Raw genomic sequence first — 57671 nt, 5'->3', positions numbered from 1 at the left:
ATTTTCCTGCGATATCCCGCCCCGACGCGCAGAGTCTGCAGGCGCTTGCACCGCTCAACACCCGCCGCTAGGCTCCATGCGGTTTTGAATGAACAAGGAAATTCGCAATGCCCTCTGCGCCCACCTGTGCTCAAGTACTGATGCGTCTGCTGCGGGAATACCGAGTGGAGAAAGTGTTCGGTATTCCCGGCGTACACACCATCGAGCTGTACCGCGGTCTACCGGGCAGCGGCCTGCAGCACATCACCCCGCGCCACGAACAGGGCGCCGCGTTTATGGCCGACGGCTACGCCCGCGCCAGCGGTCGGCCCGGCGTCTGCTTTCTGATCACGGGCCCGGGGCTGACCAACGCCGCTACCGCCATGGCTCAGGCCTACTCGGATTCTGTGCCGATGCTGGTTATCTCCGCAGTCAACCGGCGCGAGGATCTGGGCCTGGGCGGAGGGCGCCTGCACGAACTGCCGCGCCAGAGTGATGTCAGTCGCGGCCTGTGCATCTGGCAACACACTCTGACTCACGCGGAACAGCTGCCGGAGGTGATCGCCCGCGCCTTTCTTTTGCTCACTTCCAGCCGCCCGGGGCCAGTGCATATTGAGATACCCATCGATCTCTTCCCTGCCCCCATGCCCGGTCAGCTGGATGACTACCGCGCCTGCCCGGGGGCCCAGCCTGCGGCGGCAAGTGCAAAAGCCGTGGCGACCGCTGCCGGTTGGCTGCAGGAGGCCAAGCGCCCGGCGATACTGCTCGGCGGCGGTGCCCAGGAGGCCGGCCTTGAAGCGGCGGCAATTTCGGAAAAGTTGGGCGCCCCGGTCTTCCTGTCTCTGGCCGCCAAGGGGGTTGTCGATGAGCGGCACCCGCTGTGTGGCGGTGCCAACCTGAGCTTCCGCTGCGCCCGCGAGCGTGTGGAAAGCGCCGATGTCGTGCTGGCGGTGGGCACGGAACTGGCGGAAACGGACCGCAACCTGGTGCGGGAAAACTACGCCTTTAGAGGCAAGCTGATCCGCGTGGACAGAGACCCGGCACAACTGACGTGCAACGCCAGTCCCGATCTGGCCATCTGTGCCGACGCGCGCGAAACTCTGGAGCAGCTCAACGGCGCGCTGCAACCGCGCAGTGATGCCGCCCGCGAGGCGGCGGCAGCGGAAGTCGCGCAGATTTTGCGGGATTGCCGCGCCGAGTGGTGGCCGGGCTCGGAAGCGCGTTTTCCCTGGGTGGAGGCACTGCGGGCCGCCCTGCCGGAAGACGGCGTACTGGTGACCGATTCCACCCAACTGGCTTACAACACCAACCACGCCCTGCCGCTTTACCATCCGCGCAGCCACATTACCTGCACGACGGGCTATGGCACGCTGGGCTTTGCCCTGCCAGCCGCCATCGGCGCCAAGTTGGCGAGCGGCAGAGAAGTGCTCGCGCTGATTGGCGATGGCGGCCTGATGTTCACCCTGGGGGAATTGGCGGTAGCGGTGGAGCAGCGGCTATCGTTGCCGATACTGGTATGGAACAATGCCGGCTACGGGGAAATCCGAGACTTTATGGATGCCGCCGAAGTCCCCCGCGAAGGGGTGGAACTGCGCACACCAGACTTCGTTGCCCTGGCGCGCGCCTTCGGCGCTGAGGGATGCCGTATCCACCGCCCGGATCAACTGGCAGACGCCGTTGCCGAGGCTCGCGCCAGAAACACACCGACACTGATCGAAATCGCCGTTGCCTGAACGGTATTTACAGCGAATAAAGATCGCAAGTAAGGAAATCGCTTCCGATGCTTGCCCTCAACAGAGATTGACCATGACCGATTTCTACAAGCTAAAAACCGACAAGCTGTTTATCGACGGAAGTTGGCAGGACTCCCGGAGCGGAGTGCTGCATCCAGTCATAAACCCGGCCAACGAAGCGGTGATCTGCGAGGTGGTGCAGGGCTCCGCGGAGGATGTAGACCATGCGGTGGCTGCTGCCCGCGCGGCTTTCAGGCGCTGGCGCAATACCAGTGCCGTCGACCGCACCGAGTTGTTGAATGCCATAGCCGATGGCATGGAGCGGCGTAAGGAAGACCTGATCCAAGCGGTGTCGCAAGCGCTCGGCTGCCCCGCCCATATCTGCAAATGGCTGCATGTAGAAGGGCCCATCTACGCTATGCGCTATTACGCCCAGCACACCGACATCCTGGACAAAACCGAAAAGGCGGGCCACTCACTGGTGATGCGCGAGCCGATCGGTGTCTGCGGCTTTATCACCCCCTGGAACTATCCGCTGCACCAGTTCGTGGGCAAAGTGGCCCCCGCTCTGGCCGCCGGCTGTACCATGATCTGTAAACCCTCTGAGATTACACCGCTGCAGGACTACGTGATGGCGGAAATCATCGAGTCCGCAGGCCTGCCGCCGGGCGTGTTCAATCTGGTGCCTGGGGCCGGCCCTGTCGTCGGCGCCGCTCTGTCGGCCCACCCGGATATCGACATGGTGTCTTTCACCGGATCAACCCGTGCCGGCATAGAAGTCGCCAAAGCCGCCGCCCCAACGGTCAAGCGCGTCACTCAGGAGCTGGGGGGCAAATCGCCGCTGATCATCACCGCGGATGCAGATCTCGAAGCGGCGGTGCGCTGGGGCTGTGAGGATGTCTTTATCAACAGCGGGCAAACCTGCACCGCTCTGACCCGCATGCTGATCCCGGCGGAGCACTACGACGCGGCGGTGGCAATCGCGAAAAATGTCGCCGAAGGTGTCACCCTGGGCACCGGGCCGGACGCCTTTATGGGTCCCCTGTCATCCGCGCGCCAGCGGGACATAGTGCGCGGCTATATCGAAAAGGGGCTTGCCGAAGGCGCGCGCCTAGTCACCGGCGGCGCGGAGCCACCGGTGCAGTTCGAGCAGGGCTTCTACGTCAAGCCCACAGTGTTTGCCGACGTCAACAACGAGATGACCATCGCCCGCGAAGAAATTTTCGGGCCGGTCATCTGCCTGATTCCCTACGGAGATATGGAAGAGGCCATACGCATCGCCAACGACACCGACTACGGGCTCTCCAGCGGTGTCTGGGCCAAGGACCCGGAGAGCGCACTGCCCATCGCGCGCCGATTGGAGGCCGGCCTCTGCTTTGTCAATGGCGGTGAGTTCAATTACGACGCGCCTTTCGGCGGCTACAAGCGCTCCGGCAATGGGCGCGAATTCGGCCAGGCCGGCCTCGACGAGTTTATCGAACTGAAATCCGTGCAGCTGCCGGCATAATCTTCCGCACCGCCGCCCTATGGCGGCGGTGCGGTTGACGCTCCATTCCCGCGCCGCTATCTTTGCTCCCCGACATCCAGAGAGTGGCTGACGCCAACGCCAACCTGCCGACCGGGGCAAGGTGGTTTGCTCCCCTTCGATCCACAAGAGCACGAAGGGGGCGATGGGGCTCTAAGCGAGCAATCCAACCGGAAAAGCGAATTTACAAGCGCCGCTTCCACGTCAGCCCTCCAAGCCGTTTTATTTGGAGGGATCATGTCCGAATTGAGCAAATCCAGTACAGACGTTATCGAAATCGAAATAGCCAATCAGCGTCGTCGCACGGCCGTACGCGCTGTGAGACGAACCGATCGGCAACTATTGTGGCAACTACTGTTCGACAGCGCGGAAGAAGCCTTACAATTCGCCATCAATTGCCGCGCCAGCGAGCAGCCGGTTACAGCCCACAAGGCCTGTGAACTGGCGGGATAGAGTGGCAGGCGCCTTGCGCTTGGCCCAGCCTACAATGACTCATTGATAAGGTGGGCAAAACACAGGTAGAACACGGCTACCCGCGTCTCTACTTATTTGTCCTGTGCCACAAGCACCAGACAGGAGCTAACAACAAAACCATGTCCAAGCGAGAGCAATTCTTCCAGCATCTGCGAGACGAGCTGCAACAGATAGAGGCAGACGGTCTCTACAAACGCGAGCGCATCATCACTTCCCAGCAGTCCGCGCAGATCCAGGTCAACAACGACACCGAAGTACTTAACTTCTGCGCCAACAATTACCTGGGCCTGGCCAACCATCCAGAGCTGATCCAGGCGGCCAAAGACGGTCTCGATCAATACGGTTTCGGCATGGCCTCGGTGCGTTTTATCTGCGGCACCCAGGATATCCACAAGGCGCTGGAATCGCGCCTGTCGGAATTTCTTCACACCGAAGACACCATTCTCTACACCTCCTGTTTCGATGCCAATGGCGGATTATTCGAGACCCTGCTGGGGCCTGAGGACGCCATTATCTCCGACGCGCTAAACCACGCCTCTATCATCGACGGCGTGCGTCTGTGCAAGGCAAAACGCTACCGCTACGCCAACAACGACATGGCGGATCTCGAAGCGCGTCTGAAGGAAGCCGACGCCGCAGGTGCCAGAATCAAACTCATCGCCACCGACGGCGTCTTTTCCATGGACGGCGTTATCGCTGATCTGAAATCCATCTGCGATCTGGCAGACAGGTACGACGCTCTGGTTATGGTGGACGACTCCCACGCAGTGGGTTTTCTCGGCGAGCACGGCCGCGGCACCCACGAATACTGCAATGTGATCGACCGGATCGACATCATCACCGGCACCCTGGGCAAGGCTTTGGGCGGTGCGTCCGGCGGCTACACTTCCGGACGCAAGGAAATTATCGAGTTACTGCGCCAGCGCTCTCGCCCCTATCTCTTCTCCAATTCCGTGGCACCGGCAATTGTCACCGCGTCTCTGAGAGTGCTGGACATGCTGATGGAAGGCGGCGAGCTGCGCGACAAACTGCGCGAAAACTCCGCTTACTTCCGCCGCCGTATGACCGAAGCCGGTTTTACCCTGGCAGGAGCTGATCACCCGATCATCCCGGTTATGATCGGCAACGCCGCCCTGGCACAGAAGATGGCCGACAAAATGCTCGAACGGGGAATCTATGTGATCGGCTTCTTCTACCCGGTAGTCCCCAAGGGACAAGCTCGTATCCGCACCCAGATGTCCGCCGCCCACACCAGAGAGCAGCTTGACCGGTGTATCGACGCATTCGTGGAAGTGGGCAAAGAGCTGAAAATCATCTGATCCAACACCGGTTGCGGCCACACGACTCCGGCACTGCTCCCCCCGCGGCAGCAGTGCTCGGCCGCGATTGAATCCCAACCCCTAGCGCCGCGCATGGCACAGAACCAATGAAAGCACTGTCAAAACTGAAAGCCGAGCCGGGTATCTGGCTCACCGAAGTGGAACCCCCGGTCCCGGGCCACAACGACCTCTTGATAAAAATCCGCAAAACCGCCATCTGCGGTACCGATATGCATATCTACCACTGGGACGAGTGGTCGCGGAAAACCATTCCCGTACCCATGGTGGTGGGCCACGAATATGTAGGTGAAGTGGTGGGCATGGGACAAGAAGTGGCGGGCTTTGAAATCGGCGACAGAGTCTCCGGCGAGGGGCACATCACTTGCGGCCACTGCCGCAACTGTCGCGCCGGCCGCCGCCACCTGTGTCGCAACACCTACGGCGTGGGGGTCAACAGACCCGGCGCCTTTGCCGAGTACCTGGTGATTCCGGCACTCAACGCCTTCAAGATCCCGGACAACATTTCCGACGATCTGGCATCCATCTTCGACCCTTTTGGCAACGCCGTGCACACCGCCCTGTCCTTCGACTTGGTGGGTGAAGACGTACTGATAACCGGAGCCGGACCCATCGGCGCCATGGCTACCGCCGTGGCCCGCCACGTGGGCGCGCGCCATATTGTCGTCACCGATATCAATGACTACCGCCTGGACCTGGCAAAAAAAATGGGCGCCACCCGCACAGTCAACGTCAGCCGTGAAAAACTGACAGACGTCATGCAGGAAATTGGCATGACCGAGGGCTTCGACGTAGGTCTGGAAATGTCCGGCGTGCCCGTTGCCTTCCGCGATATGATCAGCGCAATGAACCACGGGGGAAAAATCGCCATGCTCGGCATTCCCTCCGGCGAAATGGCCATCGACTGGAGCAAGGTGATCTTTAAGGGCCTGGTTATCAAGGGCATCTACGGCCGCGAAATGTTCGAGACCTGGTACAAGATGGCCAGCCTTATTCAGTCCGGCCTGGACCTGACACCGATTATTACCCACCACTTCAGTGTCGATGACTTCCAAAAGGGGTTCGACACCATGGACTCCGGCCAGTCCGGCAAAGTGATCCTGAACTGGCAGTGACCCCCCTTTGCGATCGCGGCCATGGCCGCGATCCGGCTTTAATCGCTGTATACCGGCACGAAATATCCCAAATCTGTCGCATGCCTGGGCGCCACTGCACCAACTATGGTGCTCAAGTGGAAGGAGCAGAGGCGCCCCGCTCTTTGCTCAGTTGAGCGCGATTGAATTCTCCCCTGTTATTGAATCAGTGATACTTGCCGGTCGTAGGTATATGTCTGCAGGCCAAAGTGTCCGTAGGCATACGTATAAGTGGCATCTTCCCCCGCTATTTGACTGGAGTGCACACCGCCAACTGTGCAAAAACCGGTGGCGCATACAATTTGATCTGACCAGCTCTTGATGGAATACACCCTTCCCGCAATAGGCTTACCATAGAGCCAATCGAGAAATGGGCTGGAAACCGATAGACCATTGCTGCCGCAGGTACTGGTGTAAACGTTAAACGGATAGGTGCCACAACTCCAAAGCCCACGGTAGGCGCCAGCGACACCGACAAACGCATCCACCTGGTCTTGCACACCCAGCTTAATGATCTGCTGCGCCGCCAAAGTCACTCCCATGGAATGCCCGATCACATCGATCTTCCCGGTACAGGAATCGGCGATGGCGCTGCTGATCGCATCCCGCACAGGGGTCTCTTCCGAGCCACTGTGATCATTACAGGCAGCACAGGTCTTGGACCCCCAACTCGGTCGGTAAATCTCGCTTTCACTGTAACCCCGGCTCCTCAGCTCAGAATAGGTATTGTCCCAGTCCGACGGCGAACCGGTGTTGCCATGAACCAACACCACATTGTCAACGCAGCCGGCCTGCGCGGACGCGATATACAAGACGGAAAGCATCGGAATCAGGTATCCAGTGCGGATACACACAGAAAACAGGCTTTTCATTATTATTTTCCTTTTGTTGTTGCCGCCCTGTCACCACACCTTGTTCGGGCGACACCGTGGATGGAAATTGACAACGCAGACCCACAGCCACCGGGCTGCCGCTAAACTCTGAGCAATTCACCGCGCTGGAGCTATACGACCAAGGTCGTAGGCAACACAAGATCAATCGAATCTGAATTGACTGCGCTTAACAGCGATCGTTTTTCTGCAGCTTGCCGATCAGCCAGGCACTGCTGCTACCTTGTACCAACAGGGAAAACAACACCACGCCGAACACCATCGACTGCACCGTCCACCAATAAGGCAATTCCGTCGGTAACGACAGCACCAAGGCCACCGCAACCACGCCGCGCAGCCCACCCCACCCCATAATCAGACGCCAGGCCTTGGGAATCTGCGGACCCACGAGGTGTGCCAGTGGCGCCACAAGAAAAATAGCCAGGGCGCGAGCGCCTATGGAGGCCGCAATGGCGATCAAGATCGCCAGCCACTGATGGGCGAACATCTCAAAGGTAATCGTGACTCCCATAATGACAAAGATCAGCGCATTGAACAGCAGCCCCAGCCAGTCCCAAGTGGGCTCCACATGCACCAAGTAGGTTTCGCACTGCTCGCGCAGGCAGACACGGGCCACAATGGCACAGGTCACTACCGATATGATGCCGGAGACATGCACCACATGCTCGGCGAGATAAAAACTTCCGAATGCGGCCAGCACCAAAGTCATCAACCCCGCTCCGGCCGAGCCCAAAAACAGCACCACAACCGCGGTCACCAATCCGCAAAGCAGTCCCACCGCCAAGCCGCCTGCAAAAGTCACCACAAAATACACAGCAACATCAGCGGCGCCGATCAATGGCTCCCCCGTTTCGATGCCTCCCTCCATCACACTGTGGCTGGCCACGCCCAGCACCAGGGAAAACAGTACAATCGCCGCCGCGTCATTAAATAGACTTTCCCCTTCCACCAGTGTCAGTAGCTCCGCTTCCGCATCACTCTGGCGCAGTTTAGTGACCACCGACACCGGGTCTGTGGCAGCCAGTATGGCGCCGGTAAGCAAAGCTGCGATCCAGGGAAACCCCTCTGGGTGGTTGATGCCGAAAAAAGTGAGCAGAGCGATGATCAGCGCACAGACCACCACGCCCAGTGTTGAGAAGAGAAATATCGGGCCCAGCCAGCGCTTGAGAAGGCGCGGCTCAATCTGCCAGGCGGCCTCGAAGATAAGCACCGGCAGTATGACGAAAAATACCAATTGCTGCAGATTCGCCGCCCGCAGGCCAGTGTCGTAATCGAGCACCGGCAACAGGACACCGGCGAGGACACCGGCAATCAGGCAACCGAGGGTAATGTCGGTGCGCAGTATCCGCGCCAACATCAGGCCTACCACCGCGGCTACGGCCATGTAGAGTCCCTGCCCCACCAAGGTGGTAACGCCTTCCATTTTTATCGCTCCGTCACGTAACTCCCTTATCAGACGCTATCACCGATTGTGGTTTGACGTTCGACGCGGCGCTGGAAAGCGGCACCGCCATGCCCCGCTCGTCTATGATTTCCACATGGTGGCGGCGCAGCTGGCGCGGTTCCGCCACGCCGCAGGAGTGAGCGATGATGCCCACCTCACGCGTCATGTTGCGCGCATAATTGTAGACACGCTCGGCCTTATCTACCGGGTCCAGTCCGCGCTGAAGGTCAGGATTGTGGGTAGTGACGCCGGTAGGACAGGTGTTTTTATTGCACTGCATCGCTTGAATACAGCCCAGCGCGAACATGAAACCCCGCGCGCAATTCACAAAATCCGCGCCCATTGCCAGTGCCCAGGCCACCATCGAAGGCGTCAGCAATTTCCCGGAGCAGATCACCTTGACCCTGTCGCGCAATCCGTATTCCGCCAATAGATCCACTACCAGTGGCAGGCTGCGGTTGATCGGCAGCCCCATATAGTCCATCAGGCTCTGCGGAGCCGCTCCGCTACCGCCGTCGGCGCTATCGATAGTGATAAAGTCAGGCGCATACTCCCTTCCTCGCAGCTGGATGGATTCACACATCTCGCGCAACCAGCCACTGGCGCCGACCACTGTCTTGAAACCGGTGGGTTTACCGGTAACTTCCCGTATGTGGTGCAGCATATCCAACAGGCCGTCCACGCTACTGAACTCCGGATGCCCGTTGGGACTGATAGAGGGCTGACCGACTGGAATACCCCGCACCCGGGCGATTTCCTCGGTGACCTTGACGCCCGGCAGAATACCGCCCTTGCCCGGCTTGGCGCCCTGGGACAATTTCAATTCAAACATTTTCACCTGAGGGCGCTGCGCCAGGGCGCGCAGTTTGTCGTCTGAAAGATTGCCCTCCGCATCCCGCACACCGTATTTGGCGGTGCCGATCTGGAACACGATGTCGCAGCCCCCAACCAAATGATATGGCGACAGGCCACCCTCACCGGTGTTCAGCCAAATACCTGCCTTGGCCGCCCCCTTCGACAGGGCCGTCACCGCCGGCACCGAAAGGGCGCCGAAACTCATACCGGAAATATTGAAAATGGAACTGGTGCTATAGGGTTCCCGTACATAGCCTTCGCCGACGGTGACCTCCTCCGGTGGCACCGCGTCCTTCTCCAGGGTCGGGAAAGGATGATTCAGAAATATCACATCCCCCGGCTGGTTCAGCGGTCGGGTGGAACCGAAGGCCACAGTGGAATCAACATTCTTGGCCGCACGGTAAACCCAGCTGCGCTGTGCGCGGTTAAAAGGCAGCTCCTCCCGGTCCAAAGCGTAGAAATACTGACGGAAGAACTCTCCGAGGTGCTCAAAGGTGTAGCGGAAACGGCCCAGTACCGGGAAGTTGCGCCGGATGGCGTGCTTGGTCTGGCTGATATCCGACAGGTACATATAGAGCACATAAAGCACCAGCAGTACCAGCGCAAACGCAAACAGCAGCGCGAATATCTGGAGCACATTGACTGCGAAATTGCGGATAGCAGCTACCGCCTCTAAATCCATACTCCACTCTCCGGTTCGATTTGGCCCCAATTGTATGCCCTTGCGACAGGGGTTGCACAGCACAACAAGCCCACCCTAAACTGTATATTCATACAGTTTAGGGTAATGAAATTGGCCAACGAAGATCCCCGCAACTCCACCAGAATCCACAAGGGCCGCGGCGCCGCGAGCAATCTCGCCGGGCGCTTTGCGGTGCAGGTAAGCGCGCGCGAAAGCGACGGCTGGCAGAGCGAAGAAGAACCCCTGGAACGGCTGTTAACCGAGGCCATTGAGGAAAAAGCCAAGACGATTATCAGCAGTAACCGCTCGCCGGACCTGCCGTTCAGTCAATCGGTCAATCCGTATAGAGGCTGCGAACACGGGTGTATTTATTGCTACGCACGCCCGGCCCACGCCTATATGGACTTATCGCCGGGGCTGGACTTCGAAAGCCGGATTTTTTTCAAACCCAACGCGCCAGAACTCTTGGAATTGGCGCTGCGCAAGAGCGGCTACCGGTGCACCCCCATCGCTATGGGCACCAATACAGACCCCTATCAACCTCTGGAAAAAGAAAAGTGCATAACCCGGGAACTACTCGAGGTGATGCAACGCTTCAATCAGCCAGTGACCATCGTTACCAAAAGCCAGCTGATACTGCGCGACCTCCCCATCCTCGCGGAAATGGCGCAAGACAGACTGGCACAAGTGGCCATCAGCGTAACCACCCTGGACAACGATCTGAAGAGGAAGCTCGAACCGCGCACTGCGGGGCCATCGGCACGGCTGCGCACAATTGAGCACTTGAGCAGGGCCGGAATCCCCACGGCGGTTATGGCCGCGCCGATGATTCCGGCACTGAACGACTGCGAACTGGAAGCCATTCTAAAAGCTGCCAAGGTAGCGGGGGCGGAGTACGCTGCCTACATACTGCTGCGCCTGCCCCACGAAGTGGCGCCGCTGTTTCGGCAATGGTTGAGCACCCACTACCCGGAACGCGCCGCCCACGTGATGAGCCTGGTACAACAGAGCCGCGGCGGCCGCGACTATCGGAGTGACTTCGCCCAGCGCCAGTCGGGCACCGGCGTTTTCGCACAGCTACTGCGCCAGCGCTTCCGCGTGGCGGTCAACAAGCTGGGGCTCAACCTGCGTGAGTTAAAGCTGGACTGCACCCGTTTTCATACCCCGGCGCAGGCGGGTGAACAGCAATCCCTGTTCTAGGGAGCCTCTGATGAATTCACCTGAGCACAGTCGTTGGTTCCGAGGCGCTCAGGTAATGGGATGGATATTTCGAAAAGGCGCGTTCAAATGCAGCAGAGCCTCAAACGGTTTGCACGCATCGCCAACTGGCGGAAAATAGAGAGAAACTACAGTGGAAGCAATTTTTTGAGCAATTGGTTTGTCTACCTGATCCGCACCAGAAACGGCGCCCTCTATACCGGTATTACCAAGGATGTGGAGCGCCGCTTCTCCGAGCACCAAAGCGGAGGCCCTAGAGCTGCGAAAGCGCTGCGTGGACGCGGTCCGCTGAAACTGGAGTTCTATTGTGCAGTGGCGGACAAATCCGAAGCACTGAAACTGGAAATGCAAATCAAGAAGTGGCCAAAGAAAAAAAAAGAGGCCCTGATTGCCGGCAGTGTTGGGGGAACTACCGCCGGCGAGCAACTCAGGGCCTCGCGAGAAATGGCCTGAACTGAGAGCATTTTGCCCCCAGATCGTCTTCGGATCACATGCCAAAGACGGCTATGACAGGCCTTAGCGCATCACGGCTGACTGCCGTAAATTTCGGTTTTCAAATCCGCTTCCGACGTGACTGGACTGGTGAATGCCAACGCGGTGATAAACACCATCAGGCTGGCAAACAGAAAGCGCCTCAACATCTCAAAATTCTCTCAACACCTATTCAACACTGGTGCCCCTGCCGGGTTGCATAAGCCGCAGCCCGGCGTCCACCACGGCATTTACAACGGCGGAACGCAATTTGTCCGCGGGCACGCGCATCAGTGTTCCTGCGCGCTGCTTCAGCGTTTTCATAACTTATCCTCCGGTACCGGACGCACCATATCCGGCAGTGCCGCGACAAACGCACCTGCAACAATAGCCGCGGTGAGCATCAAATAGCTGTCCAATGATGTTTCCACAGACGCGGCGAAGGCTACCGCACAACCCAGGAAATAACTGGGAATATTCTTGACTCCGGTAATCCATTGCATCAGCTGCACACTGATCGCCAGCAAAAACCATGTCACCGGCAGCGCCGCGGCTCCGAGCCCGGGGTTCAATTTATCTGCCAGCGCCTGAGCTACGATAGCAAGGCCGAGACCGGTCACTGCGCAGGCGATGTTATAGGCCCGGTCACGCAAACTTGTTCCCCGTGTAAAATAGGCACTCCAACCACCGAGCACCGCCCACACAGACAGACCGACATACAGGCCGAGCACCAGAGCTGCCGCGCCGGTCAAAAGCGCCGCCGGCAGTCGCGCCCCGGTGAAGCCCAAAATTTCCACTTGATCGACACTGCGCTCATCGGCCAGGACCCGCCCCATCAACCACGCCCTCCAAAATTGGATTTGTAACCGCGCCCCGCGAGTGGAAAATCGATTCCATCAAACAAAAAGAAAGGGGCTTATCACCTAGTCCGCGGCATATTTCCGCGGCCATTGAATTGTGCACACGGGGCAATTGCACCGGTAGCGGAGAACTTCACTATCCTTGCCCAAAGTTCCAGAGGGCGGCAAATGCGTGGATTAGAAGGAGGCTTCTGCTATTAAGCAATACTGAACAGTTATATCAGCGCCAAATAGAAGCCTCATTATTTCACCTTGAAATTGCTCTCGGGAGATGTTTTTTCGCACAGGATTCAGGCAAAATCCGCGCTTCTGATCCCCCTTGGCGGTTCCCTCCCGATGGAAGTTACGATCTCTCTGCTGTTAATTTTTTTCGCGGTCGCCTTGCTGGCAGGCTGGGTGGATACGCTCGCTGGCGGCGGGGGCCTGATCACTCTGCCGGCTCTGTTGCTCGCCGGAGTGCCGCCGGTCAACGCCCTGGCCACGAACAAAAGCCAGTCCGTGGTAGGTGTTCTGACCGCGAGCCTGACACTTTTCCTCAAGGGCCATCTGCGCGGCCGCGCGCTGATACCATTGGTTATTGCCGCAGGAGTAGGCGCGGCCCTGGGCACCTGGGTGGTACAGCGCATAGATACCAGCTGGATGAGCTGGGTGATTCCGCTGCTGCTGATTGCAGTGGCCTTTTATTTTTGGCTGTCGCCGAACCTGGGAACGCACGAATCGGAAGCCTGGCAATCCGAGCGGCAGTGGGCCCTGACCTGGGCGCCCGGGGTCGGCTTCTACGATGGTGCTTTCGGCCCGGGGACCGGTTCCTTCTTCGCCGCATCCGCCGTCGCTTTTCGCGGACAGACACTCCTCTCCGCGACCATCCGCGCCAAGCTGCTGAACTTCACCACCAACGCAGTATCCCTGGCGCTCTTCGCCGCTGGCGGAAAGGTGATCTGGGCCATAGGCGCAGCCATGATGGCCGGCCAGGCGCTCGGCGCCTTTATCGGCAGTCATACTATGTTGAACGGCGGCGCAAAACTGATTCGCCCGTTGGTGATCACCATGTGCGTACTGATGTCCATCAGCCAGATAGCCCAGTATTTCGACTGGATCAGTCTCAACTAAGACGCTTGCCGGCCGCATCAACCAACCGCGGCTGCATGATCTCGGCGATCCAGGCCATAAACACCTGCACCCTTTTCGGCAGATGCCGGCGGTTGGCGTAGAGCAGTGATACCGGCATTGGCGCCGGCCGGTACTCGGGCAGTATTTCCTTCAGCTCCCCCGACTCCAGGTAGGATCGCACACCGACCTCGGGGACCTGAATGATACCCAGACCGGCGATACAGGCCTCCAGGTAAGCCTCGGTATTGTTGACAGTCACCGCTCCCTGCATGGATATCGACTGCTCCACATCCGGTTCTGCCGGGTCCACATACTCGAAACCCGGTGGGCGGGCGCCCAGAGTCAGCACATAATGGATAAGCTGGTGGCCGGCCAAGTCGTCCAAATTGCGCGGCGTGCCGTACTCGGCCAGGTACGCGGCGCTGGCGCAGCTGACCATGCGGTAGTAGCCAAGCGGCCGCGCTATCAGGCTGGAATCCTGCAGGGTGCCCACCCGCAGTACACAGTCGAAACCCTCCCGCACCAGGTCGACAAAGCGGTCGGTACTGGACAGCTCCACCTCCAGCCCCGGATGCATGCGCAGGAATTCTGGCAGGCGCGGAATCACCAGGTCGCGGGCGATTGGCAACGGCATATCCACCCGCAGGCGACCGTGCAGTTCCGAAACATCCTCGCGGAACAGGTTCTGTAGCTCGTCCATATCCGCCAGCAGATCCCAACAGCGCTCGTAGAAGACCTGGCCGTCCTGGGTCATCTGTACGCTGCGGGTGGTGCGGTGCAGCAGGCGGGTGCCCAGCAGGTTCTCCAGCTGTTGTATCGCGCTGGAGACACTGGCGCGTGACAGACCCAGGCTGTCCGCCGCCGCGGTAAAGCTGCCCTGCTCCGCCACTCGCAGATAGATCTTCATGGATTCCAGCAGTTTCATGGTTAGCCGCCGGCATTGTTCAGAATAGACAAACAGTCTAGCTACACTAGATGCGTTTATCTATTCATTCCTGACAAATAAGCTCTCATTCGCCGGGTAAAACCACCACCAACGACAGGAACTGACCATGAAACAGAAAATCGCACTAATCACCGGCGGCAGCCGCGGCCTGGGCCGCAATACCGCCCTGCACCTGGCGGACAAGGGCGTGGACGTGATTCTGACCTATCACAGCCGTGCGACCGAGGCCAATACAGTGGTCGCAGATATCGAACGGCGCGGTGCCCGCGCCACCGCCCTGCATCTGGACACCGCCGACTCGAAGAGCTTTGCCGGCTTCGCCGATCAGCTGCGCGAACTGCTGCAGTCCCGCTGGCAAAGCTACCAGTTCGACTACCTGGTGAATAACGCCGGCATCGGCATCCACGTGCCCTTTGCCGAGACCACTGAGGCTCAGTTCGACCAGCTGATGAACATCCATGTGAAAGGTGTCTTCTTCTTGACCCAGAAACTGCTGCCGCTGATCGCCGACGGCGGCCGCATAGTGAACCTGTCCAGCGGACTGACGCGCTTCACTCTTCCAGGCCACTCCGCCTACGCAGCGATGAAGGGCGCGGTCGAGGTACTGAGTCGCTATATGGCCAAGGAACTGGGTGCGCGCGGGATCGCCGTCAACGTGGTCGCGCCAGGCGCCATCGAGACCGACTTCGGCGATGGCCGGGTGCGCGATAACAAGGAGGTGAACGATTTTATCGCCGCACAGACGGCGTTGGGCCGCGTGGGCCTGGCGGAAGATATCGGCGGCGTTATTGCCTCGCTGCTGTCAGACGAGAATCGCTGGATCAATGCCCAGCGGATAGAGGCTTCAGGCGGTATGTTCCTGTAATTTAGGGCACCTCTGATTAATTCGCGTGAACACAATAAGTAGGTTCCGGGACGCTCAGGCAATAGGACGGATATTTCGAAAACGCACGAGTACTTCCCTGTAGCTCCGACGGATACATCCCTGTATCCGACGGTTTCGAAATATCCGCCCTATCACCTGAGCTTCACATCCGCCCCCGAAGAACCTCTGCCACCAGGAAATGAATTAATCAGAGGCTCCTTAGGGAAAGCTATCAGCCCCTGTAGGAGCGGTCCACGGGCACTCCCACCACTGGTGGCCAAGAAAAAAACTACCAGGGAATCTCACTGCCATCGTAATTGATAAAGCGCCCGCTGCTTTCCAGACTGGCATTCAGCAGGACCCGCTTCAGCCCCGCCGCACTCTCTTCTACCGAAATCAACGCGTTGGGGCCACCCATTGCAGTTTTTACCCAACCCGGGTGCAACGCTATCACACTGATCCCCCGATCGCGCAAATCGATGGAGAGACTCTTGACCACCTGATTCACCGCCGTTTTGGAGGAGCGGTAAATATAACCGCCGCCGGAAGTATTGTCGGCGATACTGCCCACCTTACTGCTGAGGACAGCGATCACGCGACGCCCGCTGGCAGCCACCTTGTCGGCAAAGGTCTCCGCCATGACATAGGGCGCTATGGTGTTGGTTTCCAGCACCCTGCGCCACTCATCGAAGTCCACATTTCCGAATCCTACCCCCTTGGGCCCATAGTAGCCGGCATTGTTCAGCAAAATATCGATAGACTCGTCTTGCAGCGTCCGGCCCAGGGCCGCTACCGCCTGGTGATCAGTCACGTCCAGCGGCAGAAGCCGCACGTTGGCATACTGTTCACTGAGTGCACGCAACAGGTCCGCGTTACTCAGGTCGCGGCAGCAGGCGAGTACTCGCCAACCTTCCGATGCGAATTGACGGGAAACTTCCAGGCCTATGCCCCGGTTACTGCCGGTAATCAGGATGGTGCCGGACATGCTTTCTCCTCGAATAATGCTATTCTTGCGCGGTCCGATGATAACAACAGCAACCCAATGTTCTACTCTCTCAGCGATCTCTTTTGGCTCTTCCTGCCCACCCTGGCAGTTGGCTACCTCTGGACAGGGATGGCGGCCAAAGAACAAGTGCGCAGAGTTGCGGCTCGTTACTGTCGCGAGCAAGGCCTGCAATTGCTGGACGACACTGTGGCACTGACGCGCACCCGCTTAAAGCGTGACGAACGCGGACAGCTACGCCTGCATCGCAGTTATGGGTTCGAATTCACATCCACTGGCGAGTACCGCTACGCCGGCACGGTGGTATTGCACGGGCGCCGCATCACACGGATACAGCTTTCCCCCTATCACGTGGCCTGAAGCGCTCCAAAGTGCCGCGGTCACACCACCGAATATGACAAGCGTTTGACTAGACTCAGACGAGACCATAAGGTTGCGTCACTCCGTTTCCGCAACCGATCGAACAGATAAGGCTATTCGGTGAACGACAAAAAAATAATGATTTATGGTGCCTACGGCTACACCGGCGAACTGATCGCGCGCGAAGCTGTGGCAAAGGGTTACCGCCCGGTATTGGCGGGGCGCGACGCGAAAAAACTGCAACCGCTGGCGGACGAACTGGGCCTGCCCGCCGTGGCCATCGGTCTAGATGCATCCGAGACTCTGGAGCACACACTGCGCGATATTCAAGTGGTCATCCACTGCGCCGGTCCCTTTTCCGCCACCGCCGAACCCATGATGCGCGCCTGCCTAAACACCGGCACCCACTATCAGGATATCACCGGTGAAATGGCGGTTTACCGAATGGCCCACGGCATGCATGACCAGGCCGAGTCAGCGGGCGTGGTGCTCTGCCCCGGCACGGGTTTCGATGTAATCCCCACTGACTGCCTTGCGGCGGCACTGCACAAAGCCATTCCTTCCGCCACTCACCTGGCCCTGGGTTTCGACTCGGATTCTGCGCTGAGTCCCGGCACCGCCAAAACCTCTATCGAAAGTCTGGGCGTTGGCGGCGCTGTGCGCCGCAAAGGTGAAATAGAAATCATCGGCCACGGCGAGCTGACCCGGCAGATAAATTTCGGCCGCGGTGAGAAATTCGCCGTCGCCATTCCCTGGGGCGATGTGGCCACCGCATACTACACCACCGGCATCCCCAATATTGAGGTCTACATCCCCATGAGCCCGCGCCGGGCTAAAAAACTGAAACGGCTCAACAAGTTCCGCTGGCTGCTGCGCATGAACTGGATGCAGAAGTGGCTAAAAAAGAAAGTGGACAATTCGGTGCGCGGCCCCGGAGAACAGGCGCGCGCCGAACAGAAAACCTGGGTTTGGGGCGAAGTGCGCAACGATCGCCGCGGCGAGCGCAAAATTGGCCGTGTCGTGACCGCTAACGGCTATGATGTCACTGTACACGGCACCCTGGCAGTAATGGCGTTTTTATTGAACTACGAGGGTCCCGGGGGCTATTTCACCCCGTCAAAACTGTGTGGTAGCGAATTAGTTGAAAAACTACCCGGTTCCGGCGCAATCGAAATAGGCATCGACTAGCCCCTCAGAGTCCGCTATAAGAATTCCCGGGAGTTGACCATATACCGTCCAGGATAAAAAGTGGGAGAAAGCTCCGCTGCATTCATATCAGCGCTAACACCAAATCCCCGACGTTCCGACAATTGGTATACGGGCGCCTTAACACTTCTCTTTTCCGCCCAGTTGCGCAAACCGGCAAGATTTCATGTTTTTGACATAAATTGGTCAAGTCGACGCAACATTGGCTTCGTACCTTGACGACATGCGAAGCTTACCGATGACTCTGAAACATTTCGACGTGTCCCTGGTACTGCATATGGCGCAGCGGGCGGCACGGCCCGCATCACGCAAGCGCTATCTGTGGCTATCCAAAAGCGGGGACGGCTGGCTGTACCTACTGTCCCCGCTGATTGTGGCTCTCTCCAGCACCACCGCCGCCGCGATACAATACTTCTTTATGTGCGGCACCGCTTTCGCGGTGGAACGCTCACTCTATTGGACTATCAAGAACACCACCAAGCGGCTCCGCCCACCGCAAGCCATTCCCGGCATGCGTTCGGTGATTGTCGCCCACGACCGTTTCAGCCTGCCTTCAGGGCACACTTCCGGCGCCTTCCTGTTCGTCACCCTGCTCTCCCAGACCCTGAGTCCACTGTGGTTGCTGGGCTACTTCTGGGCCGCAGGCGTCGGCACCTCGCGAGTAGGACTGGGGGTACACTTCCCCACCGATGTCTGCGCAGGCGCAGCCCTGGGCACCAGTGTCGGCCTATTAATCAGTGGAGCCTTTTTGTGAAAATACTCTACGGCGTGCAGGGAACCGGCAATGGGCATATCTCGCGTGCCCGCGCCATGGCCAAAGCGCTCGCTCAACACCCGCAATTGGAAGTGCAGTGGCTCTTTTCCGGCCGCTCTCCCGAAAAACTCTTCAGCATGGAACCCTTCGGTGACTACTGGTGGCGTGAGGGCCTGACCTTTGTGCACCGGGAAGGAAAAATAGATTCCCTCGCCACCATCAGGCAACTCAATTTGGGCGAGTTGCTGCGAGATATCCGCGAACTGCCGGTGAACGACTTCGATATGGTCATCAGCGATTTCGAGCCAGTCACCGCCTGGGCGGCCAAACGCCGCGGCGTCCCCAGCCTTGGCCTGGGGCACCAGTATGCCTTCAACTTTCCGATCCCCGCTCCGCGCTTCAAATGGACAGCGCGCGGTATCATGCGCACCTTCGCGCCAGTGCAGAGCAGTCTCGGTATGCACTGGTACCACTTCGGCCACCCGATACTGCCGCCGATCGCTCATCCCCACGGCGAAGCCGAAAGCGGCGACCATATCCTCGTCTATCTACCTTTTGAACACCACCAGCCGCTACTGAGCGAGCTAGCCAGGCTACCGCAACAATTTATTGTCTACGGCGCTCCGGTCGACCTGCCGGCGGCGGGCAATATTGAGCTCAAGGCCCCCTCCATCGACGGCTTCCAACGAGACGTGGCAAGTTCAAAAGCTGTCATCTGCAACAGCGGTTTCGAATTGATTGCCGAAACCCTGACCTTGGGCAAACCCATTCTTACGCGTCCCCTTGCCGGCCAATTTGAACAAGAGGCCAACGCCCTGGCACTACGTGAACTGCAACTGGCCCATGTCGTAGACCAGGTAAATGCCACTACGATTGGCAGCTGGCTGGACAGCGACCCCACCGGTGTGCGCATCCAGTGGCCGGATGTCGCTGGAAGCATTGTGCGCTGGCTGGCCGAGGGCCGCCGCCAAACCACGGCTGAATTGGCCAACGGCCTCTGGGGGCAAGTGGTTCCCGACCGCGCGGCACAGGTCGCCGCGGATTAACGAACCCATACACTGCGGCACGGACATCAAAGTCTGCTGAACTGGTTGGCGAGTTCGTCAATAGAGATTTTATTGGGCTCGAAGTCATACCACAGCGGGTTGTGATCGGGGTTCGAACGGATCAATAGCCCACCACATGCCAAGGTGAACGCCTTGCCCTGGCCGACCTCATCAAATAAAAGCGGGCGCACGGTAGACGAAACTTTTATCTTGAGCAAATCTGCCAGCCGCCGGGCGGGAGACAGGATTTCGTTATTGTCACTAAGCGCACCGTGATATTTCCCCACGCCGCCCTCGCATATGGCCAACACCAACCAGTTGCATCCACAGGCCCTAGTCCTGGATAGATTCTGCTTGCCGGAAAAGACTTTGAGCATGCTATGTATAATATAGTCACACAATAGTTCACTGCGATGACCAACCAAAATGACACTCATAAACTCGCCCATATCTCCCAGCCTCTCGGGTGGACGAAGCTCGGCATAATTTTTGTAAAGCCGGTATAACTTAGTCGCCTCTCGAGCGCCATCAATAGAATTTGGAATCCATGTGATCAGGACATTTTGCGTACTTGAAGGCATGATCTTTCACCTTTTCGCGTTTTATGGAATCTCTGATTCAGTCGCTTTGCAACGGTAAAGGCTCTTTGAAGCCAGATAGGCAGCCCACACCATTTTCTGAGCATCCGGTAACGGCTACAGAACTTATGCGAATAAATCAGAGTTTTCCTGAATTATTTGCGTGAGCGCTGTGGTTGTCTCACGAAAAAACTACCACAGAGCACTCTGTAATCCCGGGAACGAAAATATCAGGAGGTATTTTGACGAAAGTCCGGCCGGCGGCATGAAAATTATCTACGAGCCTTAAACCACTGTCTGACCGGGAAAATCGTTTAGAGGACTATATCCACTGAGAAAATGGTGAATTACCAAAGTGCAAAAGGCAACGGAATTACATTCCAATACGAAACATTTAACGCCAAAAATAGTGAACCGTCTCTTATTCGATAAAAGAATCCTGATGATTTATAAAGCGTATGAACCATCAGCTGAGCCAACGCCTTATAACTTCTGATAGCTATTCAAGCCCCCCCGGACAGCAGTATATGAATATCGCAGAAGGGACGACGCATTGTGCGCGAATCAAGCCCAGCCGGATGCTGGAGCTGGCTGGGCTTGTTAGTGAGCGGCTGTTTTCAGCGCAGCCGGCGGGAAGAATCAAGCCTGGGATTTCTCCAGTGCCTGGCGTATATCGGCAATAATATCGTCCACGTGCTCGATGCCAATGGACAGCCGCACCAAGTCCTCACTCACTCCGGCACTACGCAATTCCTCGGCATTGAGCTGGCGATGGGTGGTGGTAGCTGGGTGGCAGGCCAGGGACTTGGCATCTCCGATATTGACTAGCCGGTAAATCATCTCCAGGGCGTCGATAAATCGGGCACCAGCTTCTCGCCCGCCCTTAATCCCAAAACTCAGAATACCCGAAGCCCTGCCGCCACAAATCTTTTCGCAGGTGGCTTTGTAGGGGCTGTCGTCAAGGGCAGCGTAGTTGACCCACTCCACCGCCGGATGTTGCTGGAGAAAACGGGCCACGGCTTCCGCGTTCTGACAGTGACGCTCCATGCGCAGCCCCAAAGTTTCCAGCCCTTGCATGATTAGGAACGCATTAAAGGGAGACAGTGCCGAACCAGTATTCCGCAGAGGAACCACCCGGCAACGGCCGATAAAGGCAGCCTCGCCGAGCGCTTCGGTGTAAACAACCCCGTGATAGGAGGGGTCCGGTTCATTCATCATCGGAAACTTATCCGCACTGGCTTTCCAGTCGAACTTGCCCGAATCCACAACGATACCAGCGACGGTGGTACCGTGACCGCCGATGTATTTGGTCAGCGAGTGAATCACGATATCTGCGCCGTGTTCGAAGGGCCGGCACAGGAAAGGAGTGGCAACAGTGTTGTCCACAATCAGCGGAATGCCGTGTTTGTGGGCGATCTCTGCCCAGCGCCGCAGGTCCACCACATTGCCGGCCGGGTTGCCGATGGACTCGCAGAACAGGGCGCGCGTCTGGTCATCGATGGCCTTTTCAAGGGCTTCAAAGTCATCGTGGGGCACCATGCGGCATTCGATGCCCTGATTGGGCAGAGAATGGGCAAACAGATTATAGGTACCGCCATAGAGCTGGCTGGTACTGACAATATTGTTACCGACCCGACAGATGGTCTGAATCGCGTAGGTAATCGCCGCCATGCCCGAAGCCACGGCCAAAGCGCCAATGCCGCCTTCCAGTGCCGCCATACGTTCCTCGAGGACCGCATTGGTCGGGTTCATAATGCGGGTATAAATATTGCCCTGCACCTTGAGATCGAACAGATCAGCGCCGTGCTGGGTATCATCGAAGGTGTAGGAAGTGGTCTGGTAGATCGGTGTGGTCGCGGCCTTGGTGGTGGGATCGCTCTTAAAGCCCGCGTGCAACGCCAGGGTTTCCGGTTTCATGGCGAGAGTCCTTGCATTGAATTGGTCTGTTCGGGATTGGGGCCAAGAGTATGCCACAGGCGCGACCCGCTAGCAGATTGAGATAGGGATCGCTCCGCAGGACTGCGCAGAGCCCCGCGACAAGCCCGGGGGACACAGTGGGCCCCTACAGGATTCCAGCGGCATTACCGCCTATAGGTCGACTTTGATTTCAGTGCCGCCCCCGGGGCGGGGCACCGCGGAAATTTGGCCCTCGTAACTCTCCACGATATCCACGACCACCGCCAAGCCAATACCCTGCCCCGGTTGCTGTTGGTCGGCGCGCACACCGCGCTGGGTGACCTGCTGCCATTTTTCCTCGTCCATGCCTGGCCCCCGGTCGGCCACTCGGATATGGAGTTTACGCCCATCGTTGCGGCCTTCTATTGCCACGTCCATTTCTCCGCCGCCATATTTGTAGCCGTTGTCGAGCAGGTTGCCAAGCAGCTCCATCAGATCGCCCTCATCGCCATAAAAGCGGGTCTGCTGGTCGCATTTCAGTTGCACATTGCAGGGGGTTTCGCGATAGACCTTTTCCAGTGCATCGAGGATTTTCTGCACCAGCGGTGCCACGGGGACACCGCGCAATATCGACTTTGGCGATCCGGTAACAGCGCGGTTCAGCTGATAGCCGATAATGCTGTCCATGCGCTGCACCTGATCTATCAGGGTCTTGTAGGCTTCGCGCGGATCTCCGGAAAAATTCAGTCCCTTGAGTACCGCCAACGGTGTTTTGAGGCTGTGCGCCAAGTCTGCCAGTGTGTGCCGGGTTTTCTCCCGCTGGCGGCGCTCATTTTCAATCAACAGGTTCAGGTTGTCGGTCAGTGGACGCAATTCGCCAGGAAATTTGCCCTCCAGACGGTCGCTGCCACCCCGTTGCATCTCCTGCAATCCACGGGTTACGGATCGCAGCGGCGCCAGGCCCCAGCGCAAGACCAGCCACTGAATCAGCACCAGCAACAGCGCGCCCAGTCCCAGCCAGCGCCAAAGGGTAGAGCGGAACTGTTCCACCTGCGCAGCCAGCGGCGCGGCATCTTCCATAACGATAAAAGTGAAGCGCTGTTCGTTATCCAGTCCCCAGGCCACCCCCTGGCGGAAGCTGACATAGCGGCCGGCATCCCCGGGCAGTGTCACCTGGCCAAAGGCTTGGCGCCCCTGAGGTAGTGGGTGGGAGGGCAATTGTGGCAATGCGAGGGACGACGCGGAGCGCCAAATAACCCGTCCCCGATCATCGGTAACCGCACCCACCAACCCGGAATCCGGCTGGTTGAAGCGCTGCTCCGGCAGCAGGGGAGGAAAGCTCAATGTGCCCGCTTCGGGTTCCGCCACTGCCAGCAGCGTGTACACGTGCAGCTGGAGCTCCCGCTCTTTGGCTTCATCCAGAGAACTCCGATAGGCGTGTTCCAACACGCCCGAAAACACCAGCAGAAAGGCCACCAGCATCAGGCTGGTGACAAGGGATAATCGTCCCTTTAGGGAATCGAACCAAAATGAGAGCACGCGCTGCTATTCCGGGGCGACAAAACGGTAACCGCGGCCGCGCAGGGTTTCGATCGGCTTCAGCTGCGCCGCCACAGAGAATTTCTTGCGCAGACGGCCGATAAATACTTCTATGACATTGCTGTCGCGATCGCAGTCCTGCTCGTAAATGTGCTCGGTCAAAGTGGTTTTGGAAACCACCTCATCCGGATGCAGCATCAGGTATTCCAGGACCTTGTATTCGAATGAGGTCAGATCCAGCTCGGTATCGTTTACCCGCACCCGTTGGGAACTGGTATCCAAGGTGATAGGGCCCGCTTTAATAGTTGGAGAGGAAAAACCAGCGGAACGGCGCACCAGGGCGTTCAGCCGCGCCAATAGCTCCTCGGTATGAAAGGGTTTTACCAGATAGTCGTCACCGCCGGCCTCTAGCCCCGCCACCCGTTCCTGCCAGTGGCCGCGCGCAGTGAGAATTAAGATCGGAAAGTGTTTGTCTTCGGCACGCAGTGTTTCAATGACCTGAATACCGTCTATCTTCGGCAATCCCAGATCCATCACCGCTACGTCGTAGGGGTATTCTCGCCCCAGGTAGAGCGCTTCTTCACCATCCGGCGCTTCGTCCACGGTATAGCCGGCACCGCGCAGGGACTCTGCCAATTGTTGCCGCAGCAGCACCTCATCCTCTACTAACAGTGCACGCATGGTGCCCCCTGAAAATTTACCTGTTTGAAACTCAATATTCTTCAATCAAGAACGGGAAATGCGCCCGCTCCGTTTATCTACGTAAACCACATAGACTTGGCTTTTTTTTGACAGTCCTTTTACCCGGTAGACCTTGCGGCCGTCGCGCTGTACCTCGGATATCGCCAGTATCTTGCCACCGTAACGGCGTTTGACGATGGCCGCTGCCTCGTCCCGGGACACGCCGCCCTTTTTTTGCACCAAGGAAAACTCCGGCCGCAAGCCACCCCGTTCATGCGCGCCGGCCGCCTGCAGCTGCGCGGCTGGAACGCTCATCAGCAGTGCGATGACTAGGGGAAACGACCGGATTGCGGCGCAATTGATTTTCACGGTGCGGCTCCTGTGCACGGTAATATTTTTTCGGTATCGACAGGCCGGTTACCAAGCCGGCGTGACATCGACGCGAACCCTGATTCTATCGCCGGGATGCCGGTCTGTGCGAGTCAGATATTCCCGGCCATTATAGCGGTAGCGCACGTCGTATCCGATCAGTTCCCGCCGGGTGGTGACTTCCTCCACGACTTGGCAGCGCTGTTCCGTCACATAGTGGGTGGGCGCATTGGCGCTGCTGATCTGGTGGCCCACCAGCGCGCCGACCGCCGCACCGGCCACGGTGGAAGCCCCCCGGTCGTGGCGATGGCGGTATCCATGTCCGCGATGGCGGTTTTTGCCCAGCTTGTTGCCGACAGCGGCGCCGATCAGGCCACCGATTACCGCTCCGGCCGGAGAGGCCGGCTGCCGGTAGGCCACCTGCTCGTCCCAACACTGGGTGCGCGGGGTTTGCACCTGGACATCGGTATACACTGGGGTCGCGCTCACCACCCTAGCGTAGTCGTAACCATCGTGGGGGTAATAACCGCTGTCACCAGCACTGGCGCAGGCACTAAAGCCCACCAATCCGGCCACCAGAGCGGCGACGAGGAGCTGCTTGTAGTATTTCACGGTGCTTTCTCCCGTAGATTATCGACGGGGAAAGGTTAAAGCTGGGGGAATGAATCGAAGCTGAATCTCCGCTGCTGACATCAGTCTTCATTACTCAGCCTGCGCCGACGCCACTGTTCGCGCAGCCAGCGCCGCTGCTCGGGGGACAGCTGGCGAAATTTCTTGCGCGCCTTGAGGATGCGCGCGCGCTGCTCTGGCGGCAGCGCCTTGAAACGCCGGTATGCCTCCCGCAGTTTTTTGCGGCGCTCTGGTGGCAAATCCTGCCATTTGCGGTATTGCTCCTGCGCCCGCTGGCGCTGCTCCGGTGTCATCGCCGCCCAGCGGCGGGCACCGTTGAGGAGCTTTTGCTGTTGTGTCTCGGAGAGGTCCGGCCAGCGTTCCTCGAAGCGCTGTAAAATGCGCCGCTCGCCGTCGCTCAGACTCTGCCAATCCGCCGCGCTTACCCCCGCAGCGAACAGGAGAAGCGCCAGGCCGACAGTCTCGGTCAGCGTTACTATCAACCATCTAAGCATCACCTTCCTCCTGTGGTCGGGCCGCCTGCCCCTCTTCCGTTTCACTCGGCGGCACTTCCCGCGACGGCTCCAAGTTATCGGGCTCGAAAACTTCTCCCGAGTCGTCGACCCACTCGTTCAGAAACAGCAAAAAATCTGCATCCAACGCGGATTGTGCTTTCGGATCCGCTGCGAGGAGCGAAATAGGCAAAAGCAACAGGAAAAGCCCCAGTCGGCGCGGATCAGGAAGAGTGATCATCCAGCGCCTCCTCTGCAAGCCACTGGTAGAAATCCATTTCCTCCATCAATTCGATTTCCATACCATCCTCCAGCAACCATTCACCACCGGCAAAAAGCTCCGCTTCCGGCTCGGGCGCACGAGTCCACAAGAGCGCCACCACCACAGCTGCGGCCACCGCGGCACCGGCGGGCAGCCATACAGGTGCCCGCACACGCTGCGCCTCCAGCGCTCGGGCGCGGGCGCAGCGCAGGCTCGCCAGCGTCTCGCCGTCCAGCTCGCGGTCGCGACGCGCCATCACTTCGCGGGCGGCGTCGATCACGCGTCGGTTGCTGTCGGATTTCGGGACAGACGGCTTCATCGCAAATCCTCCAGGTGTTTGCGCAGTGTGGCAAGCGCGCGGGACAAGTGGGTCTTTACACTGCCGCCGCTACAGGACATGGCGCGGGCGGTTTCCGCCACATCAAACCCCTCTACACAACGCAACAAAAAGGCCTGCTGCTGACGCAGGGGCAATCGGCCCACAGCCGAGTCTATAGCGTCCAGTGTACGCTCACTGATCAGCGCCCGATCCGGAGCGGCGGCCTGTGGGCCCGGCAGATCACCCGGGTCAAGCTCGGCGTCTTCGGCGGAGTCTCCCACCAGTCTTTCCCTCAGCAATTGCCAGCGGGAGATCGTATTGCGGCGGCGGTGCCAGTCGGTAATGCGGTTGTTGAGGATGGTGAAAAAAAGCGGCCTCCACTCTGCCCTATCCCGGTGGCGATAGTTTTTCACCAGGGCCAACATGGCGTCCTGCACAATGTCCAGGGCGTCGTCGGGATTGCCCACTGCCAGCCTCGCCATAGTAAATGCCCGCCGTTCCACCGAGGCCAGAAATTGATTCATGAATGCCGATCGACGCTGTTTCGTGCAGAAAATTCCATTTTGCCGCCAATTACAGCGAGCGGCCGTGATTGAGTTCTCGAGGCTTCCACGCCCTGGGTTCGGTGCAATCTCTGGCCGATGTGTACCAGGGAGTCATGTAATGGAATGGCCGTTGCAAACCGTCCGTGACGGAAGCGTCTCGGACGGTGCTGCGGGAAATCCTCCGCCTTGCCACAATGCCTACCCCGCGGCTCGAACGCCCCGGAACCAAACCCAGTGACTGGGCGAACAAAACAAAATTACCCGACATTAATCGCTCAATGCCCGGCCACGACGGTCCATACGGCGGTCTATGCGGTCTCCTTTGCGGTCCAGACGGTTGTCGATGCGGTCGCCTTTATTATCCAGGCGCCGGTCGATGCGGTCGCCCTTGCGATCCAGACGCTCCGCCAGTTTGTCGTTGCCATTGGCCTCCGCGCGTTCGGCTTTGCGATCCAGGCGCCTATCGATGCGATCGCCTTTGTTGTCCAGGCGCTGGTCGATGCGGTCACCCTTCCGGTCGAGGCGATTTTCGATACGGTCACCCCGATTGTCTAAACGCTCGGCGGCATCGCTGTCCGCCAACAATGGGGTTGAAAACAGCAGACCGGCGGCAACCACTGTGGGCAAAATCAGTTTTTTCATAGTTTGCTCCCTGTGCTTATTTGTATGGAGATTCAAACGAGCCGGATTCAACGACTTCACTCATCCATAACGCCAACAGGCGAAATCGGTTGACAGAGAGCACTGACCATTTTCAGCCTTCGATAATCTCCGGCCCCGGCACTTCTCTGCCGAGCCAGCGCTGGGTCAGGGTGCCGGCGGTCATGGCGCCGTTGACGTTTAGCGCGGTGCGAGCCATATCGATCAGTGGTTCCACGGATATCAGCAGCGCGGCGATGGTCACCGGCAGCCCCATGGCCGGCAACACCACCAGCGCGGCAAATGTGGCCCCACCTCCGACACCGGCGATACCAAAAGAGCTGATCACCACCACCGCCACCAGGGTGGCGAGCCACACCGGGTCCAGCACATCGACGCCCATGGGCAGCGCCACCATAACCGCCAGCATCGCCGGATAAATACCGGCGCAGCCATTCTGGCCGATGGTGGCACCGAAGGAAGCGGAGAAATTGGCAATAGCGGGAGAATTGCGCAGCGCCTCTACCTGCGTCTCCACATTGAGGGGAATGGTGGCGGCGCTGGAGCGGGAGCTGAAAGCGAACACCAGCACAGGCCACACCTTGGAAAAATAGCGCAGCGGGCTGATGCCGTTAACAAGTAACAGCAGGCCATGCACCAGGAACATCAGCGCAATCGCGGCGAAGGAGGCTACGACGAAATTGAACAAATTGAGAATATCCGCCCAGCTGGACTTGGCAATGAGACCGGCCACCAGGGCCATAACCCCATAGGGCGTAAAAGCCATAATCAGCCGCACCAGTTTCATCACCCACACCTGAGCCACATGGACGAAACGCTCTATCTCGGCCCCCTCCTGCGGAAACTCCCGACGCACCGCCAGCGCCGCCACCCCCAAGAGCACGGCAAAGATCACCACAGCGATCACGGAAGTATCACGCGCGCCGCTCAGATCGAAGAAAATATTTTTGGGGACGAAAGAAGTAAGGATTTCAGGAAGGCTAAGACCCGTGACCCTTCCTATGCGCTCGTTGAGCACCTCAACCCGAGCCGCTTCACGGGCGCCCTCTACCAACCCGGCAGCAGAAAGATCAAACAACAGCGCCATGGCGACGCCGATCAGAGCCGCGATTGCCGTGGTGCCGAGTAACACTGCCAGCACCGAAACACTGATTTTGCCCAGTGCCTGAGTGTGGCTTACTTTGACCACCGCGGCGAGAATCGAGATGAGCACCAGCGGCATCACCAACAGGTGTAGCAGATTGACATAGCTGTCGCCCACCATGCTTATCCACGGCAATAATTCCGCGGGCACCACACCCCAGCCGCGCGCCACTTGCAACAGACCGCCGAACAGGACTCCCAGTGTCAGCCCGGCGAATACCGCCGGCGCCAGAGACGCCCGACTCCTATGCCAGCGGTACAAGGGCCAGAACAGTATGAAAAAGATGAGTAAGAAAAGCAGCGAACTCAATTGCATGTTGTGAGGGTTCCGTCCGGTCACTGTGAAAAAGTCGCGGCATGCTAACAGTGACGGGCGACGACCCTATAGTTGCATTTGTTATAGCGCTATAAGCGGCTTCGCTCCACCGCCGCCTTCAACTGCTCAAGGGTTTGCGGCCCGACCAGCGTCTCCCGCCACTGGCCATCCGGGTCGATCACAAAAGTACTCGGCAATATGTCCGGGCGGGGCTGTCCCCAGCGGTAAGGCGGTTCCTCCACCAAAACCGGAAAGACGATGCCCAGCTTTTCCATCTGCGTCCGCGTTTGCTCGGCAGGTAAGGCGTCATAATTGATGCCTACGACCAACACTGTCTCCGCGCTTTGGGCTAGTGTATTCAGTGCGGGAATCTCCTCCCGACAGGGCGCACACCACTCGGCCCAGTAATTGACCAGCAACACCCGGCCGGCCGGTTCGAGCCCCTCGCCGTCAACAGAGAGCATCCGCTCGCCGGAATCACAGCCGCTTATTGCCGCGGCCAAGCACAGTAAGGCTGCCCACAGAATCGTCTTCTGATTTCCCGTTTGTGGATCCACGCTTACCCCCTCCGCGTCTACTCTTGCTCTTTTTTTCCCCGTGTGCCTCGTCGGCACCTGCAGCAAGCTCGCCTTCCAACGCACTGCGGAATAACTCACCCAACCCCAGCGACAGCTGTTCACCAGCATACTGCCGCGATTCCGCAAAGCGCTGTTCCACTGCACTGTACCAGGGCAACCTTTGCAGGTCACAGTGGCTTCGCGCCGCCATGGGTGCGGGGCTGAGCCATTCAACCAGATCCATCAGCGACAGGGAATCCAGATCTCGCGCCAGCACATAATCATTGCGCTCCGTCTGGGTGATCAGCTTGTGGTCCTGTAACACTTGGCGGATATGCCGCCACTGGGCAGGTTTGATCCCCGCGCGGGAGATATCCTCTTCTCCCAGCGGCAAACCGCGCCGGTATTTTTTGAACAACGCCCACAACAACACCAGCGTCGCTTCCACATCCGAATAGCTTCTACCGTGGGTGGCCGCATGATAGGCGGTGAGCGTGCGCACCAGCACGCAGCCGGCCAGTACGATGATCCACATCAGGTAGATCCAGATCAGGAACAGGGGAACAAAGGCGAAGGCACCATAAATCACTTGCACAGAACTGCGCGCTACCAACAGCCCGAAAAGATATTTGGCCACTTCAAACGCAAAAGCGGTAATCACGCCGCCGACCAAACCGTGACGCAGTGGTACCCGACAATTGGGTACCGCGATAAACAGCAGGGTGAAGGCGATGGCGGTAAATATCCACGGCAATACCCGCAGCACAATCGGCAACAGGCCAAGGGTATCCCCCTCCGGCAGAAACAGTTTTTGAGAAAAGAGATAAGTGGTGGCCGCCATACCGGCACCGAGCAAAATCGGCCCCAGGCTTAAAATGGCCCAGTAGAGCAGAAAACTGGAAATTCCGCTGCGCCCTCGCGGAATATCCCAGATCGCGTTGAACGTCTCTTCGATATTGCGCAACATCAACCCCGCGGTCACCAACAGTATCGCAATGCCGACACCGGTAAGGCGCTGAGCCTGGGAGGAAAAGCTACTGATATACTCCTGTACCTCGCGCCCGCTCTCCGGTACGAAGTGGGAAAAAATCTGCTCCTGCAACTTGCTTTCCAGACCGGCAAAATCCGGAAACAAAGACAGCATGGAATAGCTGACCGTTACCAGCGGCACTATGGCGAACAGCGTCATATAAGTAAGTGCCGCGGCGCTCTGGCGGCAATTTTTCTCGTTGAACAGAGCCCACAGGGAAGTGAAAAAGCGGCGCCAGCGGCGCACCAGTTCTGTCATGACTGTTTCCGTTTTTGTTGTTCGTTCTGCCGACTTGGGGAAACCTGTTTTATGCCCCCGGGCGCCCCCCGGCAACCGGGGTTGAAAGTGCAAGTGCTGCACAGGGCCTCTCAAGACCGGCGGACACAAGGAGGTATCCGGCGGCGCTAGGGCGGCACCCGCGCATTTTCGCAATGGCCATCCCACTACCTGAGCGCCCCGGAACCAACGAAGCGCCCGCGAAAAACAATCAGAGATACCCCAAGCGAAATAAACGCGCTATTCAGTTAGAATACGCCAAACCTTAACAGGATACCGCCATAATGTGGACGATTTACCACAACCCTCGTTGTTCAAAATCCCGTCAAACCCTGCAGTTATTGCAGGACAATGGTATTGAACCGGAAGTGGTTCTTTACCTGGAAACACCGCCGAGCAAGGAAGCCTTGACCAATTTGCTGAGCATGCTCGGAATAAGTGCGCGCGACCTGCTGCGCACCGGCGAGGACGCCTATAAAGCACTGCAGCTAAAGGACACCAGTCTGTCCGATGAGCAGTTACTCGACGCCATGGTGGCGCATCCCAAACTGATCCAGCGCCCCATTGTCGTGAAAGGCGACCGGGCTGTACTCGGCCGGCCGCCGGAAAACGTACTGGAGCTGCTTTGATGGCCGGCGAAGCCTATGTGCTGATTCTCTATTACAGCCGTACTGGCGCCACCGCGAAAATGGCCGCGGAGCTGGCCCGGGGCGTCGAATCCAGCGGCCTGGCCGCGCGCCTGCGCACCGTGCCCACCGTGTCCCCGGATACTGACGCCAGCCTGCCGCCGGTACCCAGCGAAGGCGCCCCTTACTGTACCGGCGATGACCTGCGCCACTGCGCCGGCCTGCTACTCGGCAGTCCCACGCGTTTTGGCAATATGGCGGCGCCTCTGCGTCACTTTCTCGACCAAACCAGTGATATCTGGCTCGAGGGCAGCCTGTCCGGCAAACCCGCCGCTGTCTTCACCGCCACCGGTAGCCTCCACGGGGGCCAGGAGAGTACCCTGCTCTCCATGATGCTGCCGCTCCTGCATCACGGAATGGTCATCTCCGGCATTCCCTACTCAGAGGCGGCACTGACTCACACCAGAAGCGGCGGTACCCCTTATGGTGCCTCCCACTGGTCCGGCGGCAGCGACAGCGGCGAGTTGAGTGAAGACGAAACCGCCCTCTGCCGTGCCCTGGGGGCCCGTATCGGCCATCTGGCCCGCAGCCTTGCCGGCAACCCGGAGGAAACCGCTTGACTGACTCGGCAAATAACAAGATTGCGCGCAAGCTGCGTATCGCCCGCTACTTGAACTGGGCCTGTTACAGCGGCCTGATGTTACTGTTCGCGGTCTGGAACCTGTTCCTGCCCGGCGGTTCGCTGAAGTGGTGGCTATTACAGACCTTTCCGCTACTACTCGTGTTACCCGGACTACTCAAGGGCCACTACCGCAGCTATTTGTGGTTATGTTTTATTCTGCTGCTTTACATTACCGCCAGCATTGTCGATGTAATGATGCCCGGGCGCGGCTGGCAGCATGGCCTATTGCTGCTGTTAAGCCTTACCCTATTCTTCTCCGCAATGATGACCAGCCGCTGGCAGCGCATGCAGTAAAGGAACCCTCCGCTGAACCATGATGCCGCAGCGGAGCGGAGCCGCCGACAGCCCGGTTGCGCACGGCGGGAATCCCCGCCTGCTGGCGGCCGAACAGTTAACTGCCCCAAGGAGTGTTGAGGTTTGACAAATACAGCTCACCCAAAAGGATTTATACGCGGTTTCTTCGCTGCCATCGGCGGTACCATCACCTGGTTGCGCCGCGTCTTTACCAACCTATTGTTCCTGTTGCTGTTGTTGTTTATCGGGATCGCTATATTCAGCAAGGAAGACCAGCTGACCATTCCCCAGGGCTCCGCCCTGAGGGTCGCCCCCAGCGGTTTTCTGGTGGACGAGCTTAGCCGCCCCTCCGGTATGGACTTTTTCGGCGGCCCGTCGGGACCGACAGAAGTGCGCGTCAAGGACTTGGTGGATGCCATCGACAATGCGGCCAAGGACAACCGCATCTCCTCCCTGGTTCTGGAACTCGATTATCTGGTGGGGGCCAACCTGAGTAAGCTGGAAGAGGTGGGTGCAGCGCTGCAGCGCTTCAAAGCCGCCGGCAAGCCCGTCTATGCCATCGGCGACAATTACACCCAAGCCCAGTACTTCCTCGCCAGTCACGCAGACAAAATTTATCTGAACCCCATGGGATCGGTATTGCTGACCGGTTTTGGCATCTACCGCAACTACTACAAGAGCGCGCTGGACAAACTCGAGGTCAACTTCCACGTGTTCCGCGTGGGGGACTACAAAGATTTTATAGAGCCCTACACTCGCGATGATATGTCCCCCGCCTCGCGCGAAAACAATCAGCGCTGGCTGCACCAACTCTGGAGCGAGTACACAGAACAGGTGACCGGCCTGCGCAACCTGCCGCCGGAGGCAATCGACACCTTTATCGATACTCTGCCGCAACAGCTGAAGGAGCACGACGGCAGCTGGGCCGAAGCCGCCCTGGCCAACAAGCTGGTGGACCAGCTTGCCAGCCGCCGTGTGGCCATCGATGAACTGCGCGAGGAAATCGGCTCCGAGGACAAAACGGATGACTACAAATCCGTCGATGCCCTCGCATACCTGCGCCACCAAAAGCTCAAGCAGATTCCCCGACCCGGCGCGGGCACGGCCAAGATAGGCCTGATCTCCGCCAGCGGGACCATTATTGATGGAGAAGCTCCGGCGGGGCAGATCGGCAGCGAGACACTGGGCGAGCTGATCGCCAAGGCACGGGAAAAGAAAGTCAACGCCCTGGTCCTGCGCATCGACAGCGGCGGCGGCTCCGCCTTTGCGTCCGAGGCCATTCGCCAGGAATTGCTCGCCACCCGCGAAGCGAATATCCCGGTGGTGATCTCCATGGGCAGTGTCGCCGCTTCCGGCGGCTACTGGATAGCTACCGGTGCCGATCGCATCTGGGCTTCCCCCTCCACCATTACCGGCTCCATCGGTGTGTTCGGGGCCTTCCCCACTTTTGAGGAGTCCCTGGAAAAGCTCGGTATCTATAACGACGGTATCGGCACCTCGGACCTGGCAGGCGCCATGCGCATCGACAGGCCGCTGCCGGAAAGTGCCGCCAGCCTGCTGCAACAGGGGGTGGAAAACACCTATGCGCGCTTCCTGCGCATCGTCGCGGAAGCGCGTGGCAGCACCCCCAAGGAAGTGCACAAGATAGCCCAAGGGCAGGTTTGGACCGGCCGCGCCGCACAGCAGCTGGGACTGGTGGATGAGCTGGGCAATCTGAACGACGCCATCGCCGGTGCCGCTCAACTGGCCGATGTGGAAGATTATGAAGTAGTGGAAATTCAGCGCGAGCTGACACCGGGCGAAAGATTCCTGCGCGCCCTGGCAGACAATGTGGATGCCCGCATCGACGCCGGCATCAAAGACAATCTGCCACTCGGGGCCTGGTTCAACGCCCTGCAACCCAGCCTGGCACCTGTGGCCGAACTGCAGACCTACCGCGACCCCCGCGCCCTCTATGTGCGCTGCCTAGCCTGCCAGGCCCCCTGACGCTCCGCCCTGAGGGCTGCCACATTGCACCGGCGCCCTCTTCTCAACGCCGACGCGGGCGGCCGTAGAGCGCGCGCAGCTCGTCTTTCGCCGCTTCCAGATGGCGGCGCCGTTCCTCCGGCAATTTGCACCCGGCGCGATTGATGTAGTAGTTCAGCATCGACATCGCCGAGCGGAAAGGGTCTGTTTTACGGCGCCTGCTCCGCTCCGCCGAGCGCCGCAGGGAGCGCGCTATGGCCCGGGGATCTTCCAAGGTGAATACCCCCGGCTCCAGATCCAGTGCGTCGCTGGTCTCCGCTAACTTGTGGGACCAGTTGCCGGGTTTAATCTCCGCCACAATCAACCTTCCCAAACCACGCCGATACCCGACACTGTATGGTCCCTCGCGCGCGGGCCCAAGACCAAGGCCAAATTGGTGCAACGCATGTGCTCGCTCTGACTGTACTCACCAAAACAGTGCGATATTCATCCTGAATTTTTCCGGTTGAGGTCGCCGATCACGCCATTCGCCAGCCTTCAGGCGCCAAAACAGCCCAAAGTTTCCGGCTGGCACTATTTTTGGAACAAAAGGAATTGAAACGAAGCAATCCGCTCAGGTGATGACAAAAAATAACCTCTTCGAGGGTCCCTGGCTGATTACCAGCGATCTGGATGGCACGCTGCTGGATCACCACGACTATTCCCATGCCCCGGTTGACCGGCTGCTGCTGCAGCTGGAGCAGCGGCAGGTACCGGTCATTCTAAACAGCAGCAAAACCTTCGCGGAAATGCTGGAGCTCCGCCGCCAGCTGCACAACGAACACCCGTTTATCGTCGAAAACGGGTCAGCGATTTTCATCCCCGCCAATTATTTCCCCGCGCAACCCGAAACTGCGCGCAAGCGAAATAATTTCTGGCTGATCGAAACGGGATTGCCGCGAGAACAGCTACGGGCCTTTTTGCGCGCTGACGCCACGGAATACGGCGCCCCCTACTTGAGTTTTTCCGCCGCCACCTGCGAAGAGATCGTTGCAGCCACCGGCCTTACGGAGCAGCAGGCTCTGGCGGCGCAAAACCGCGACTACTCCGAGCCTCTGCTGTGGCTGGGGACGAGGGAAGAAAAGCGCTCCTTCACCACCCGCGCCGCTGCGGCCGGACTCTCCACGTTACAGGGCGGCCGCTTTCTGCATTTGCTCGGCCCCACGGACAAGGGTGCGGCGACCCTGGCGCTGCTCGACTGCTACCGCAAATACAGACACACCGACTACCGGCTGATCGCCGCCGGGGACAGCCCCAATGATCTGGATATGCTGAAGCTAGCGGATATCGCCGTCATTATCCGCGCCCCCCACCGCCCTCCACCGCAATTGGCGGCGAGCGACAAGCGGCGGGTAATAATCAGCGACGCCATCGGCCCAGCGGGCTGGCGGGAAGTCGTAGGCCAATTATTTTCATAAGGAATCTCTGATTAATTCGCGAGAAAACTATGGTTGGCTCCGGGGCGCTCAGGCAATGGGATGGACATTTCGAAAACGCATGAGTACTGCCCTGTAGCTACGACGGATACATCCTTGTATCCGTCGGTTTCGAAATATCCATCCCATTACTCGAGCTTCTCATCTGGCCCCAGAGAAATGTTACCGCCAGCGAATGAATTAATCAGAGCTTCCATAACCAATATTTCTATGAAATCAGCGCGAGAAAACGCGGAAATCCCGACAAGCCGACCAGGAGTCTCCCGTGACTGACTTTTTTCAAAATGGATCCATCACCACTCTGCACAATCTGTGCAACCGCCCCCTTGAGGACATGGAGCGCGAACTGCTGGAATTTTCCCATCAAAGACCCATGTCTCTGCTGTTACCTTCACTCTACTCGGAGCTGGAGGGCGAGGCACTGCCCAAAATTCTCGATGAGTTGGCACAGGTGCCCTACCTCTCGGAAATTGTCATCGGCCTGGACCGGGCCGACGAATCGCAATATCGGGACGCACTGCGCCAGTTCCGCCGCCTGCCCCAGCAGGTGCGGGTACTCTGGAACGACGGCCCGCGCCTGCGCGAACTGGACGCAAAACTCCAGGAACGCGGTCTGGCCCCGATGGAACCCGGTAAAGGGCGCAATGTCTGGTACTGCCTCGGCTATATCCTCGCCTCAGGAAAGGGAGAAGCGGTGGCGCTGCACGACTGCGACATTCTCACCTACGATCGAAACCTTTTAGCCCGCCTCTTCTACCCGGTGGCCAACCCCAATTTCAGCTACGAATTCTGCAAGGGATATTACTCCCGGGTCGCCTCGGGAAAAATCAACGGCCGTGTCTGCCGCCTGCTGGTCACCCCGCTGATCCGCACCTTGCAAAAAATCTACGGCTACACAGACTACCTCAACTACATGGACAGCTTCCGCTACGCCCTGGCCGGAGAATTTTCCTTCCGCCGCGACGTTATCAACGACCTGCATATTCCCAGTGACTGGGGCCTGGAAATCGGCGTACTGTCGGAGATGTACCGCAATTTTTCCACTAATCATCTGTGTCAGGTGGATATCGCACACTGCTACGATCACAAGCACCAATCAGTTTCCTTTCACGACGACCAGGGCGGCCTGTCAAAAATGTCCATCGATATCGCCAAGTCTCTGTTCCGCAAACTGGCCACCCAAGGGATCGTTTTCTCTAACGAGATATTCCGCTCCATCAAGGCCACTTACTTCCGCATCGCTCTGGATTTCGTGGAGACATACCGCAACGACGCTATCATCAATGGTTTGAGTTTCGACATTCATAGAGAAGAGCAGACAGTGGAACTTTTTGCCCGAAACCTGATGAAAGCCGGTCAGGCGTTTCTCGACAATCCAATGGAAACCCCTTTTATTCCGAGCTGGAGCCGCATCAGCAGCGCTGCACCGGGTTTTCTTCAGGAGCTGCGAGCAGCGGTGGAAGCGGACCTAGAGGACTACGGCGAATAACTCATGACCCACATATCATCACAGGAACACCCACAGGAAATTATTTTCAAGAAACTGTGCGATCACTTATCAGTGATCTATCCGCACAGAGACGGAAAATCTCTGGCAAAGCGGTTGATGCACACTATGCGCCTGGACGAGGATTGCCAAAGCCCTCTGCCACACAAAAATTTGTGGGATGAAACCGATGTGATGGTGATCACCTACGGCAACACTATTCTCAGTGAAAAACAGCACCCACTAAAGGCACTGCACCACTTTCTCAAAACCCATTTCACCATGCTGATTAACAGCGTGCACATACTCCCCTTCTTTCCCTATTCCAGTGATGACGGCTTCGCGGTGATCAACTATAAGCGGGTAGATCCGGCACTGGGAGACTGGAATGACATACTGCGTATCAGTACTGATTTCCATTTGATGGCGGACTTGGTGATCAACCACTGCTCTTCATTACATCGTTGGTTCCGCAATTTTCAGGAGGGTAAATCACCAGGGCGGGATTATTTTATTACCGCATCGCCCGACGAAGACCTTTCCAATGTCGTACGTCCCAGGACCACACCACTGCTACGGGCTGTCCCCAGGGGCGACGGCTGTGAATATGTCTGGTGTACCTTCAGCCACGATCAAATAGACCTAAATTTCCACAACCCACAGGTACTTCTGGAAATTGTGCATATAGTGCGCTTTTATCTGGATATGGGTGTGCGTATTTTTCGCCTGGATGCGGTTGCCTTTCTCTGGAAAAAAATCGGTACCAGTTGTATCAACTTAGAAGAAACCCACGAGATAATACGCCTGCTGCGCACCTTGATCGAGCACGCGGATCCGAACGCGGTAATTATTACCGAAACCAATATCCCCATGCGGGAAAACCTTTCCTACTTCGGCAACGCCAATGAGGCCCACTGTATTTACAACTTTCCCCTGCCCCCGCTGCTGGTCAACACGCTGGTCAGTGGCAACTGTCGGCACTTAAATAGCTGGCTTATGGGTATGCCGCCGACACGCAACGGCACCACCTACCTCAATTTCATCGCCTCGCACGACGGCATAGGTCTGCGCCCCGCGGAAGGGCTGCTCAGCGAAGAAGAACAGGAAGTGCTGATCCAGACAATGGAAAATTTCGGTGGGCAGGTCTCTTGGCGCGCCCTGGACGACGGCAGCCGGAAACCTTACGAGATCAACATTTCCCTCTTCGACGCCATGAAGGGTACGACAGCCGGCGAAGACCGCTGGCAGATGGAGCGCTTTATCTGTGCCCACGCGATAATGCTGGCGCTCGAGGGCATTCCCGCCTTCTACCTCCACAGTCTGGTGGGCACGACCAATGACTACGCGCGCATGGAGGCGCACGGCCACAACCGCGCCATCAACCGGCGCCAGTGGCAGGAATCGGAACTCAATGCAAAGCTCGCCGACCCCGATAGCCATCATCACAAGGTCTTCTACCGGTTGCGTCGCCTGATTCAACTGCGCCGCGAACAGCCCGCCTTCCATCCCAACGCCGCTCAATTTGCCCTACAGCTGGGCGAACAGATATTCGCCTTCTGGCGTCAGAGCATGAACCGTCGCCAGAATATCTTCTGTCTGAATAATATTTCCGATGAGCGGCAGACAGTGCCTCTTTCCAGTATCAATCTGGTCGGCGCGGACCGGTGGAAGGATCTGATCGGCGATCAGATATTCGAGGATATGCTGGGCACTATCGAACTGAAACCCTATCAGACACTATGGATCACCAACCGCTGGTAAGTGCCAAAGCCAAAACGGTTGGGCAACCCATCATAACTCCCGGTCAGAGAGTCTGACCCCGCGCAAGGCGCCGCTCCAGGCCACCAGAAGCAGCGCCAGCACACTGAGAATGCCGGCCCACAACAGGGTAGTCAGGGGCGCCGCGTATTCACTTAACAGACCGGAGGCCAGAGCGCCCAGGGCCGCGGAGCCGAACAGTGCCAGCTGGTAGATGGAAATAATGCGACTGCGGTACTCCGCAGGCGCGAAAACCTGCACTATGGCCCGCCCCAGTGCCGCCGAAGCGGCGGCAACCGCACCCCAACAGATACACATGAGTATCAACCCCAGGGGAGTCGGACCAAAACTGATAGCGACCAGCAGCACCGCACTGTAGAGCAGGCACATGAGGATGCCGCGTCCCGGCTGCCCGCCCTGGCCCCGGCGCAACATGGTCACGGTAGCAGCGACAGTTCCAGCGACAAAGGCCAGTTGCAGCGTCGCGTAGTAACCGGCACCGCGGCCATAGTCCGCCGCCAGCAATGGAAGCACCACGAGAAAAACACCGATATGTACGAAGCCGTTAAAAGCCATCAGGGCAATCAACTCGCGCAGAGCCGGTCTGCGCCATGCCTGCGCCAGACCATCGATGATCAGCGCGTGCGGCTTTTTGCCCTCTCTCGCCGAGACAGTCTGGCGCTCGCGCAGAGACAGAAGCAAGCAGCCAGCCAGCGACAGAATTGCCACCTGTATCCCCAGGAGTATCTCCGGCCCCCAGTGGTCGAATCGGCTCGCCAACAGCATACCCGCAGCCTGACCTCCGTACTGCGCCAGCATCATCCAAGTTACCGTTTTCTGCACACGGCGTTCGGTGGTCTGCCCCCGCCTGTCGCGGGCACTGCGCTGCACCAAGTTATCCCGCGCCGGCTGCAGAAACGCGGTGCACACGCCCAAGGCTGCACCGTAGGCCAGCAACTGTGGCAATTCCGGTGTGTGGCGGTACAAGTACAAGGCAAGCGCGGCGTGGCAGAAGGCTAGTCCCAAGCAGGCCAGGGCCGCCACTACCGCGGCATCGCGCCTGTCCGCCAGAGCGCCACCGAACAGCAGGAACACCAAGTTCGGCAACAGTACCGAAGCCTGTACCCAGCCCAAATGTAGCGCTGGCAGCCCCACCACCGTTACCGCAAGCCACGGCACCAATATCACTTGCAGGCCCGTGGCGAGCGAGGTGCCGCCGTAGCCGAGTAAGAACTTTTGCAGTCTCGCGGACATGTTGTTTGTTAACTCAAATTCATAGGACCGGCAGCGGGAAATAGCCCCCCGGTTGCCGGCAAGTGGACGACTTAAGGAACCTCTGATTAATTCGCGTGAACACTGTGGTAGGTTCCGGGGCGCTCAGGCAATAGGCTGGCCATTTCGAAAACGCACGAGTACTTCCCTGTAGCTCCGACGGATACATCCTTGTATCCGACGGTTTCGAAATAGCCAGCCTATCACCTGAGCTTCTCATCTGGCTCCAAAGAGTTTTTACGTCATGAAGCGAATTAATCAGAGGTTCCTTAAACCTTTCTCGTCCGATAGCGGGTAAGTGGACGTCTCAGCAGGCGGCGCAGCTGCTGTTCCGCCGCGGGATCCTCGCAGTAGGCTGCCTTTTCAAAAGCGCGGGTAATCCGCTCCGTTACCTCTGCGAGTTGTGGCTTTTCCTCCCGCACCCGGCGAGCGAAATCCCGCGGCGCCTCTCCGGGGCGCCGCACCATACCCGCGCGGGCCATGCGCTGACAGAACTTTTGGTAAAGGCGGATCGCCAAGGGCGGCCTTGTGCGGCGGCTGATAAACCAGAGCCACAACAGAGCTCCCGCCAGTCCCGCGGCAATGGCCGCGCCGACAAACAGTGCCAGGCGCGCAAGCGATACTTCACCGAGCAACCGCCGCAACAGATTCTGTTGTCGGTCGCTATCGAAACTGATCACCGCCCGATACCAGCGGTAGTTAATCATGTCCCATTGCAGGCGCAGCTGATTGAATACCGAAATACGATGTAGCGGCAGCAGCGCGTCCTGCATAAACTCCTCTTCGGCGGCACTCTGCAGACCATCGCGAATACGCTCCGGCGATACCGCTGCGGTGGGGTCCACTCTCTGCCAGCCGCGTCCGGGAACCCAGATTTCCGCCCAGGCGTGGGCGTCGTATTCCCGCACGAGCAGATAGGCCTCTTGCTCCACCCATTCACCGCCCTGATAACCGGCCACTACCCGCGCAGGCACGCCGGCGGCGCGCATGGCAAAGACATAGCTGCCGGCGAAGTGTTCGCAGAATCCCTGCTGGCTGTGGAACAGAAACTCATCCACAGAATCCGCACCCAGTGCCGGTGGGTTCAGGGTGTAGACGAAACTGCGGTTGTAGAAGTTCAAAAGGCGCCGGGATATTTCCTCCGCCCCCAGACCCGCAGCGCGCTGCTCGGCCGCCCAGGCACGGGTACGCGCATTGCCTGTGGCGGGCAACTGCAGATTGCGGCGGCGCTCGGCATCCCCCAGCACTGGCGCGTCTGTCAAAGTCTCCCGCGGCCAGGTACGCACTTCATAGGCAAAGCGGCTGTGCACCGGCGTCTTTTTGACCAGGCGATCGTCCGCAGTCTCCCCCACACCGCGGGTATCGGAAAGCGGCCGCGCCATGGCGAAGAGCCAGGGGGCATTGCTCGCCTCTTGAATGACCTGATAGCGGTAGCGGGGCCCCACTTCCGGCAGTCTCTGCTGCCGCGAGTTCCACTCCACCTCAGCGCCTTGACGCGGGTCCACGCTAAAGCCCTGGCTCCAGCGGCGCCCGTCGAAGTGAGAGTAAACCAGACCGCGCCAGTAGCGCTGTTCCGGCGGCGGTACCGGACCATCAAAAGAGATGCGCAGCACCGGACTGTCAGATTTGGATAGGCGGGTAAAGTCTCCGGGCGCCATGGAGTCACTGACGCCCGTGCGCGCGCCGGAGGCGTCCTGCGGCACCGCCCAGAGAGGGCCGAGACGCGGCATCACAATAAACAGGAGCAACATCAATGGCGCCGCCTGCGCCAGGAGTTTCGCCGACAGGCCCAGGGCCCTGCGCGGGCGCGCACTGAAACTTCCCGATTGTGCTGCCAGCGCTGCGGTAATGACGAGTGCGCAAAGCACGCCGTAGAAGGCGTAGGGTATCGTCTGTTCGTAGACGAACAGGGTAGCGGCGACGAAATAGGCCAACAGCAGGCTCAGAAAGGCGTCGCGGCGGCTCACCAACTCCAGATTTTTCAAAGTAAAAGACACAGCCAATAGCGCCACCATCGGCTCCAGCGCAAACCAGCGCCGGTAGGACAGCGCCAATCCCGCGACCGCCAGGGTAATCGCCAGCAGCTTGACCAGGCGCCCGGGCAAGTCGCGCCGGCCGCGATAGACTTCCAGCCGCCAGTAGATGGCAAAAGCCCAGGCACAGACGATCCACAGCGGCAGGCGCGCAAAGTGCGGCAACAACGCCACGAACTGAGCGGCAAAAATCCACAGCAGACTCTCGCGGGGCAACAGTTCCTTAGATCGAGCCATGACCTCCCCCGCTTACCGGAGAATGTACCGGGAAGTCCGCCAACGCGGTCAGTACCTCCCGCAGGTGTTCAGCGCCCAGGGAAGGGGCCAGGGTAGCGCCCGGTATGCGCAAACCGTAGGCGATACCCGAGCGCTCCGCCTGCAGCGCCCAGTGACACAAAACGCTCAGGCGGGTCTCTGTATCGCGCGCGACCGGCAGACTCCAGTCCAGCCAGAGGCGCGCATCGGATCGGCTCTCGTATTCCTTGCTATTGAGGTCGCGGCCGGCAGCGTATTGTTTCCAGGCCAAATGGCGCAGGGAATCCCCCGGCTGATAGGGCTTGAGCCCCGCGAAATCATCCCCGCCGCGGATGCGCTCGCCCGAATCCCCCTCGCCCGGCGCAAGGCCCACAGGCAGGGGACCGGCGGCAATGGGCCTGGGGTACACAAGAAATTCGATATCCAGGTCCACCCAGCTCCAACAGCGGAAAAGTCCCAGCGGAAAGCGGCTTTCCACCCGCAAGCGCGGCGCCCGTACCCGGCCGCGCCTGACTACCGGCAAAGAAACCCGGACCTCTGCACTGTCGCACTCGACCAACTCCAGGTGAACCCCCTCTTCCGGCGGCCAACCCACATGGATCCACTCCCTCGCGCGGCTACCGCCCCCGCTTACTGCGATCTTCGCCTCGGCGTAGTCGCCGGCAAAAGCGGGCGGCACTTCCAGCAAGCGCAGTTGCAGGCCGGACAGGTTGGCGAAGGTATGCACCGGCAGCACGGCAATCAGCCCGGCCAGCAGGAACGTCAGGGCCAACACCAGGTTGTTTTCGTAGTTGGTGCCCAGCAACCACAGAAGCGCGATCACCAAAAGGAAGCCCATACCTGCGCGGCTGGGCAGAATAAAGACACTGCGGTGATTCAGGGTAACGCTGCGGGACGGTGGTGAACGGCGGCTCAACCACCGCTGCACCAGCTGCCGCCCGCGCTCCCGGAGCTTTACGGCGGTTTGTGCGGTCAGGTCCATCAACTCAGGCCGCGATAATATCTACCTGGCGCATCAGGCGCTCCACCAAGCGGGCACCGTCGCCGCCCTCACTCTGCAGCCGATGGCCCGCCACCGAGGGTAGCACCGCCTGGATATCCTCTGGCAACAGGTGCCCGCGGCCATGGATCAGCGCCCAGGCGCGCGCGGCGTGCAACAGTGCCAGAGCGCCGCGCGGGGAGAGTCCTACGCTGCATTCGGGACTCTGGCGAGTGTGCTGCACCAGGCGCTCGAGGTAGTCGAGCAGGCTCTCAGAGGCCTTTACCTGCGCCACCATCGCCTGCATTTTACGCAGCGCGGCAATGTCAATGCGCGGCTTCAACTGCCGCAACTGGGCGCGGGGGTCCACCCCCTGGAAAAGAGCTCTTTCCGCCTCCCGGGTCGGATAGCCGAGGCTGATGCGCATCAGAAAACGATCCAATTGGGATTCAGGTAGCGCGAAGGTACCCGACTGGTGCAGCGGGTTCTGAGTTGCAATAACGAAAAAAGGTTCCGGCAGTGGCCGTGTTTCACCGTCCACACTTACCTGGCGCTCTTCCATCGCCTCCAGGAGGGCGCTCTGGGTTTTGGGGGAAGAGCGGTTAATTTCATCCGCCAACAGCAACTGGCAGAAGACAGGGCCCTCGTGAAAGCGGAACTGACCGGAATCGCGCTCGAAAATAGATACGCCGAGGATGTCCGCCGGCAACATGTCACTGGTGAACTGCACGCGGTTATAGGAAAGTCCGAGCACACGCGCCAAAGCGTGAGCCAGCGTGGTTTTTCCCATACCTGGCAAATCCTCGATCAACAGGTGACCGCGGGACAATAGACAGGCCAGGGCCAGTTTCACTTGGTGCTCCTTGCCCAACAAAATCTTGCCGATATCGGCGACTATGGCGGATATGATCTTTTGCACGGCAAATCCTTTACTACGTGTTTTTTGTATATCGGAGCGGCGCTACCGCTTCTTTCTCCGAGTCCGCGACAGCCCTGATGCCAGGAGCGCCGGTAATCAATCATTGGCCTTGTGCCCCGTCACAAGGGGCGCCATCTACAGCTGTGAAAGCCCCCGCAACAGGTCCCGCTGCAGATCCTCCACATCCTCAAGCCCCACCGAGACACGGATCAAACTCTCGCTAATACCGGCGCGCGCCCGCTCCTCCTCGCTGAGACGGCCGTGAGTCGTGGTGGCCGGGTGCACTATGGTGGTCTTGGCATCCCCCAGGTTGGCGGTGCAGGAAAGGATTTTACAATTGTCGATCACTTTCCAGGCGGCCTCGCGGCCACCGCGCACGCTGAAGCTGAGCATACCGCCGAAAGCAGACTGCTGCTCGGCCGCCAGCAGATGACCTGGGTGCTTGGGCAGGCCGGTGTAATTGACTTTCTCCACCGCTTCCTGCTCGTCTAGCCACCAGGCCAGGGCTAGAGCGTTGCGGGAGTGGGTCTGCATGCGCAGGCTCAAAGTTTCCAACCCCTTCAAAAATACCCAAGCGTTAAAGGGGCTCATACTCGGACCGGCTGTACGCAGGAATGCGCGTAGTTCACCCATCAACTCCCGCCGCCCCACGGCCACGCCTCCGACACAGCGGCCCTGCCCATCCAGATATTTGGTGGCCGAATGCACAACGATGTCGGCGCCGAGGCTCAGTGGCCGCTGCAGCGCCGGAGTACAGAAGCAGTTGTCCACTGCCAGCAGCGCGCCGGCGCTGTGGGCCAGGTCGGCCAACTGGCGGATATCCGCCACCTCGCACAGAGGGTTGGACGGCGTCTCCATAAACAGTAGCTTGGTATCGCCGTCCAGGGCATCCCGCCACTGTTGCATATCTGTCAGGTCGACGAAGGTAATGCGCACGCCGAATTTTTTCATATAACGCGCAAAGAGCGCGGTTGTGGTTCCAAACACACTGCGCGAACAAATGACGCTATCCCCGCTTTTCAGCAGCGCCATGCAAAGGCTCAAAATTGCTGCCATGCCACTGGCGGTGGCCACTGCCGCTTCGCCGCCCTCCAGGGCCGCCATGCGGTCTTCGAACATACGCACGGTGGGATTGGTATAGCGCGAATACACATTGCCGGAACTCTCGCCGGAAAAACGCGCCGCAGCCTCTTCGGCGGAGGGAAACACATAGCTGGAGGTAAGGAACATCGCTTCCGAATGCTCGCCCTCTCCGGAGCGCACTTGGCCGGCGCGCACCGCCAGTGTATCGAAAGCGTAACCGTCGTCTTCGAACATAAACTGTCCCGGGATGATTCGAGTGGGGGATGGGAAATAATGAAGGATGGCGAAGAATTAATAAAGCGCGGAAGCGCGCTTCCCAAGTCAGAGGCCTGTATGCGGGCTGCGGCCTGAGGCCCCTCCGCCCCGGAAAGGAAGAGAGGCCCGCACCCAGTGACTTTCGGACAGGTGTCTACAGAAAACTCTGGCCACTTTTGTTTTGTTTTGCCGCATCATTGCGTGCTGCATGCAGTTCCTGCAGATATTTTTCATCCACATCGCCGGTGATGTAGTTGCCGTCGAACACGGAACACTCGAACTGCTTGATATTCTCGTTGCCCTCGGCAGAGCTGGCAATCAGGTCTTGCAGATCCTGATAGATCAACCAGTCCGCGCCGATCTCCCTGCACACCTCCTCGGTAGTGCGGCCATGGGCAACCAGCTCTTCCGCAGAGGGCATATCGATACCGTAGACATTCGGGAATTTGACCGCCGGTGCCGCACTGGCGAAATAAACCTTGGCCGCTCCCGCCTCCCGGGCCATCTGAATAATCTGTTTACATGTGGTTCCGCGCACGATGGAGTCGTCCACGAGCAAGACGTTTTTACCGCGGAACTCCAGCTCGATGGCGTTCAATTTCTGCCGCACCGATTTCTTGCGCTGCTTTTGGCCCGGCATGATAAATGTGCGGCCGATGTAGCGGTTTTTCACCATGCCCTCGCGGAACTTCACTCCCAGGCGATAGGCCACCGTCTGCCCGGCAGTGCGGGCCGAGTCCGGTATCGGAATCACGACATCGATATCGTGGTCCGGGCGCTCGCGCAGAATTTTTTCAGCCAAGTGCTCGCCCTGGCGCAGACGCGCCTTGTGCACCGAAACGCCGTCAATAATGGAATCCGGCCGCGCGAAGTACACATGTTCAAAAATACAGGGATTAAGAGAGGGATTTTCCGCACACTGCTCCGCGTGCACAGTGCCGTCCAGCTCGATGTAGATAGCCTCTCCCGGCGCCACGTCGCGCACCAGCGTGTAGCCGAGCACATCCAGGGCCACGGATTCCGATGCCACCATGTATTCGGTCCCCTGGTCGGTTTCCCGCTTGCCGTATACCAACGGGCGAATTCCGTGGGGATCGCGGAAAGCCACTATGCCGTAGCCCACAATCAAGGCCACACAGGCGTAGCCGCCCCGCACCCGCTTATGCACGGCGCGCATGGCCGTAAAAATATCCTCGGCTTTCGGCTGCAGCTTGTGCTGCTTGTGCAGCTCGTGGGCAAAAACATTGAGCAGCACTTCGGAATCGGAGTCGGTGTTGATATGGCGCAAATCCTGCTGAAAGATTTCCTCGACCACATCGCGCACATTGGTGAGGTTGCCATTGTGGGCCATGGCGATGCCGTAAGGGGAGTTGACGTAGAAGGGCTGGGCCAGGGCCGGGCCGGAACTCCCGGCAGTGGGGTAACGCACATGACCGATACCGAAATTACCTTTCAGACGCTCCATATGGCGCGCGCGAAACACATCGCGCACCAAGCCATTGGCCTTCTGCTGATTGAGGCGGTTCCGATCACAGGTGACGATGCCGGCGGCGTCCTGTCCACGGTGCTGCAACAGGGTGAGCGCGTCGTACAACTGCAAATTGACGTCACTCTTACCGACGATACCGACAATACCACACATAGCCTTGGCCCCACTGGTAAATTAGAAGCGGCGCTACCGCTCCGATTAAAACAATTGAACGAAAAAATCCTTGATGGCCGCGCCCAACTGCCGCGCACTGTCCTCGAACGCCAAAAAATGGGGGATCAGTACCGACTCCCGCCACCAACCATCCTCTTCCACCGGTACCAGCGCCGGAGCCAGTATCAACAACGCCATCACGATAATCGCACCGCGCAGCAGACCGAACACCATCCCCAACACCCGGTCCGTGCCCGAGAGGCCGGTGGCCTCAACAAACGCGGACAGCGTCATATTCAGGCCGGCACCGGCCAGCAATGTAAAGATAAAAAGGATGGCGAAGGCCGCGATGGCCTGTAGAGAAGGGGTGTCCACAAGATTGGAAAGCAGCGGAGCCAGTTGATCGCGGAACATCATCGCAATCACAAAGGCGGCAATCCAGGTGAGCAGGGAGAGAGTTTCACGCACAAAACCGCGACTGAGACCGATCAGCGTGGATATGGCCACGATCGCAAGAATGGTCCAGTCAGCCCAGTTCATTCAACCCTACCTGCATGGCGGCGGCTGCCGCGAAGAGCGCGCATTCTAACTGAAGCGCCCCAGCGCGTGAAGCCGTTCGCAAATCCCCGGAAGCAGGGTTTGAGTGGTTCGATCCAGGCCTGTGCGCAAATTCACGCTTTAAAGCGCAATACCAGTGTCTGCGCCTTCAACAGTTGATCCAACTCCCGTTTGGCCGCCTGCGCTTCCGCTTTGTTTACCTTGGGGCCGACAAAGACGCGCACAAAGCGCCCCTTGTCTGTGGTGACTTCTCGCGTAAAGGCCTTGAACCCTTCATCCATCAAACGACCACGCAACTGTTCAGCCCTCGATGCCTCGCGATAGGAGGCCACCTGCACCACCCAGGCAACTGGCAACCCCCGCTGATCGACAAGCGGGGAATTCTGTTTTTGATTCTGCGTCTGCTCCGGGTCTTTGGACTCCCGCTCGCCGGTTTCCGCATCCGGTTTGCGCACTGGCGGTTGAGGCTTGGGATCTTCTTTTTCCACCTCGGGCTGAAACGCCTGCTCCGGGTCGGGTGCCGGCGCCACATCGGCAACGGGTTCCGGCGCCGCTATCTCTATCGGCTGGATATCCGGTGTCGGCGGTATCTGGCTGGTGACATCGATATAGCGGGCGCCCTCGCGATCGAACAAGGTGGGGAGAAAGATGACCGCCAGCGCGGCCAGCACCAGTGCACCGACGATACGCTGCTTGAAGCCATCGTTCAGCCGCCCACCGCGCGGGCCGGCTTGTGGGCAGTCAGGGTCTCGATTCGCCATCGCCCTCTTCCCGTATCCGCTGTAAAACTTCCGCAACAGTAAAGAAGGATCCGAATACAAGCAACCTGTCCCGCGGCCCGGTAGTCACCAGTAGCCGCTCCAGGCTATCGCCCACGCTCAAACAGCTGGCCTCCACCTGCGCCCTGGGCACTTCGGCGCACACCAGAGCATTGAGCAGCGCAGAGCTGTCCGCCGCGCGCGCATTGCCCGGCAGCAACGCCGGATGCCAGCGGTCCACTAGGTCCCGCAGCGGCGCGAAAAGCCCCGACAGATCCTTGTCCGCCATAGCGGCCACCAACGCGTGAGTTTCTCCCGCTGCGGGACTCTTTTGGAGTCGCCGCGCCAGATACGCCGCGGCAGCCGGATTGTGGCCCACATCGAGCCAGAAGGATCGGTCGCGCCAGCGGAGCTGCTGGCAGCGCCCAGGCAGTTGAATCTCCCCCAGCGCGGCCGCAATGTTTTGCTCCGGCAAGGCCCCCAGTACCGAAAGAGCGGTTATGGCAGCTGCGACACTCGTCGGCGGCAGGCTGAGCGGGGGAACCGTCACACTCAACTCCCCAAACCGGTAGCGGCTGTCTTCGATAGAGAAATCCCGGCCGATAAAGTAGCTCGGCGCTACCAGTCCCGCAGCCGCAGACACCACCGACAGCGGTGGCTCGGGATCGGCGCAGATCACGGGACTACCGGGGCGCAGTATCCCGGCTTTTTCGCGGCCAATGTTCTCCCGATCACTGCCGAGCCAATCCTGGTGATCAATGGCCACACTGGTAATGATGGCCAAGTCCGCATCCACTAGATTTACCGCGTCCAGGCGTCCGCCCAGCCCCACTTCCAGCAGGGCATACTCGACATCCGCTTCACGGAAAAGCCACAGGGCCGCCAGTGTCGTGAACTCAAAATAGGTCAGGCTGATATCGCCTCGCGCCGCCTCCACCGCCTCGAAAGCGCGCACCAGCTCTGAGTCGCTCGCCTCGGCACCGCCGATGCGCACCCGCTCGTTAAAGCGCAGCAGGTGCGGCGAAGTATACGCACCCACCCTGCGGCCACTGGCACGCAACAGCGCTTCCATCACCGCGACACAGGAACCCTTGCCGTTGGTACCGGCCACAGTGACAATAACCGGTGCCGGCTTTTCCACATCAAGCTTGCGCGCCACCTCTGCCACGCGAGCCAGTCCCAATTCGATTTCCGTGGGGTGAAGCCGCTCCAGGCGCGAGAGCCAGCTTTGCAGATTGGTCATATTGCCATGCGCAAATGAAGGAGCGGCCCGCGGGCGCAATCAGACTTTCGCTTGCACCGAACATCGGTGGCGCCCGCCAGCCGCTTCTGTGATTGGAGAATTTAAATCCCGAGCGCGGAATCCGAAGCCTTGCTTTCCGCTTCAGTCAGCTTGCCCAGCAAGCGCGCGATCGTCGCCCGCATTTCTTTGCGGTGGATAATCATATCGATGGCGCCGTGCTCCAGCAAAAATTCACTGCGCTGAAAACCCTTGGGCAGCTTTTGGCGAATCGTCTGCTCGATAATGTTGGGCCCAGCAAATCCTGCCCGGGCACCGGGCTCGGCGGCATTGATATCACCGAGCAGCGCCAGGGACGCGGACACCCCCCCGTACACCGGATCGGTCATCACTGAAATATAGGGCACACCGGCCATTTTCATTTTTTCAAGCACCGCGGAGGTCTTGGCCATCTGCATCAGGGAGATCAACGCCTCCTGCATGCGGGCGCCACCGGTAGCGGAAAAACACACCAGGGGAATCCGCTCCTCAAGGGCCAGCCGGGCGGCGCGGGTAAAACGCTCGCCGACCACATAGCCCATGGAACCGCCGTGGAACGCGAATTCAAAGGCAACCGCCACCAGCGGTTTGCCCTCCAGCGTGCCGCGCATGGCGATCAGCGCGTCCTTTTCTCCGGTCGCTTTCTGAGCCTGCGTCAACCGATCCTTGTATTTTTTTACATCCTTGAATTTCAGGCGGTCCACTGGAACCACATCGGTGGCCAGTTCCTCGCGCCCGTCTTCATCGAGAAAAATATCCAGGCGGCGACGGGCACCGATACGCATATGGTGATCGCACTTGGGGCACACATCCAGATTGCGTTCCAGTTCCGGGCGATACAGCATGGCGTCGCACTTGACGCACTTTTTCCACACGCCTTCGGGCACCTTGCTCGCGCCCGCGCGGCGCTCGGTGCGGATCACCGAAGGGACAATTTTTTCTAACCAGCTCATCTCGTTTCCAAATTCCGATGCTTGTTATCCGACGGCATTGTACCGGCCAGGGGTTTTGAGACTGAGAATTAAAACATTAAGCGGTGCGGCGAACCGGGCCAGATCAGCCGCAGGCTTTGGCTTTCTGGCCAGCGTCAAGCATCCAGCGCCGTGCGAATTTCGCTTACCAGCTCCGCAACCTTTTCTCTGGCCGCCCCGGTATCCCGCGCCTCACCGATTGCCGATACCAGCAGGCTGCCAACCACAGCACCATCGCCGTGCTCACTTACCGCCCGGGCTGAAGCACCGTCTTTGATACCGAAGCCGACGCACAGGGGCAAATCCGAAAATCCGCGAATATGCGTCAGCTTGTCGCGCACTGATTCCGGGTCCAGGTGACCGGCACCGGTGACGCCCTTCAGAGACACATAGTAGATGAACCCGCTGGCTAAACCCGCGATTTCCTCGATGCGCCGATCACTGGTGGTGGGAGTCATCAGAAAAATATTGCGCAAATTGCGCTCCGCCAACAGCCGGTTCAGGGGACCGGCCTCCTCCGCCGGCAGGTCCACGGTCAGGGTGCCATCGACACCGGCTTCGCGGGCGGCGTCGGCAAATCGCTCGGCCCCCATCTTTTCGATCGGGTTCGCATAGCCCATTAGAATCACCGGTGTATCCGTATCCCGCTGGCGGAACTCCTTCACCAGGTCCAGGCAAGCACGCAGAGACGCCCCCTGAGCGAGGGCGCGTTCGTGTCCCCGCTGGATGACTGGCCCCTCGGCCATGGGGTCGGAAAACGGCACCCCGAGTTCAATCAAGTCGCAGCCGCTTTCCACCAGCTGGTGCATCAGCGGAACTGTATTTTGCAGGCCGCCGTCCCCGGCGACAATGTAAGTTACCAGTGCCTTGCGGCCCTCCGCGCGCAGCTCGGCGAAACGGCGGTCAATTCGATTTTCTTGTGTCACACCTCAATCCCTAATTCGAGTGCGGCCAGCGGCCGCTCCTATACTTGTATGCCATCAATGGCGGCGACGGTGAAAATATCTTTGTCGCCGCGGCCGGACAGGTTTACGACAATGTTCTGATCCGCCTTCATAGTGCCCGCCAGCTTACAGGCATAAGCCACCGCATGGCTGGATTCCAATGCGGGAATAATCCCCTCTGTACGCGTCAGCGTGCGGAAGGCATTCAGCGCGTCCTCGTCGTTCGCCGTGACATATTCGACCCGCCCGATGTCTTTCAGCCAGGCGTGCTCAGGCCCTACACCCGGGTAATCGAGACCGGCGGACACGGAATGGGTCTCGATAATCTGGCCGTCCTCATCCTCCATCAGGTATGTGCGGTTGCCATGTAGAACACCCGGCACGCCATCGTTCAACGGTGCTGCGTGGCGGCCGGTTTCGAGACCTTCACCGCCCGCTTCCACACCGTACATTTTGACAGAGCTGTCGTTTAGGAAAGGGTGGAAAAGGCCGATGGCATTGGAGCCTCCGCCTACGCAGGCCACCAGAGCATCCGGCAGGCGACCGAATTGTTCCAGGCTCTGGCGGCGCGCTTCGCGGCCGATCACCGAATTGAAATCCCGCACCAGCTGCGGATAGGGGTGCGGACCCGCCACGGTGCCGATAATGTAGAAAGTGTTGTCCACATTGGTAACCCAGTCGCGCATGGCCTCGTTCATGGCATCCTTCAGCGTCTTGGAGCCGGACTCCACCGGGATCACCTCCGCGCCGAGCAACTTCATACGGTACACATTGGGGGACTGACGCTTGACATCCTCCGCCCCCATATAAACTGCGCACTGGAGTCCCAGACGCGCGGCTACAGTGGCGGTGGCCACGCCGTGCTGACCGGCGCCGGTTTCGGCGATCACACGGGTTTTGCCGCTGTGCTTGGCCAACAGGGCCTGGCCAACAGTGTTGTTTACTTTGTGTGCCCCTGTGTGATTGAGGTCCTCACGCTTCAGCCAGATACGCGCTCCGCCCACCTGTTCAGTCAATCGCTCAGCCAGGTAAAGGGGAGACGGGCGGCCGACATAGTGGGCCAGATCGCGATCGAAAGCGGCGATAAATTCCGGGTCATCCTTCAGGCGTGTGTACATAGCCTGAAGCTCGTCTAGCGCACTGATCAGTGTCTCCGACACGAAGCGGCCGCCATAGGGGCCGAAGTGCCCGCCTGCATCCGGATAGGCGGAAAAATCGATCGCGCCTTCTTGCGCACTTTGATCACTCACTTGCACACTCCATCGATTGGAAAAACGAATTACCGGCTTTCGCCGCTCGGATAAAGGCAGCGACCTTCTGCGGGTCTTTGCGCCCCGGGGACAGCTCCACCCCGCCGCTGACATCCACCGCCTGGGGGCGCGCAACCGCTATCGCCCGCCCCACGTTGTCCGGATTCAAGCCTCCGGCCAGTACCAACGGGCGGCCACTGTGTTTCGGTACCCGCTGCCAGTCAAAGCTTTCACCAGTACCGCCAGGAACGCCCGGGCGGTAGGCGTCCAGCAAAAAACCGCGCGCGCGCGGGTGCTCATCCATCGCCCCGGCCACATCGAGGCCGTCTTTCATTCGCAACGCCTTGATATAGGGGCGCAGAAACTGCGCACAGTAGTCCGCGTCTTCACCGCCATGAAACTGCAGCAGGTTCAGCGGTACTTGGGCGAGCACGTCCCGCACCGTTTCCGCGTCGGCGTTAACAAAAAGCCCTGTCAGGGTGACAAAGGGCGGCACGGCTTCGGCAATGGCCGCTGCCCTATCGATTGCAACGCAGCGGGGGCTGGCCGGGTAAAACACCAACCCCAGGGCATCGGCCCCTGCGGCAACCGAGGCGATCGCATCTTCAATAGTGGTGATACCGCAGATTTTTACTTGCATCCTGCCCACAGCCGACCGGTGGTAAAAATATGAGGGAGGCGGCGATACTAGCAGATTGCCCATTGACGCGAAACGCACAGGGCGCGAGAAGCCCGAGGAAACCCAGCCATCGCGGCGGGCTTCCCCGACAGTCTGCGGGCAATTTCACAAGGGGGCCGCGATTTCACTCGCGGGGTACCACAATTGCTCCAGATGTGTCCAAGCAGAAATCAAGCGCCGAGACCGCCCAGCGGCAGGGGCACCAGCAGCGGCCCCGCTTCCGGCCGCGGCAGCTGAAACTCTTGCGGATACTGCACGTCCACCAGGTAGAGCCCAAATGGTGGCGCGGTGACGCCACCGGCAGTGCGGTCGCGACGCGCCAGAACCTGCCCTACCCACTCGGGCGGCTGCGCCCCGCGCCCCACAGCCATCAGCACTCCAGCGATGTTGCGCACCATATGGTGTAAAAAAGCGTTGGCACTCACTTCCATCACGATCAGCTGCCCCACTCTGGCGATGTCGAGGCGGGTGATCTCTCGCACCGGACTCTTTGCCTGGCACTGGGCGGCGCGAAAGCTGGTGAAGTCATGCTTCCCAATCAGGTATCCGGCTCCCGCCCGCATAGCCCGCACATCCAGCGGATGTTGAGTCCAGGTCACTTCGGCAGCGGCATGGGCGGAACGCGTGGGCGCGCTGTGGATCAGGTATCGATAACTGCGGGCACGGGCAGAGAAACGCGCGTGAAACTGCGCCGGCACCTCACGCGCCCAGCGCACCCGCACCGCATCCGGCAGCTGCGTGTTGACGCCCTGCACCCAGGCGCGCTCCGGTCGCAGGGCACGGGTATCAAAATGGATCACCTGATTGGTCGCGTGTACCCCGGCATCGGTGCGCCCCGCGCAAACCAGGCTCAGCGGCTCGGCGGCGATGCGGGACAGGGCCCGCTCCAAGTGTGCCTGCACGGTCTCGGCGGCAGATTTCTGCTTTTGAAAACCGCTCAGTCCGGCACCACAGTACTCGACACCAAGCGCGATGCGGCGCAGCCCCTCTGGCAGCTGTTCGCCCGGGGGGACTTCGCCATTGCGTTTGTATTGGTATCCACTCCGCATAGATTTCTCTCGGCGCCGGCCTCAGAGACTCATCCCCGGCCAAAACAAAAAAACCCCGCAGCGAATGCGAGGTTTTTCCGGCTTGGCGCGAAGGCTACGCCATACGCTCCAGCATTTCCTCGGCGCGCGCCTTGTGCTCGCCGCTGCTCTCCTGCACTACCTCGTTGAGAATATCTTTGGCGCCCTCCTTGTCACCCATATCCAGGTAAGCCTGGGCCAGCTCCAGCTTGGTGCTGATTTCATCGCTGCCCTCAAGCAGGTTCAACTCGGAGTCCAGGTCGCTTTCCAGATTAAAGTTCAGGTCGCCGAGATCTTCCTGCCCAGACGCCTGCGAAACAGCTTGTCCGGCAGAGACCGGTTCTGCCGTTTCAGCACCCGTCGGCCCAGACACCTCGGCAACCGCAAGATCACCCGCGGCCTCTTCGGCCCCGGCAACCGCGGCGCCACCCTGCCCCGGGGCAACCGTATCTTCGGCGACATCGGGGGACAGCTCACCCGCGATATCGTCTAAATCAATGGCGTCGAGATCCAGATCAGCGCCCAGCTCGTCGCTCATGGCATCCAGATCCGCGGACAGGTCGTCCAGGGATAATTCGGCATCATCTTCAAAGTCCGCCTGCCCGTCGGCAATCTGCGACTCGGTCTCCGTCACAGAGTCGTCGCCGTCGTCCATTGGCGTCAGGTCCAGGTCGAAATCGAGTCCGCCAGACGCCTCGCTGGCCGGCGCCTCCGAGCTGTCTGCTTCCTCGGACCCGGTGCTTTCGTATTCAATCGGACCGAGTTCGCCGCTCTGTTCCCCGTCGTCGGTAATACCGAGATTCTTATCTGTATCCAGGTCCAGCTCGCCCAGGTCCAGATCATCTAGATTAAACGCATCCTCTTCGGCTTCACCCGCTTGCGCCTCGCCACCAATATCGGTGTCCAGATCCAGGGACAACTCTGTCTCTTGCTGCCCGTCAGCGGCGTTATCTTCCGCCAGATCCAGGGTCAGATCATCCAGCAGAGCGCTGTCATCTTCCAGACTGGCCTCCAGTTCGGCACTCTCTGTTGCAGCGCTGGCTTCACTTTCAACACTTCCGAAGTCGTCCTCAAACGAAGCGCTGATATCATCCAGTTGCGCAGCCTCAAGAGACTCACTGGAAAAATCCATCTCCGGCGCCTCAAAAGGCGGTGCATCGGCAATGCTCTCGCGCAGGCGAGCAGCGCGGTCCGCCGCCGGACCGTCGCTGATGCGCAGCAGCTGGCGGTAGTGATCGTCGAACTTGGCCACATCCTGCTTGTGTGCGTAGACCTCCAGCAGCATCAGGCGTGCGTCCACATTCTGGCCATCCTGCTCCAGACCGGCCAGAAGCTTGCCTTCGGCCTCATCATACTGCCCCAGGGACAGATGGATTTCCGCTTCGGAGATGGGGTCGTCAGTACCCACTTCATCCAGGCCGCCAAAGTCGAAGTTTTCGTCGGACTCCAGATTCTCCACCGCGGCCAGGGTTTCATCTTTATCAGGAGACGCTTCCGGCGCTTCCGCCAAAGCGCGCTCAGCGGCCATCTCGCGCTCCACCTGCAACATGGCCTCCTCTTCCTCCTTGCGACGGCGCCAGGTGAAGAAACCGAACAGGCCTGCGAGCAGTACGATAGCCCCCGCTGCGAGCAACATTATGTTGTCCATCAGCCGCTCCATCAGCGTCGGCTCGGCAGAAGTCTGAACCACAACGACGCGATTGCGTTTGTTGTCCTCCTGCGGTGCCGGCGCCTCGGGCTCTGCAACAAGTTCTTCGGAGGCGGCTTCGACAACCGTCTCCTCGGCGGCCATATCCTCGCCTGCCGTTTCCGCGGAGTCCCATTCTCCGGTGGACGCGTCTTCCTCCGCGGACTCAGCGCCTTCCTCGTCTATCGCCATCGGGTCGAGGGCCGGCTCGGACTGCTCGGCCGCTGTCTGTACCGCGGCCAGCTCTTCGTTGGACACCTCTACGAGGCGCTCCATGGTATCGATCTGTTCGTCCAGCTCGGCAATGCGCTCCTGCAGTTCCTCGTTTTCCAGGCGCGATTTGTCCAGCTCTTCTTCGGCGACCGTCAGCTCACCGCTCAGAGCTTCACTGTCTTCGGTGCCGCTACCGGAGCCAGAAAGTACAGATTCGTTGTCTCCCGGAGCGGCGAGAGTCACACGTCCTTCAGGGATATCACTGACCGCTGTTTCATCAACAGCCGCACGCGCATCCAGAGGTGCGCCAGTGGCCACCTCATCGCCAATACGCTGGCGCCAGGAGGCATTCTGCACC

At 59.2% G+C, this 57671-nt stretch carries 57 protein-coding genes and 1 riboswitch (1 of these 58 only partly in view); of the genes, 20 read left to right on the top strand and 37 right to left on the bottom strand.

What is annotated here, in order from left to right; translation table 11 throughout:
* The first annotated feature begins 107 nt into the window (after nt 1-107).
* From BM155_RS01970 to tdh, 5 genes are all read left to right on the top strand, one after another.
* Nucleotides 108-1712, top strand: coding sequence for a 5-guanidino-2-oxopentanoate decarboxylase (locus BM155_RS01970; RefSeq protein ID WP_074900788.1), 1605 nt, complete (start codon nt 108-110; stop codon nt 1710-1712).
* Between the two features lie 73 nt (nt 1713-1785).
* A complete protein-coding gene (locus BM155_RS01965) occupies nt 1786-3219 on the top strand; it encodes an aldehyde dehydrogenase family protein (protein ID WP_067152525.1) in 1434 nt (477 codons plus the stop codon).
* A 67-nt stretch (nt 3220-3286) separates the two neighbouring features.
* Nucleotides 3287-3416, top strand: a riboswitch (SAM-I-IV-variant riboswitch).
* A 58-nt stretch (nt 3417-3474) separates the two neighbouring features.
* Nucleotides 3475-3690, top strand: a complete 216-nt coding sequence (locus BM155_RS01960) for a hypothetical protein (protein WP_067152523.1) — start codon at nt 3475-3477, stop codon at nt 3688-3690.
* 140 nt (nt 3691-3830) lie between these two features.
* Nucleotides 3831-5030 carry a glycine C-acetyltransferase gene (locus tag BM155_RS01955; protein WP_074900786.1) on the top strand — a complete coding sequence of 400 codons (1200 nt, stop codon included), beginning with the start codon at nt 3831-3833 and terminating at the stop codon, nt 5028-5030.
* A 107-nt stretch (nt 5031-5137) separates the two neighbouring features.
* Nucleotides 5138-6163 (top strand): L-threonine 3-dehydrogenase, encoded by a 1026-nt coding sequence (gene tdh / locus BM155_RS01950; protein WP_067152519.1) that lies wholly within the window; start codon nt 5138-5140, stop codon nt 6161-6163.
* 176 nt (nt 6164-6339) lie between these two features.
* Here tdh and BM155_RS01945 read toward each other — a convergent pair whose 3' ends face one another.
* From BM155_RS01945 to BM155_RS01935, 3 genes are all read right to left on the bottom strand, one after another.
* Complete coding sequence (locus tag BM155_RS01945; protein ID WP_067152517.1) at nt 6340-7053, bottom strand: alpha/beta fold hydrolase; 714 nt, start codon at nt 7051-7053, stop codon at nt 6340-6342.
* A gap of 187 nt (nt 7054-7240) precedes the next feature.
* Complete coding sequence (locus tag BM155_RS01940; RefSeq protein ID WP_067152515.1) at nt 7241-8494, bottom strand: cation:proton antiporter; 1254 nt, start codon at nt 8492-8494, stop codon at nt 7241-7243.
* Nucleotides 8495-8507: 13 nt separating this feature from the next.
* On the bottom strand, nt 8508-10052 hold the full coding sequence (locus BM155_RS01935) for an FMN-binding glutamate synthase family protein (protein ID WP_067152513.1): 1545 nt from the start codon (nt 10050-10052) through the stop codon (nt 8508-8510).
* A 105-nt stretch (nt 10053-10157) separates the two neighbouring features.
* Here BM155_RS01935 and BM155_RS01930 point away from each other — a divergent pair, with 105 nt between their 5' ends.
* Both BM155_RS01930 and BM155_RS01925 read left to right on the top strand, forming a co-directional pair.
* Complete coding sequence (locus BM155_RS01930; RefSeq protein WP_067152511.1) at nt 10158-11252, top strand: PA0069 family radical SAM protein; 1095 nt, start codon at nt 10158-10160, stop codon at nt 11250-11252.
* Nucleotides 11253-11339: 87 nt separating this feature from the next.
* Nucleotides 11340-11723: a GIY-YIG nuclease family protein gene (locus BM155_RS01925; RefSeq protein ID WP_231902475.1), complete on the top strand. Its 384-nt coding sequence runs from the start codon at nt 11340-11342 to the stop codon at nt 11721-11723.
* 207 nt (nt 11724-11930) lie between these two features.
* On the opposite strand, the gene BM155_RS17660 is transcribed toward BM155_RS01925, so the two are convergent.
* A complete protein-coding gene (locus BM155_RS17660; protein ID WP_265964163.1) occupies nt 11931-12065 on the bottom strand; it encodes a hypothetical protein in 135 nt (44 codons plus the stop codon).
* Complete coding sequence (locus BM155_RS01920) at nt 12062-12577, bottom strand: DUF1097 domain-containing protein (RefSeq protein WP_067152508.1); 516 nt, start codon at nt 12575-12577, stop codon at nt 12062-12064. The genes BM155_RS17660 and BM155_RS01920 overlap by 4 nt, the downstream gene beginning before the upstream one ends.
* A gap of 360 nt (nt 12578-12937) precedes the next feature.
* Between BM155_RS01920 and BM155_RS01915 the strand changes: the two genes are divergently transcribed.
* A complete protein-coding gene (locus BM155_RS01915) occupies nt 12938-13711 on the top strand; it encodes a TSUP family transporter (RefSeq protein WP_067157552.1) in 774 nt (257 codons plus the stop codon).
* Here the strand turns inward: BM155_RS01915 and BM155_RS01910 are convergent.
* Nucleotides 13704-14636, bottom strand: a complete 933-nt coding sequence (locus BM155_RS01910) for a LysR family transcriptional regulator (protein ID WP_067152506.1) — start codon at nt 14634-14636, stop codon at nt 13704-13706. The genes BM155_RS01915 and BM155_RS01910 overlap by 8 nt on opposite strands.
* Nucleotides 14637-14763: 127 nt before the next feature.
* Here BM155_RS01910 and BM155_RS01905 point away from each other — a divergent pair, with 127 nt between their 5' ends.
* Nucleotides 14764-15522, top strand: coding sequence for an SDR family NAD(P)-dependent oxidoreductase (locus BM155_RS01905; protein WP_074900784.1), 759 nt, complete (start codon nt 14764-14766; stop codon nt 15520-15522).
* 289 nt (nt 15523-15811) lie between these two features.
* Here BM155_RS01905 and BM155_RS01900 read toward each other — a convergent pair whose 3' ends face one another.
* Nucleotides 15812-16507 carry an SDR family oxidoreductase gene (locus tag BM155_RS01900; protein WP_074900782.1) on the bottom strand — a complete coding sequence of 232 codons (696 nt, stop codon included), beginning with the start codon at nt 16505-16507 and terminating at the stop codon, nt 15812-15814.
* A 57-nt stretch (nt 16508-16564) separates the two neighbouring features.
* On the opposite strand from BM155_RS01900, the gene BM155_RS01895 reads away from it, so the two are divergent.
* The 4 genes from BM155_RS01895 to BM155_RS01880 all read left to right on the top strand — a co-directional run bounded on the left by BM155_RS01895 (nt 16565) and on the right by BM155_RS01880 (nt 19891).
* Complete coding sequence (locus BM155_RS01895) at nt 16565-16885, top strand: DUF3301 domain-containing protein (RefSeq protein ID WP_067152500.1); 321 nt, start codon at nt 16565-16567, stop codon at nt 16883-16885.
* Between the two features lie 120 nt (nt 16886-17005).
* A complete protein-coding gene (locus tag BM155_RS01890; RefSeq protein WP_197463072.1) occupies nt 17006-18073 on the top strand; it encodes a saccharopine dehydrogenase family protein in 1068 nt (355 codons plus the stop codon).
* A 256-nt stretch (nt 18074-18329) separates the two neighbouring features.
* The gene (locus BM155_RS01885; RefSeq protein WP_231902474.1) at nt 18330-18845 is read left to right on the top strand and encodes a phosphatase PAP2 family protein; all 516 of its coding nucleotides are present in this window, start codon (nt 18330-18332) and stop codon (nt 18843-18845) included.
* Entirely contained in the window at nt 18842-19891 is a 1050-nt protein-coding gene (locus BM155_RS01880) for an MJ1255/VC2487 family glycosyltransferase (RefSeq protein ID WP_074900780.1), read from the top strand. The genes BM155_RS01885 and BM155_RS01880 overlap by 4 nt, the downstream gene beginning before the upstream one ends.
* 26 nt (nt 19892-19917) lie before the next feature.
* On the opposite strand, the gene BM155_RS01875 is transcribed toward BM155_RS01880, so the two are convergent.
* The 14 genes from BM155_RS01875 to BM155_RS01810 all read right to left on the bottom strand — a co-directional run bounded on the left by BM155_RS01875 (nt 19918) and on the right by BM155_RS01810 (nt 31165).
* Nucleotides 19918-20472: a hypothetical protein gene (locus tag BM155_RS01875; RefSeq protein WP_074900778.1), complete on the bottom strand. Its 555-nt coding sequence runs from the start codon at nt 20470-20472 to the stop codon at nt 19918-19920.
* Nucleotides 20473-21108: 636 nt separating this feature from the next.
* Complete coding sequence (locus BM155_RS01870; protein ID WP_067152492.1) at nt 21109-22386, bottom strand: O-acetylhomoserine aminocarboxypropyltransferase/cysteine synthase family protein; 1278 nt, start codon at nt 22384-22386, stop codon at nt 21109-21111.
* 171 nt (nt 22387-22557) lie between these two features.
* On the bottom strand, nt 22558-23904 hold the full coding sequence (locus BM155_RS01865; RefSeq protein ID WP_067152490.1) for an ATP-binding protein: 1347 nt from the start codon (nt 23902-23904) through the stop codon (nt 22558-22560).
* A gap of 6 nt (nt 23905-23910) precedes the next feature.
* Nucleotides 23911-24585, bottom strand: coding sequence for a response regulator transcription factor (locus BM155_RS01860; protein ID WP_067157545.1), 675 nt, complete (start codon nt 24583-24585; stop codon nt 23911-23913).
* Nucleotides 24586-24630: 45 nt separating this feature from the next.
* Nucleotides 24631-24954, bottom strand: coding sequence for a PepSY domain-containing protein (locus BM155_RS01855; RefSeq protein ID WP_067152488.1), 324 nt, complete (start codon nt 24952-24954; stop codon nt 24631-24633).
* A 48-nt stretch (nt 24955-25002) separates the two neighbouring features.
* Nucleotides 25003-25566 carry a glycine zipper 2TM domain-containing protein gene (locus tag BM155_RS01850; RefSeq protein WP_067152486.1) on the bottom strand — a complete coding sequence of 188 codons (564 nt, stop codon included), beginning with the start codon at nt 25564-25566 and terminating at the stop codon, nt 25003-25005.
* Nucleotides 25567-25646: 80 nt separating this feature from the next.
* Nucleotides 25647-26078: a DUF3106 domain-containing protein gene (locus BM155_RS01845; protein ID WP_067152484.1), complete on the bottom strand. Its 432-nt coding sequence runs from the start codon at nt 26076-26078 to the stop codon at nt 25647-25649.
* The gene (locus BM155_RS01840) at nt 26071-26316 is read right to left on the bottom strand and encodes a hypothetical protein (protein WP_067152482.1); all 246 of its coding nucleotides are present in this window, start codon (nt 26314-26316) and stop codon (nt 26071-26073) included. Before BM155_RS01840 ends, BM155_RS01845 begins: the two co-directional genes overlap by 8 nt.
* A complete protein-coding gene (locus BM155_RS01835) occupies nt 26300-26656 on the bottom strand; it encodes a hypothetical protein (RefSeq protein WP_074900776.1) in 357 nt (118 codons plus the stop codon). Before BM155_RS01835 ends, BM155_RS01840 begins: the two co-directional genes overlap by 17 nt.
* Nucleotides 26653-27180 carry an RNA polymerase sigma factor gene (locus BM155_RS01830; protein ID WP_067152478.1) on the bottom strand — a complete coding sequence of 176 codons (528 nt, stop codon included), beginning with the start codon at nt 27178-27180 and terminating at the stop codon, nt 26653-26655. Before BM155_RS01830 ends, BM155_RS01835 begins: the two co-directional genes overlap by 4 nt.
* A 288-nt stretch (nt 27181-27468) precedes the next feature.
* Complete coding sequence (locus BM155_RS01825; RefSeq protein WP_067152476.1) at nt 27469-27843, bottom strand: hypothetical protein; 375 nt, start codon at nt 27841-27843, stop codon at nt 27469-27471.
* 112 nt (nt 27844-27955) lie between these two features.
* Nucleotides 27956-29320 carry an L-cystine transporter gene (locus BM155_RS01820; RefSeq protein WP_067152474.1) on the bottom strand — a complete coding sequence of 455 codons (1365 nt, stop codon included), beginning with the start codon at nt 29318-29320 and terminating at the stop codon, nt 27956-27958.
* Nucleotides 29321-29409: 89 nt separating this feature from the next.
* Nucleotides 29410-29784 (bottom strand): TlpA family protein disulfide reductase, encoded by a 375-nt coding sequence (locus BM155_RS01815; RefSeq protein ID WP_083421047.1) that lies wholly within the window; start codon nt 29782-29784, stop codon nt 29410-29412.
* Nucleotides 29785-29797: 13 nt separating this feature from the next.
* Entirely contained in the window at nt 29798-31165 is a 1368-nt protein-coding gene (locus BM155_RS01810; protein ID WP_067152472.1) for a YihY family inner membrane protein, read from the bottom strand.
* 302 nt (nt 31166-31467) lie between these two features.
* Here BM155_RS01810 and arsC point away from each other — a divergent pair, with 302 nt between their 5' ends.
* From arsC to sppA, 4 genes are all read left to right on the top strand, one after another.
* Nucleotides 31468-31812: an arsenate reductase (glutaredoxin) gene (arsC, locus tag BM155_RS01805; RefSeq protein WP_067152470.1), complete on the top strand. Its 345-nt coding sequence runs from the start codon at nt 31468-31470 to the stop codon at nt 31810-31812.
* Nucleotides 31812-32429, top strand: coding sequence for an NAD(P)H:quinone oxidoreductase (wrbA, locus tag BM155_RS01800; RefSeq protein WP_067152468.1), 618 nt, complete (start codon nt 31812-31814; stop codon nt 32427-32429). Before arsC ends, wrbA begins: the two co-directional genes overlap by 1 nt.
* Entirely contained in the window at nt 32426-32785 is a 360-nt protein-coding gene (locus BM155_RS01795) for a DUF2069 domain-containing protein (RefSeq protein WP_074900774.1), read from the top strand. The genes wrbA and BM155_RS01795 overlap by 4 nt, the downstream gene beginning before the upstream one ends.
* Before the next feature lie 123 nt (nt 32786-32908).
* Nucleotides 32909-34771, top strand: a complete 1863-nt coding sequence (gene sppA / locus BM155_RS01790) for a signal peptide peptidase SppA (RefSeq protein WP_067152464.1) — start codon at nt 32909-32911, stop codon at nt 34769-34771.
* Between the two features lie 43 nt (nt 34772-34814).
* Here the strand turns inward: sppA and BM155_RS01785 are convergent, their stop codons facing one another.
* Nucleotides 34815-35108 (bottom strand): DUF3175 domain-containing protein, encoded by a 294-nt coding sequence (locus BM155_RS01785; RefSeq protein ID WP_175487737.1) that lies wholly within the window; start codon nt 35106-35108, stop codon nt 34815-34817.
* Between the two features lie 262 nt (nt 35109-35370).
* On the opposite strand from BM155_RS01785, the gene BM155_RS01780 reads away from it, so the two are divergent.
* From BM155_RS01780 to BM155_RS01770, 3 genes are all read left to right on the top strand, one after another.
* Nucleotides 35371-36207: an HAD-IIB family hydrolase gene (locus BM155_RS01780; RefSeq protein ID WP_074900770.1), complete on the top strand. Its 837-nt coding sequence runs from the start codon at nt 35371-35373 to the stop codon at nt 36205-36207.
* Between the two features lie 283 nt (nt 36208-36490).
* Nucleotides 36491-37714, top strand: a complete 1224-nt coding sequence (locus BM155_RS01775; RefSeq protein ID WP_074900768.1) for a glycosyltransferase family protein — start codon at nt 36491-36493, stop codon at nt 37712-37714.
* A gap of 3 nt (nt 37715-37717) precedes the next feature.
* Entirely contained in the window at nt 37718-39472 is a 1755-nt protein-coding gene (locus BM155_RS01770; protein WP_067152456.1) for a sugar phosphorylase, read from the top strand.
* Between the two features lie 30 nt (nt 39473-39502).
* On the opposite strand, the gene BM155_RS01765 is transcribed toward BM155_RS01770, so the two are convergent.
* The 15 genes from BM155_RS01765 to BM155_RS01695 all read right to left on the bottom strand — a co-directional run.
* Nucleotides 39503-40723 (bottom strand): MFS transporter, encoded by a 1221-nt coding sequence (locus BM155_RS01765; RefSeq protein ID WP_067152454.1) that lies wholly within the window; start codon nt 40721-40723, stop codon nt 39503-39505.
* A 287-nt stretch (nt 40724-41010) separates the two neighbouring features.
* Nucleotides 41011-43011, bottom strand: coding sequence for a transglutaminase TgpA family protein (locus BM155_RS01760; protein WP_074900765.1), 2001 nt, complete (start codon nt 43009-43011; stop codon nt 41011-41013).
* Entirely contained in the window at nt 42998-44011 is a 1014-nt protein-coding gene (locus tag BM155_RS01755) for a DUF58 domain-containing protein (protein WP_074900762.1), read from the bottom strand. The genes BM155_RS01760 and BM155_RS01755 overlap by 14 nt, the downstream gene beginning before the upstream one ends.
* Nucleotides 44012-44015: 4 nt before the next feature.
* Nucleotides 44016-44927, bottom strand: coding sequence for an AAA family ATPase (locus tag BM155_RS01750; protein WP_074900760.1), 912 nt, complete (start codon nt 44925-44927; stop codon nt 44016-44018).
* A 135-nt stretch (nt 44928-45062) separates the two neighbouring features.
* Nucleotides 45063-46244, bottom strand: coding sequence for an O-succinylhomoserine sulfhydrylase (locus BM155_RS01745; RefSeq protein ID WP_074900758.1), 1182 nt, complete (start codon nt 46242-46244; stop codon nt 45063-45065).
* A 175-nt stretch (nt 46245-46419) separates the two neighbouring features.
* Nucleotides 46420-47907 (bottom strand): amidophosphoribosyltransferase, encoded by a 1488-nt coding sequence (purF, locus tag BM155_RS01740; RefSeq protein ID WP_067152443.1) that lies wholly within the window; start codon nt 47905-47907, stop codon nt 46420-46422.
* 45 nt (nt 47908-47952) lie between these two features.
* Entirely contained in the window at nt 47953-48447 is a 495-nt protein-coding gene (locus BM155_RS01735) for a CvpA family protein (protein ID WP_067152440.1), read from the bottom strand.
* A gap of 131 nt (nt 48448-48578) precedes the next feature.
* On the bottom strand, nt 48579-49226 hold the full coding sequence (locus BM155_RS01730) for an SPOR domain-containing protein (RefSeq protein ID WP_067152437.1): 648 nt from the start codon (nt 49224-49226) through the stop codon (nt 48579-48581).
* Nucleotides 49207-50466 carry a bifunctional tetrahydrofolate synthase/dihydrofolate synthase gene (gene folC / locus BM155_RS01725; RefSeq protein WP_067152436.1) on the bottom strand — a complete coding sequence of 420 codons (1260 nt, stop codon included), beginning with the start codon at nt 50464-50466 and terminating at the stop codon, nt 49207-49209. The genes BM155_RS01730 and folC overlap by 20 nt, the downstream gene beginning before the upstream one ends.
* A gap of 101 nt (nt 50467-50567) precedes the next feature.
* Nucleotides 50568-51455 carry an acetyl-CoA carboxylase, carboxyltransferase subunit beta gene (gene accD, locus BM155_RS01720; protein WP_067152434.1) on the bottom strand — a complete coding sequence of 296 codons (888 nt, stop codon included), beginning with the start codon at nt 51453-51455 and terminating at the stop codon, nt 50568-50570.
* A gap of 134 nt (nt 51456-51589) precedes the next feature.
* Entirely contained in the window at nt 51590-52399 is an 810-nt protein-coding gene (gene trpA / locus BM155_RS01715; RefSeq protein ID WP_067152432.1) for a tryptophan synthase subunit alpha, read from the bottom strand.
* Nucleotides 52400-52437: 38 nt separating this feature from the next.
* Entirely contained in the window at nt 52438-53667 is a 1230-nt protein-coding gene (gene trpB / locus BM155_RS01710; RefSeq protein WP_175487736.1) for a tryptophan synthase subunit beta, read from the bottom strand.
* Nucleotides 53660-54307 (bottom strand): phosphoribosylanthranilate isomerase, encoded by a 648-nt coding sequence (locus tag BM155_RS01705; RefSeq protein WP_074900755.1) that lies wholly within the window; start codon nt 54305-54307, stop codon nt 53660-53662. Before BM155_RS01705 ends, trpB begins: the two co-directional genes overlap by 8 nt.
* A 209-nt stretch (nt 54308-54516) precedes the next feature.
* Nucleotides 54517-55395, bottom strand: coding sequence for a tRNA pseudouridine(38-40) synthase TruA (gene truA / locus BM155_RS01700; protein ID WP_067152429.1), 879 nt, complete (start codon nt 55393-55395; stop codon nt 54517-54519).
* 94 nt (nt 55396-55489) lie between these two features.
* Nucleotides 55490-57671 carry the 3' portion of a FimV/HubP family polar landmark protein gene (locus BM155_RS01695; protein WP_074900753.1) on the bottom strand. It continues 824 nt past the right edge of the window, so 2182 of the gene's 3006 nt are visible here — the last part of the coding sequence; its start codon lies beyond the right edge, outside the window; its stop codon occupies nt 55490-55492.

It is taken from the genome of Microbulbifer thermotolerans, from assembly GCF_900112305.1.
Classification (GTDB): Bacteria; Pseudomonadota; Gammaproteobacteria; order Pseudomonadales; family Cellvibrionaceae; genus Microbulbifer; species Microbulbifer thermotolerans.
This window is presented reverse-complemented; position numbering and strand designations above follow the sequence as displayed.

Coding starts and splice junctions, on each gene's coding strand:
- BM155_RS01970 (WP_074900788.1), top strand. CDS start 108: ATGCCCTCTGCGCCCACCTGTGCTCAAGTACTGATGCGTCTGCTGCGG.
- BM155_RS01965 (WP_067152525.1), top strand. CDS start 1,786: ATGACCGATTTCTACAAGCTAAAAACCGACAAGCTGTTTATCGACGGA.
- BM155_RS01960 (WP_067152523.1), top strand. CDS start 3,475: ATGTCCGAATTGAGCAAATCCAGTACAGACGTTATCGAAATCGAAATA.
- BM155_RS01955 (WP_074900786.1), top strand. CDS start 3,831: ATGTCCAAGCGAGAGCAATTCTTCCAGCATCTGCGAGACGAGCTGCAA.
- tdh (WP_067152519.1), top strand. CDS start 5,138: ATGAAAGCACTGTCAAAACTGAAAGCCGAGCCGGGTATCTGGCTCACC.
- BM155_RS01945 (WP_067152517.1), bottom strand. CDS start 7,053: ATGAAAAGCCTGTTTTCTGTGTGTATCCGCACTGGATACCTGATTCCG.
- BM155_RS01940 (WP_067152515.1), bottom strand. CDS start 8,494: ATGGAAGGCGTTACCACCTTGGTGGGGCAGGGACTCTACATGGCCGTA.
- BM155_RS01935 (WP_067152513.1), bottom strand. CDS start 10,052: ATGGATTTAGAGGCGGTAGCTGCTATCCGCAATTTCGCAGTCAATGTG.
- BM155_RS01930 (WP_067152511.1), top strand. CDS start 10,158: ATGAAATTGGCCAACGAAGATCCCCGCAACTCCACCAGAATCCACAAG.
- BM155_RS01925 (WP_231902475.1), top strand. CDS start 11,340: ATGCAGCAGAGCCTCAAACGGTTTGCACGCATCGCCAACTGGCGGAAA.
- BM155_RS17660 (WP_265964163.1), bottom strand. CDS start 12,065: ATGAAAACGCTGAAGCAGCGCGCAGGAACACTGATGCGCGTGCCCGCG.
- BM155_RS01920 (WP_067152508.1), bottom strand. CDS start 12,577: ATGGGGCGGGTCCTGGCCGATGAGCGCAGTGTCGATCAAGTGGAAATT.
- BM155_RS01915 (WP_067157552.1), top strand. CDS start 12,938: ATGGAAGTTACGATCTCTCTGCTGTTAATTTTTTTCGCGGTCGCCTTG.
- BM155_RS01910 (WP_067152506.1), bottom strand. CDS start 14,636: ATGAAACTGCTGGAATCCATGAAGATCTATCTGCGAGTGGCGGAGCAG.
- BM155_RS01905 (WP_074900784.1), top strand. CDS start 14,764: ATGAAACAGAAAATCGCACTAATCACCGGCGGCAGCCGCGGCCTGGGC.
- BM155_RS01900 (WP_074900782.1), bottom strand. CDS start 16,507: ATGTCCGGCACCATCCTGATTACCGGCAGTAACCGGGGCATAGGCCTG.
- BM155_RS01895 (WP_067152500.1), top strand. CDS start 16,565: ATGTTCTACTCTCTCAGCGATCTCTTTTGGCTCTTCCTGCCCACCCTG.
- BM155_RS01885 (WP_231902474.1), top strand. CDS start 18,330: ATGACTCTGAAACATTTCGACGTGTCCCTGGTACTGCATATGGCGCAG.
- BM155_RS01875 (WP_074900778.1), bottom strand. CDS start 20,472: ATGCCTTCAAGTACGCAAAATGTCCTGATCACATGGATTCCAAATTCT.
- BM155_RS01870 (WP_067152492.1), bottom strand. CDS start 22,386: ATGAAACCGGAAACCCTGGCGTTGCACGCGGGCTTTAAGAGCGATCCC.
- BM155_RS01860 (WP_067157545.1), bottom strand. CDS start 24,585: ATGCGTGCACTGTTAGTAGAGGATGAGGTGCTGCTGCGGCAACAATTG.
- BM155_RS01845 (WP_067152484.1), bottom strand. CDS start 26,078: ATGCTTAGATGGTTGATAGTAACGCTGACCGAGACTGTCGGCCTGGCG.
- BM155_RS01840 (WP_067152482.1), bottom strand. CDS start 26,316: ATGATCACTCTTCCTGATCCGCGCCGACTGGGGCTTTTCCTGTTGCTT.
- BM155_RS01835 (WP_074900776.1), bottom strand. CDS start 26,656: ATGAAGCCGTCTGTCCCGAAATCCGACAGCAACCGACGCGTGATCGAC.
- BM155_RS01830 (WP_067152478.1), bottom strand. CDS start 27,180: ATGAATCAATTTCTGGCCTCGGTGGAACGGCGGGCATTTACTATGGCG.
- BM155_RS01825 (WP_067152476.1), bottom strand. CDS start 27,843: ATGAAAAAACTGATTTTGCCCACAGTGGTTGCCGCCGGTCTGCTGTTT.
- BM155_RS01820 (WP_067152474.1), bottom strand. CDS start 29,320: ATGCAATTGAGTTCGCTGCTTTTCTTACTCATCTTTTTCATACTGTTC.
- BM155_RS01815 (WP_083421047.1), bottom strand. CDS start 29,784: ATGCTCTCTGTTGACGGCGAGGGGCTCGAACCGGCCGGCCGGGTGTTG.
- BM155_RS01810 (WP_067152472.1), bottom strand. CDS start 31,165: ATGACAGAACTGGTGCGCCGCTGGCGCCGCTTTTTCACTTCCCTGTGG.
- arsC (WP_067152470.1), top strand. CDS start 31,468: ATGTGGACGATTTACCACAACCCTCGTTGTTCAAAATCCCGTCAAACC.
- wrbA (WP_067152468.1), top strand. CDS start 31,812: ATGGCCGGCGAAGCCTATGTGCTGATTCTCTATTACAGCCGTACTGGC.
- BM155_RS01780 (WP_074900770.1), top strand. CDS start 35,371: ATGACAAAAAATAACCTCTTCGAGGGTCCCTGGCTGATTACCAGCGAT.
- BM155_RS01770 (WP_067152456.1), top strand. CDS start 37,718: ATGACCCACATATCATCACAGGAACACCCACAGGAAATTATTTTCAAG.
- BM155_RS01765 (WP_067152454.1), bottom strand. CDS start 40,723: ATGTCCGCGAGACTGCAAAAGTTCTTACTCGGCTACGGCGGCACCTCG.
- BM155_RS01760 (WP_074900765.1), bottom strand. CDS start 43,011: ATGGCTCGATCTAAGGAACTGTTGCCCCGCGAGAGTCTGCTGTGGATT.
- BM155_RS01755 (WP_074900762.1), bottom strand. CDS start 44,011: ATGGACCTGACCGCACAAACCGCCGTAAAGCTCCGGGAGCGCGGGCGG.
- BM155_RS01745 (WP_074900758.1), bottom strand. CDS start 46,244: ATGTTCGAAGACGACGGTTACGCTTTCGATACACTGGCGGTGCGCGCC.
- purF (WP_067152443.1), bottom strand. CDS start 47,907: ATGTGTGGTATTGTCGGTATCGTCGGTAAGAGTGACGTCAATTTGCAG.
- BM155_RS01735 (WP_067152440.1), bottom strand. CDS start 48,447: ATGAACTGGGCTGACTGGACCATTCTTGCGATCGTGGCCATATCCACG.
- BM155_RS01730 (WP_067152437.1), bottom strand. CDS start 49,226: ATGGCGAATCGAGACCCTGACTGCCCACAAGCCGGCCCGCGCGGTGGG.
- folC (WP_067152436.1), bottom strand. CDS start 50,466: ATGACCAATCTGCAAAGCTGGCTCTCGCGCCTGGAGCGGCTTCACCCC.
- accD (WP_067152434.1), bottom strand. CDS start 51,455: ATGAGCTGGTTAGAAAAAATTGTCCCTTCGGTGATCCGCACCGAGCGC.
- BM155_RS01705 (WP_074900755.1), bottom strand. CDS start 54,307: ATGCAAGTAAAAATCTGCGGTATCACCACTATTGAAGATGCGATCGCC.
- truA (WP_067152429.1), bottom strand. CDS start 55,395: ATGCGGAGTGGATACCAATACAAACGCAATGGCGAAGTCCCCCCGGGC.